General features: G+C 67.7%; 52 protein-coding genes (2 of these 52 running past the window's edge). 35 read left to right on the plus strand and 17 right to left on the minus strand.

The window, feature by feature from the left end; genetic code table 11:
• Positions 1-867, plus strand: partial view of a site-2 protease family protein gene (locus tag AB0P11_RS15410; RefSeq protein WP_150115054.1) — the 3' portion only. Its footprint begins 450 nt before the window's first position; 867 of the gene's 1,317 nt are visible here — the last part of the coding sequence; its start codon lies off the left edge, out of view; it ends in the stop codon at positions 865-867.
• A 43-nt stretch (positions 868-910) separates the two neighbouring features.
• Here AB0P11_RS15410 and AB0P11_RS15415 read toward each other — a convergent pair whose 3' ends face one another.
• Positions 911-2,794 carry a chorismate-binding protein gene (locus AB0P11_RS15415; protein ID WP_363522834.1) on the minus strand — a complete coding sequence of 628 codons (1,884 nt, stop codon included), beginning with the start codon at positions 2,792-2,794 and terminating at the stop codon, positions 911-913.
• A gap of 230 nt (positions 2,795-3,024) precedes the next feature.
• On the opposite strand from AB0P11_RS15415, the gene ispG reads away from it, so the two are divergent.
• Together ispG and AB0P11_RS15425 are read left to right on the plus strand one after the other, a co-directional pair.
• A complete protein-coding gene (ispG, locus tag AB0P11_RS15420; RefSeq protein ID WP_187249498.1) occupies positions 3,025-4,176 on the plus strand; it encodes a flavodoxin-dependent (E)-4-hydroxy-3-methylbut-2-enyl-diphosphate synthase in 1,152 nt (383 codons plus the stop codon).
• Positions 4,177-4,259: 83 nt separating this feature from the next.
• Positions 4,260-5,126 (plus strand): hypothetical protein, encoded by an 867-nt coding sequence (locus tag AB0P11_RS15425; protein ID WP_363522837.1) that lies wholly within the window; start codon positions 4,260-4,262, stop codon positions 5,124-5,126.
• A gap of 7 nt (positions 5,127-5,133) precedes the next feature.
• Here the strand turns inward: AB0P11_RS15425 and AB0P11_RS15430 are convergent, their stop codons facing one another.
• On the minus strand, positions 5,134-5,826 hold the full coding sequence (locus tag AB0P11_RS15430; protein WP_363522838.1) for a nucleotidyltransferase domain-containing protein: 693 nt from the start codon (positions 5,824-5,826) through the stop codon (positions 5,134-5,136).
• 40 nt (positions 5,827-5,866) lie between these two features.
• A complete protein-coding gene (locus tag AB0P11_RS15435) occupies positions 5,867-7,282 on the minus strand; it encodes an RNB domain-containing ribonuclease (RefSeq protein ID WP_363522840.1) in 1,416 nt (471 codons plus the stop codon).
• 163 nt (positions 7,283-7,445) lie between these two features.
• Here AB0P11_RS15435 and AB0P11_RS15440 point away from each other — a divergent pair, with 163 nt between their 5' ends.
• Both AB0P11_RS15440 and AB0P11_RS15445 read left to right on the plus strand, forming a co-directional pair.
• Positions 7,446-8,216, plus strand: coding sequence for an isocitrate lyase/phosphoenolpyruvate mutase family protein (locus AB0P11_RS15440; protein ID WP_053095782.1), 771 nt, complete (start codon positions 7,446-7,448; stop codon positions 8,214-8,216).
• A 43-nt stretch (positions 8,217-8,259) separates the two neighbouring features.
• Positions 8,260-10,017 (plus strand): proline--tRNA ligase, encoded by a 1,758-nt coding sequence (locus AB0P11_RS15445; RefSeq protein WP_363522842.1) that lies wholly within the window; start codon positions 8,260-8,262, stop codon positions 10,015-10,017.
• Between the two features lie 66 nt (positions 10,018-10,083).
• Here the strand turns inward: AB0P11_RS15445 and AB0P11_RS15450 are convergent, their stop codons facing one another.
• The gene (locus tag AB0P11_RS15450; protein WP_053095784.1) at positions 10,084-10,587 is read right to left on the minus strand and encodes a pyridoxamine 5'-phosphate oxidase family protein; all 504 of its coding nucleotides are present in this window, start codon (positions 10,585-10,587) and stop codon (positions 10,084-10,086) included.
• Between the two features lie 117 nt (positions 10,588-10,704).
• On the opposite strand from AB0P11_RS15450, the gene AB0P11_RS15455 reads away from it, so the two are divergent.
• Positions 10,705-11,745 carry a TIGR00730 family Rossman fold protein gene (locus AB0P11_RS15455; protein ID WP_053095785.1) on the plus strand — a complete coding sequence of 347 codons (1,041 nt, stop codon included), beginning with the start codon at positions 10,705-10,707 and terminating at the stop codon, positions 11,743-11,745.
• On the opposite strand, the gene AB0P11_RS15460 is transcribed toward AB0P11_RS15455, so the two are convergent.
• Complete coding sequence (locus AB0P11_RS15460) at positions 11,714-13,069, minus strand: FAD-dependent oxidoreductase (protein WP_082586622.1); 1,356 nt, start codon at positions 13,067-13,069, stop codon at positions 11,714-11,716. The two genes, AB0P11_RS15455 and AB0P11_RS15460, sit on opposite strands and share 32 nt — an antisense overlap.
• 131 nt (positions 13,070-13,200) lie before the next feature.
• Here AB0P11_RS15460 and nusA point away from each other — a divergent pair, with 131 nt between their 5' ends.
• From nusA to AB0P11_RS15485, 5 genes are all read left to right on the plus strand, one after another.
• The gene (nusA, locus tag AB0P11_RS15465; protein WP_053095786.1) at positions 13,201-14,184 is read left to right on the plus strand and encodes a transcription termination factor NusA; all 984 of its coding nucleotides are present in this window, start codon (positions 13,201-13,203) and stop codon (positions 14,182-14,184) included.
• Between the two features lie 59 nt (positions 14,185-14,243).
• On the plus strand, positions 14,244-14,498 hold the full coding sequence (locus tag AB0P11_RS15470; protein WP_072591126.1) for a YlxR family protein: 255 nt from the start codon (positions 14,244-14,246) through the stop codon (positions 14,496-14,498).
• 95 nt (positions 14,499-14,593) lie between these two features.
• The gene (infB, locus tag AB0P11_RS15475) at positions 14,594-17,386 is read left to right on the plus strand and encodes a translation initiation factor IF-2 (protein WP_056278440.1); all 2,793 of its coding nucleotides are present in this window, start codon (positions 14,594-14,596) and stop codon (positions 17,384-17,386) included.
• A gap of 71 nt (positions 17,387-17,457) precedes the next feature.
• A complete protein-coding gene (rbfA, locus tag AB0P11_RS15480) occupies positions 17,458-17,892 on the plus strand; it encodes a 30S ribosome-binding factor RbfA (RefSeq protein ID WP_053095788.1) in 435 nt (144 codons plus the stop codon).
• Between the two features lie 304 nt (positions 17,893-18,196).
• Entirely contained in the window at positions 18,197-20,155 is a 1,959-nt protein-coding gene (locus tag AB0P11_RS15485; RefSeq protein ID WP_363522847.1) for a helix-turn-helix transcriptional regulator, read from the plus strand.
• A gap of 9 nt (positions 20,156-20,164) precedes the next feature.
• On the opposite strand, the gene AB0P11_RS15490 is transcribed toward AB0P11_RS15485, so the two are convergent.
• Positions 20,165-21,064 (minus strand): A/G-specific adenine glycosylase, encoded by a 900-nt coding sequence (locus AB0P11_RS15490; protein WP_363522849.1) that lies wholly within the window; start codon positions 21,062-21,064, stop codon positions 20,165-20,167.
• A gap of 104 nt (positions 21,065-21,168) precedes the next feature.
• Here AB0P11_RS15490 and truB point away from each other — a divergent pair, with 104 nt between their 5' ends.
• The 6 genes from truB to AB0P11_RS15520 all read left to right on the plus strand — a co-directional run bounded on the left by truB (position 21,169) and on the right by AB0P11_RS15520 (position 27,482).
• Positions 21,169-22,062: a tRNA pseudouridine(55) synthase TruB gene (gene truB, locus AB0P11_RS15495; RefSeq protein ID WP_053095791.1), complete on the plus strand. Its 894-nt coding sequence runs from the start codon at positions 21,169-21,171 to the stop codon at positions 22,060-22,062.
• Entirely contained in the window at positions 22,059-22,427 is a 369-nt protein-coding gene (locus AB0P11_RS15500) for a hypothetical protein (protein WP_056278448.1), read from the plus strand. The genes truB and AB0P11_RS15500 overlap by 4 nt, the downstream gene beginning before the upstream one ends.
• A gap of 53 nt (positions 22,428-22,480) precedes the next feature.
• Positions 22,481-22,927, plus strand: a complete 447-nt coding sequence (locus AB0P11_RS15505) for a hypothetical protein (RefSeq protein WP_235567465.1) — start codon at positions 22,481-22,483, stop codon at positions 22,925-22,927.
• Positions 22,924-23,877, plus strand: a complete 954-nt coding sequence (locus AB0P11_RS15510; protein WP_363522852.1) for a bifunctional riboflavin kinase/FAD synthetase — start codon at positions 22,924-22,926, stop codon at positions 23,875-23,877. Before AB0P11_RS15505 ends, AB0P11_RS15510 begins: the two co-directional genes overlap by 4 nt.
• A gap of 209 nt (positions 23,878-24,086) precedes the next feature.
• Positions 24,087-26,231 (plus strand): DEAD/DEAH box helicase, encoded by a 2,145-nt coding sequence (locus AB0P11_RS15515; protein WP_053095795.1) that lies wholly within the window; start codon positions 24,087-24,089, stop codon positions 26,229-26,231.
• A gap of 222 nt (positions 26,232-26,453) precedes the next feature.
• A complete protein-coding gene (locus AB0P11_RS15520; protein ID WP_053095796.1) occupies positions 26,454-27,482 on the plus strand; it encodes an ATP-dependent 6-phosphofructokinase in 1,029 nt (342 codons plus the stop codon).
• Positions 27,483-27,555: 73 nt separating this feature from the next.
• On the opposite strand, the gene AB0P11_RS15525 is transcribed toward AB0P11_RS15520, so the two are convergent.
• Positions 27,556-29,655 (minus strand): S9 family peptidase, encoded by a 2,100-nt coding sequence (locus AB0P11_RS15525; protein ID WP_056279030.1) that lies wholly within the window; start codon positions 29,653-29,655, stop codon positions 27,556-27,558.
• A gap of 159 nt (positions 29,656-29,814) precedes the next feature.
• Here AB0P11_RS15525 and AB0P11_RS15530 point away from each other — a divergent pair, with 159 nt between their 5' ends.
• Both AB0P11_RS15530 and AB0P11_RS15535 read left to right on the plus strand, forming a co-directional pair.
• A complete protein-coding gene (locus AB0P11_RS15530) occupies positions 29,815-31,194 on the plus strand; it encodes an inorganic phosphate transporter (RefSeq protein WP_363522855.1) in 1,380 nt (459 codons plus the stop codon).
• Positions 31,191-31,526, plus strand: a complete 336-nt coding sequence (locus AB0P11_RS15535; protein WP_187249511.1) for a peptidase — start codon at positions 31,191-31,193, stop codon at positions 31,524-31,526. Before AB0P11_RS15530 ends, AB0P11_RS15535 begins: the two co-directional genes overlap by 4 nt.
• Before the next feature lie 25 nt (positions 31,527-31,551).
• Here the strand turns inward: AB0P11_RS15535 and AB0P11_RS15540 are convergent, their stop codons facing one another.
• Complete coding sequence (locus AB0P11_RS15540) at positions 31,552-32,118, minus strand: TetR/AcrR family transcriptional regulator (protein ID WP_056278461.1); 567 nt, start codon at positions 32,116-32,118, stop codon at positions 31,552-31,554.
• An 80-nt stretch (positions 32,119-32,198) separates the two neighbouring features.
• Here AB0P11_RS15540 and AB0P11_RS15545 point away from each other — a divergent pair, with 80 nt between their 5' ends.
• Positions 32,199-33,113 (plus strand): metallophosphoesterase, encoded by a 915-nt coding sequence (locus tag AB0P11_RS15545; protein ID WP_230100579.1) that lies wholly within the window; start codon positions 32,199-32,201, stop codon positions 33,111-33,113.
• Positions 33,114-33,206: 93 nt separating this feature from the next.
• A complete protein-coding gene (locus AB0P11_RS15550) occupies positions 33,207-34,667 on the plus strand; it encodes an aspartate ammonia-lyase (protein ID WP_053095801.1) in 1,461 nt (486 codons plus the stop codon).
• Positions 34,668-34,739: 72 nt separating this feature from the next.
• On the opposite strand, the gene AB0P11_RS15555 is transcribed toward AB0P11_RS15550, so the two are convergent.
• A complete protein-coding gene (locus AB0P11_RS15555; protein WP_053095802.1) occupies positions 34,740-35,606 on the minus strand; it encodes a fumarylacetoacetate hydrolase family protein in 867 nt (288 codons plus the stop codon).
• Between the two features lie 196 nt (positions 35,607-35,802).
• Between AB0P11_RS15555 and AB0P11_RS15560 the strand changes: the two genes are divergently transcribed.
• The 4 genes from AB0P11_RS15560 (at position 35,803) to AB0P11_RS15575 (ending at position 39,068) form a co-directional block, all read left to right on the plus strand.
• Positions 35,803-37,035 carry a PrsW family intramembrane metalloprotease gene (locus AB0P11_RS15560; RefSeq protein WP_363522859.1) on the plus strand — a complete coding sequence of 411 codons (1,233 nt, stop codon included), beginning with the start codon at positions 35,803-35,805 and terminating at the stop codon, positions 37,033-37,035.
• Positions 37,036-37,047: 12 nt separating this feature from the next.
• Complete coding sequence (locus AB0P11_RS15565; protein WP_363522861.1) at positions 37,048-37,743, plus strand: alpha/beta hydrolase; 696 nt, start codon at positions 37,048-37,050, stop codon at positions 37,741-37,743.
• A 220-nt stretch (positions 37,744-37,963) separates the two neighbouring features.
• Positions 37,964-38,332 (plus strand): FKBP-type peptidyl-prolyl cis-trans isomerase, encoded by a 369-nt coding sequence (locus AB0P11_RS15570; RefSeq protein WP_053095804.1) that lies wholly within the window; start codon positions 37,964-37,966, stop codon positions 38,330-38,332.
• Between the two features lie 181 nt (positions 38,333-38,513).
• Positions 38,514-39,068, plus strand: a complete 555-nt coding sequence (locus AB0P11_RS15575) for a YceI family protein (protein WP_053095805.1) — start codon at positions 38,514-38,516, stop codon at positions 39,066-39,068.
• 27 nt (positions 39,069-39,095) lie between these two features.
• On the opposite strand, the gene AB0P11_RS15580 is transcribed toward AB0P11_RS15575, so the two are convergent.
• The gene (locus tag AB0P11_RS15580; RefSeq protein ID WP_363522863.1) at positions 39,096-40,388 is read right to left on the minus strand and encodes an MFS transporter; all 1,293 of its coding nucleotides are present in this window, start codon (positions 40,386-40,388) and stop codon (positions 39,096-39,098) included.
• Between the two features lie 185 nt (positions 40,389-40,573).
• On the opposite strand from AB0P11_RS15580, the gene rpsO reads away from it, so the two are divergent.
• The 3 genes from rpsO (at position 40,574) to AB0P11_RS15595 (ending at position 42,181) form a co-directional block, all read left to right on the plus strand.
• Positions 40,574-40,843 (plus strand): 30S ribosomal protein S15, encoded by a 270-nt coding sequence (gene rpsO, locus AB0P11_RS15585; protein ID WP_017203073.1) that lies wholly within the window; start codon positions 40,574-40,576, stop codon positions 40,841-40,843.
• Between the two features lie 155 nt (positions 40,844-40,998).
• Positions 40,999-41,859 (plus strand): hypothetical protein, encoded by an 861-nt coding sequence (locus AB0P11_RS15590; RefSeq protein ID WP_230100575.1) that lies wholly within the window; start codon positions 40,999-41,001, stop codon positions 41,857-41,859.
• Positions 41,852-42,181, plus strand: a complete 330-nt coding sequence (locus AB0P11_RS15595; RefSeq protein ID WP_082586569.1) for a transcriptional regulator — start codon at positions 41,852-41,854, stop codon at positions 42,179-42,181. Before AB0P11_RS15590 ends, AB0P11_RS15595 begins: the two co-directional genes overlap by 8 nt.
• 6 nt (positions 42,182-42,187) lie before the next feature.
• On the opposite strand, the gene AB0P11_RS15600 is transcribed toward AB0P11_RS15595, so the two are convergent.
• A complete protein-coding gene (locus AB0P11_RS15600) occupies positions 42,188-43,192 on the minus strand; it encodes a 2-oxoglutarate and iron-dependent oxygenase domain-containing protein (protein WP_363522866.1) in 1,005 nt (334 codons plus the stop codon).
• Between the two features lie 155 nt (positions 43,193-43,347).
• On the opposite strand from AB0P11_RS15600, the gene efeU reads away from it, so the two are divergent.
• Genes efeU through efeB form a run of 3 tightly spaced genes read left to right on the plus strand, consistent with a single transcriptional unit; the run spans position 43,348 to position 46,863 of the window.
• On the plus strand, positions 43,348-44,298 hold the full coding sequence (gene efeU, locus AB0P11_RS15605; RefSeq protein ID WP_082297787.1) for an iron uptake transporter permease EfeU: 951 nt from the start codon (positions 43,348-43,350) through the stop codon (positions 44,296-44,298).
• The gene (efeO, locus tag AB0P11_RS15610) at positions 44,295-45,527 is read left to right on the plus strand and encodes an iron uptake system protein EfeO (RefSeq protein ID WP_056278482.1); all 1,233 of its coding nucleotides are present in this window, start codon (positions 44,295-44,297) and stop codon (positions 45,525-45,527) included. Before efeU ends, efeO begins: the two co-directional genes overlap by 4 nt.
• 22 nt (positions 45,528-45,549) lie before the next feature.
• Entirely contained in the window at positions 45,550-46,863 is a 1,314-nt protein-coding gene (efeB, locus tag AB0P11_RS15615; RefSeq protein WP_053095810.1) for an iron uptake transporter deferrochelatase/peroxidase subunit, read from the plus strand.
• Positions 46,864-46,876: 13 nt separating this feature from the next.
• Here the strand turns inward: efeB and AB0P11_RS15620 are convergent, their stop codons facing one another.
• Together AB0P11_RS15620 and AB0P11_RS15625 are read right to left on the minus strand one after the other, a co-directional pair.
• A complete protein-coding gene (locus AB0P11_RS15620) occupies positions 46,877-47,740 on the minus strand; it encodes a serine hydrolase (RefSeq protein ID WP_082586571.1) in 864 nt (287 codons plus the stop codon).
• Complete coding sequence (locus tag AB0P11_RS15625; RefSeq protein WP_363522870.1) at positions 47,737-48,894, minus strand: acyltransferase family protein; 1,158 nt, start codon at positions 48,892-48,894, stop codon at positions 47,737-47,739. Before AB0P11_RS15625 ends, AB0P11_RS15620 begins: the two co-directional genes overlap by 4 nt.
• A gap of 109 nt (positions 48,895-49,003) precedes the next feature.
• On the opposite strand from AB0P11_RS15625, the gene AB0P11_RS15630 reads away from it, so the two are divergent.
• The 3 genes from AB0P11_RS15630 (at position 49,004) to AB0P11_RS15640 (ending at position 52,306) form a co-directional block, all read left to right on the plus strand.
• Entirely contained in the window at positions 49,004-50,227 is a 1,224-nt protein-coding gene (locus AB0P11_RS15630; RefSeq protein ID WP_056279032.1) for an LLM class flavin-dependent oxidoreductase, read from the plus strand.
• A 1-nt stretch (position 50,228) separates the two neighbouring features.
• Positions 50,229-50,873 carry an FMN reductase gene (locus AB0P11_RS15635; RefSeq protein WP_053095813.1) on the plus strand — a complete coding sequence of 215 codons (645 nt, stop codon included), beginning with the start codon at positions 50,229-50,231 and terminating at the stop codon, positions 50,871-50,873.
• An 80-nt stretch (positions 50,874-50,953) separates the two neighbouring features.
• Complete coding sequence (locus AB0P11_RS15640) at positions 50,954-52,306, plus strand: FAD-binding protein (RefSeq protein WP_363522872.1); 1,353 nt, start codon at positions 50,954-50,956, stop codon at positions 52,304-52,306.
• Positions 52,307-52,390: 84 nt separating this feature from the next.
• Here the strand turns inward: AB0P11_RS15640 and AB0P11_RS15645 are convergent, their stop codons facing one another.
• A complete protein-coding gene (locus AB0P11_RS15645; RefSeq protein ID WP_053095815.1) occupies positions 52,391-53,089 on the minus strand; it encodes a response regulator in 699 nt (232 codons plus the stop codon).
• Entirely contained in the window at positions 53,086-54,357 is a 1,272-nt protein-coding gene (locus tag AB0P11_RS15650) for an ATP-binding protein (protein WP_363522874.1), read from the minus strand. Before AB0P11_RS15650 ends, AB0P11_RS15645 begins: the two co-directional genes overlap by 4 nt.
• A gap of 161 nt (positions 54,358-54,518) precedes the next feature.
• On the opposite strand from AB0P11_RS15650, the gene AB0P11_RS15655 reads away from it, so the two are divergent.
• Positions 54,519-55,958 carry a cation:dicarboxylase symporter family transporter gene (locus AB0P11_RS15655; protein ID WP_072591145.1) on the plus strand — a complete coding sequence of 480 codons (1,440 nt, stop codon included), beginning with the start codon at positions 54,519-54,521 and terminating at the stop codon, positions 55,956-55,958.
• Between the two features lie 60 nt (positions 55,959-56,018).
• Here the strand turns inward: AB0P11_RS15655 and AB0P11_RS15660 are convergent, their stop codons facing one another.
• Positions 56,019-56,195: a DUF5302 domain-containing protein gene (locus AB0P11_RS15660; RefSeq protein WP_091232420.1), complete on the minus strand. Its 177-nt coding sequence runs from the start codon at positions 56,193-56,195 to the stop codon at positions 56,019-56,021.
• Positions 56,196-56,234: 39 nt separating this feature from the next.
• Positions 56,235-56,800, minus strand: the 3' portion of a protein-coding gene (locus AB0P11_RS15665) for a VTT domain-containing protein (protein WP_363522877.1). It continues 7 nt past the right edge of the window; 566 of the gene's 573 nt are visible here — the last part of the coding sequence; its start codon lies off the right edge, out of view; it ends in the stop codon at positions 56,235-56,237.

Consider the following 56,800-nt stretch of genomic DNA (forward strand, 5'->3'; position numbering starts at 1 on the left):
CAGCAGGGAACCACGACGATCGCTTCGGTGAACGAGTGCGTGCTCCCCGCCGGCTCATCGGCGACCGAATGCACGCCGGACGATCCGGCCACGCCCGCGGCAGAAGCCGGGATCCTCCCGGGCGACGTCCTCGTGTCCGTGGACGGGCAGCCGGTGTCGACGTTCGCTCAGGCGACCGCCATCGTGCAGGCGGCGCCGGGCGAGACCCTGGAAATGGTGGTGCTGCGGGACGGTGCCGAGGAGACGCTGAGCATCACGCCTATCGAAGCTGAGCGCACCATCACGGATGCGAGTGGGCAGCCCGTCCTCGACGACGACGGGCAACCCGTCGTGCGAGAGGTCGGCTACGTGGGTATGGCCGCTCAGATGGGCTTCGTGCCGCAGCCGCTCTCCGCCGGCCCCCAGATGGCCGCGGACACCGTCGCCCGCGTGGGGTCGATGATCGTCACCCTTCCCGTTCGGATCTGGGACGTGGGCGTCTCACTGGTCACCGGTTCGGAGCGGGACCCGAATGGACCCTTGAGTGTCGTCGGGGTCGGACGCATCGCCGGTGAGGTCGCAGCGACCGATGCGCCGGTCCTCAATCGGTTCTCCGTGCTTCTCGGACTTCTCGGCTCCCTGAACGTGGCCCTGTTCGTGTTCAACCTGATTCCGCTGCTGCCGCTCGACGGCGGTCATGTCGTGGTCGCCCTGTGGGACGGCATAAGGCGCGCCTGGGCGAAGCTGTTCCGCCGTCCGCCGCCCGCGCCCGTCGACGCGACCAGGCTCGTGCCGCTCACGGTCGTCGTCGCCACGCTTCTCATCGCGATGGGGGCCGTGCTGCTCCTCGCCGACGTGTTCAACCCCGTGAAGCTCTTCGGAGGTTGAGCGGCCGGTGCGGCCGATCCACCGGACTGCGCCCGGTCGAGGATCAGCTGAGCGCGTGCGTGACCAGGCGCTCGAGAGTGCGGATGCCGTCGCGGGACAGGATCGATTCCAGGTGCCCCTGCACCGACGCGAAGCGGTCGCCGCGAAGCGCATAGACGTCGCCCGATTCCGGGTCTGCCGACACCTCGACCGAGCCGATCGACGTCGTGCCCGGAGCAACCCTGGCGGTGAAGGTGTTGTAGAAGCCGATCGAGGCGTTCTCGCCGAACACGGGCACCGCCTTCTGCAGCCCCTGGTGTGGCGCCGTGAGGGGTGTCAGTTCGATGCCGAAGCGATCACTGAGGATCTGGTGGCTCAGGCATACCGCGAGCAGTGGCGCCTCGGCGTCGACGCGTCGGGACACGACCTCACGCAGTCGGGTGATGCGGTCGCTCTCGACGTCACGGGGGTCGCCGGGGCCCGGACCCGCGACAACGAGATCGGCTGCATCGAGCTCCGCGTCGTCGGCCTCGCTCCAGGCGCGGATCGCGACGTCGAGTCCCAGGTGGCGCAGCTGATGCGCCAGCATCGTGGTGAAACGATCCTCTGCATCGACGACGATCGCCGATCGCCCGGCGAAAGGACCGCTCAGGTCATCGCCCTGCGGATTCAACCAGAAGTCCGCGAGCCGCGCATTGCGGGACGAGAGGAGCTCCGAGACCGCGGGGTCGTCGGCAAGCGTCTGCGGCCGACCCGGGGCGTCCGCGTCGTCGCGGGCTTCGGCGACGCGGTCTCGGTCGATCGCTCCGATCGCGCCGAGCACCCCAGCGGCCTTGCCATGCGTCTCCGACACCTCGCCGTGGGGATCCGAGTGCCGAACCAGGGTCGCACCCACCGGGACGCTGAGCGATCCGTTCTGCAGGTACACGGTTCGGATGAGGATCGGGGCGTCGAGGTCGTGACCGCCGTCGACGTTCGGAGTGAACAGTGCGGCGACGCCCGAGTAGTATCCGCGGGGCTTCTTCTCGTGCCGGCGGATCACCGCGCATGCGTTCTGCATCGGCGAGCCCGTCACCGTCGGCGCGAACATCGTCTCGCGCAGGATGTCCCGCGGGTCGAGCGTGCTGCGCCCGCGGAGCATGTACTCCGTGTGCGTGAGGCGGGACATCTCCTTCAGATGCGGGCCGGTGATGCGCCCACCGTCGGAGCAGACGGCGCTCATCATCTTGAGCTCCTCGTCCACGACCATGAAGAGCTCCTCGGTCTCCTTGGTCGACGAGAGGAAGTCCACCAGGGTGTCCCGAGTCGCTCCGCCGGCCGGGTGGCGGAAGGTGCCCGAGATCGGGTTCATGGTGACGACGCCGCCCCGCGCGACGACATGCGCCTCGGGGCTCGCGCCGACGGCGATGTGTCCGGGCGTGACGACCGCGAAGGTCCAGTAGGCGCCGCGTTCGTGCGTGAGCAGGGCGCGGAACCAGGTGAGGGCCGCCGTGCGGTCGTCGACGTCGATCTCGGCGGTGAAGTCGCGGCGGATCACGAAGTTCGCGCCCTCGCCCCGTCCGATCTCGTCGGCGATCACGGTCTCGACGATCCGGGCGTAGTCGTCGTCGGCGATGTCGAAGCCGCCGTCACGAAGGGGGACAGGGGCGGAAGGGAGTTCGGCGACCAGTTCGGAAGCCGGGAGATGCAGATGCTCGTCGACCACGATGCATCGCAGCGGCGCGCCGTCGTCTTGGGCGACGAACCCGCGCTCGCGCACCTGGCGGTACGGCACCATGGCGAAGATCTCGCGAAGGGTGCCCTCGATCGTGAGCGGGATGTCGGCGAGCAGGTCGACGTCGACGACCTCGCCTGTGAGCAGCTCGACGGTGTCGGCGCCGTCGCGGGCGATCAGCACGAACGAGGCCGTGGGATCTGCGGTGAGCTCGGCAAGACGTGAGAGGGTCATCGGTGTCTCCTGTGCGTGGCTCCGGCTCGGCTCAACGAAAAGACCGCCCCGGAGGCGGTCTGGATTCGTGGGAACGCGAACACACCGCCTAAGAGGCGGGCCACCAGGTGAAGTTCGCGAGCATGGGCTGAAAACTATCACACCGAACGCCGCGTTCCCGGTCGTATGACTCGCATCCGAGCCGGGCGACATCCAGCCTGTGTGCATTCAGGCGGCGTAGGCTGGGGGTTGTGCCAGCAGTGAATCTTGGGATGCCGAAGATCCCCGAAGTCCTCGCCCCGCGCCGCAAGTCTCGCCAGATCAAGGTGGGCAAGGTGCTCGTGGGTGGTGACGCTCCCGTCACCGTGCAGTCCATGACGACGACGAAGACGACGGACATCAACGCGACCCTCCAGCAGATCGCCGAGCTGACCGCGTCCGGATGCGAGATCGTCCGTGTCGCCGTCCCTCATCAGGACGACGCCGACGCGTTGAAGATCATCGCCATGAAGAGCCAGATCCCGGTGATCGCCGACATCCACTTCCAGCCGCGCTACATCTACACCGCCATCGATGCGGGATGCGGCGCCGTGCGTGTGAACCCCGGGAACATCCGGGAGTTCGACGGCAACGTCGGCAAGATCGCGGAGGCGGCCAAGGCCGCGGGTGTCTCTCTGCGGATCGGTGTCAATGCCGGGTCGCTCGACCGGCGCATCCTCACCAAGTACGGCAAGGCGACGGCTGAGGCCCTCGTCGAGAGTGCCGTCTGGGAGGCGTCGCTGTTCGAGGAGCACGACTTCCACGATTTCAAGATCTCGGTCAAGCACAACGACCCGATCGTCATGGTGAAGGCCTACCGCCTGCTCGCCGAGCGGGGCGACTGGCCGCTGCACCTCGGTGTGACTGAGGCCGGTCCGGCGTTCCAGGGCACGATCAAGAGCGCCACGGCGTTCGGCATCCTGCTCGGTGAGGGCATCGGAGACACCATCCGCGTCTCACTGTCCGCACCGCCGGCCGAGGAGGTCAAGGTCGGTCACCAGATCCTGCAGTCGCTGAACCTGCGAGAGCGCAAGCTCGAGATCGTCTCGTGCCCCTCGTGCGGGCGCGCGCAGGTCGACGTGTACACGCTCGCCGAGAACGTGACCGAGGGTCTCAAAGACATGACGGTGCCGCTGCGCGTCGCCGTCATGGGATGCGTCGTGAACGGTCCCGGCGAGGCGCGGGAGGCTGACCTCGGGGTCGCCTCGGGCAACGGCAAGGGACAGATCTTCGTCAAGGGCGAGGTCATCAAGACCGTGCCGGAGGCCGACATCGTCGCGACGCTCATCGAAGAGGCGAACCGCATCGCGGCCGACATGGGGCCGGAAGCGCCTCTCGGCACCGCGCAGGTCGTCACGGTCTGACCGCGGAGCGTTCCCTCGCTCGGACTCGAAAGCGGGTCCTGTCGGCGGGGACGGCGACCATCCAGCACACCTCAAGGAGCTCCATGTCCTCGTCAACTGTCGTGTCCTTCGCCGGTGGCGACGTCTCGGGTTCGAGCACCGTCGCGCGAGTCGAGTCGACTCCCGCAGGTGTCGTCGTCGTCGTCGACGCGACGCCCTTCCACCCCGTCGACCACACCTGGCCCGATCAGCCGGGAGACAGCGGCGAGATCGCGCAGGACGGTTCGAGTGTCCGCGTCTCCGAGGCTGTGATGGCAGCGGTCTCCGACGAGGGCGAGTTCGCCGTAGCATCCGACATCCCGGTGAAGCGCGGCGCCGAGGGATGGACATGGCTCGTCGGCCATCCGCTGGAGGGGAAGGCCCCGTCCTGGCTGGTCGAGGGCGCACGTGTCGAGCTGTCGGTCGATTCGTCCCGGCGGGCTGGTCTCAGCCGCGGACATACGGCCTGCCACCTCGCGTCGTTGGCGCTCGACCTGGCTCTCGCCGACCTCTGGCGGAAGGATCCGGGCGAGGATGCTCTGGGCAACCCGAACTTCGAGGGGAAGGCCAATCAGTCCAGCCGCATCCACGTCGACGGTGCTGTGGACGAATACCGACTGGGAAAGAGCATGCGCCGGGCAGGCTTCGACACGGAGACCTTCGCGACGACGCTCGCTGAGCGCGAGGCGGCGATCAACGCTCAGCTGGCCGAATGGGTGGCCTCCGGCGCATCGAGCAGGGTGCTGACCGAAGGCCCGACGATCGTGGACCGCCGTACTTGGCACTGCGACCTGCCGGAGGGCACGGCCGAGATCCTCTGCGGCGGCACGCACGTGGCGTCCCTCGCCGAGTTCGTCTCGATCTCGGTGACACTCGACCTGACCGATCCGCAGCTGCTGGTCATGACGACGCGGGCCGTGCCCGCATCCTGAGCCCCGCTCAGCGCACGAAGCCGCTCTGCACCCGGCCGCCCGCGCGGATGAGCTCGTCCTCGACCCGGGCGGCGAAGGCGGCGTAGTCCCGCGCGAGCTGAGGGGTGCTCAGGAGGTCGGCACGCTCGCGACTGAGGCTCCGAAGCCGTCGCGGAAGCCACTTGCCCGTCGCCGTCCAGCGTCCTTCGCTCAACAGCATGAGCTCCGCCATCCTCTCGAACAGGATGGCGGCCTCGACCTGCTGCTCCAGCGCATCCGTCGCATCCCTGAGATCGTCGAGCACATCGGTGATGACGTATCGGCGAAAGGCGGACTCCTTCGCGCTCAGGGAGGGGCCGTCGTCGAGCACGCTCCGCCATCGAGCGCGCAGCGCGGAGAGGCGACCGTCGTCTCGGATCGCGATGCCTTCGACGAGCATGTGCACCGTCACCGGTCGATGCTGTGCGACGCCGCGGTCGGCCCACTCGTCGAATCCCGCCGGGGTGTATGCGAAGACCTCGAAGATCTCGCCCTCGAACTCGTGCGTCGAGGCCTCACTCGTCTGCTCCTCGACCGCGAAGAGGCGGTCGCCGAGAAGCAGCAGATCGATGTCGCTCGATGGCGTCCGCTCACCGCGCGCGGTGCTCCCCGCCACTACCGCGACGTCTGCCCCGGGATAGTGAGCGTCGACGAATCGTTCAGCGATGGCGAGGTGGTCCACGCCGCCAGCGTAGCGTCCCTCCGCGTGTGTTCCGAGAGAGTCAGACGGCGAACTCGATCTCACCTCGGGTGACGTCCACCCGCTCGACACGGAGGCGCACGATCGCGCCGGGGACGGTGTCGGGCGGCACAGGGGCGGAGGCCGTCACGGCGGGATCGGCGATCTGGACGGTCGCGCGCTCACCGCGCATCTCGATGACGGTCGCGTCGACGGATGCGCCGACCAGCGGTGTCATCAGCGCAGCTTCGACGCAGTTGATCGTCGCGGAATCGAGTCGGGAGGCACGCTGGCCGGACTCCTGCATCAGTGCAGGAAGCTCGGCGAGGGACTCGCGCACCCAGCCCGGAACCTCGCGACGCTCGGATGCGGCGAGGCAGACAGTGAGCGACCAGCGGTCGACGAGACGCCGCAATGGTGCGGTGGCATGAGCGTAGGGGGCGGCGATCGCCGCCTGTTCCGTGTCGGGCGGTACCGGGCCGTCGAAGGTCACATACCCCGCTCCGCGGAACAGGGACGCCGCAGCTTCGAGGATCGGGAGGGTCATGGGGTCTTCGCGGTCCAGCTCGCGGAGGTAGTCACCATACCTGCCGGTCGTCCACGGCCGGCCGAGGGCCTCGGTCTGGTGGCGGAACGCCTCGAACGACTTCTCATCGGGCTGGGGCATCGTCCGCAGGATCCCGATGCCTGCGTCGATCATGAGCGACGCGGCTGCCATGCCCGTCATGAGCGACAGCTGAGCATTCCATTCCTCGACAGGAAGCGGATGCCGGCGTTCGATGGCGAAGGTTCCGTCGACGCCCCGCACGACCTCTTCGTCCGGCAGGTTCAGGCTCGCACCGCCCCGCAGCTTCTCCTGCGCGATGCGGAGCGCGCCGATCTCCGGCAGGAGCTCGGCGGGACCCGCCTCGCCCTGATCGAGTGCCGCCTGCGTGCTGGCGTAGTCGAGCTGCGCGCGCGAGCGGATCAGCGCTCGTTCGAGCCGGAACTCCTCGACGACTCCCGCGGAATCCAACGCGAAGGTCCAGACGAGCGCGGGGCGATCCACATCGGCCAGCAGTGACGCACGATCCTCGCTCAACACCTTCGGATGCAACGGGATCGTGCCGTCCGCTGCATACAGGGTCTGACCTCGCCGACGGGCTTCCGCATCGACAGCGCCGCCCGGTCGCACGAAAGCGGGTACATCGGCGATCGCGTAGCGGACGGTGTAGCCGGATTCCCGGCGCTCGAGGTGGAAGGCCTGGTCGAGGTCGCGCGACCCGAGCGGATCCAGGGTGGCGAACGGGATGTCGCGCAGATCGAGCTCTGGGGTCGCAGCATCCGAGGCTGCAGCCTCCGCCAGGACCGCCGCAGGGAAGTCCGTGGGGGCGCCCAGAGATTCCCGCAGGGTGGCGAGCGCGACGGCGAGCTCGGTCTGCGCGGCTGACGGAGCAACGTGGGATCGGCGCTGAGGCATGACCCCACACTAGATCCTTCGCTTTCGCGAGCCGGTGCCGTCGGGGCAGCACCGCGGGAGCCGAGGGGTCGAGCCGTCAGCCGTAGCGGTGCGCACCACCCGGAACCTGAGATTCGCGTGTCCGTCCGGCCCCGACCGGAATACTGGGCGTTAGCGTGGGGGCATGACCACTGCTGCGAAAGCCCAGACCCTGATCGGACTCTACGAAGCTCCGGAGATCCTCCGCGTCGTGAACGTGTGGGACGTCGTGTCCGCCCGCGCCGTCGCGAAGCTTCCCGAGACGAAGGCGATCGCGACGGCCGGACACGGCATCGCCGCCTCGTTCGGCTTCGAGGACGGCACCATCACCCGCGACATCATGATCGACATGGTCGGCCGCATCGCCGCATCCGTCTCCGTTCCGGTGACCGCCGACCTCGACGACGGATACGGCGACGCAGGAGAGACCACGCGACTCGCGATCGGCGCCGGCGTGGTGGGTGCCAACGTCGAAGACCGCCTGAAGCCGTTCGACGAGTCGGTCGCGGCCGTCGAGGCCATCGTCAAGGCCGCCGAGGCCGAGGGGGTTCCGTTCGCTCTGAACGCTCGTACCGACGCTTTCGTGCGCGCCGGCCACCGTCCTGTCGCCGAGAGCATCGCCGATGCGATCCAGCGCGGCCGGGCGTTCCTCGACGCCGGCGCCACGGCTGTCTTCGTTCCGGGCATGCTCGACGCCAACATCACGCGTCAGCTCGTGGAGGGGCTCGGCGAGGGCAAGCTCAGCGTCATCGGGCTTCCCGGCACCCTCGCCGCCTCGGAGTACGAGAAGCTCGGTGTGGCCCGCATCTCCTATGGCCCGCTCCCTCAGCGGGTCGCCCTGACCGCGGTCCAGGATCTTGCGGCAAGCCTCTACGCGGGCGGCGTGATCCCGAACGGCCTGCCCGCGCTCAACTGACGCATCGCGAAAACGAGCGACCACCGGTCAGTAGACTTGCCCGGTGGTCACTCGTCTTTCGAAATTCTTCCTCCGCACGCTCCGTGAAGACCCTGCAGGCGCAGAGGTCGCGAGCCACAAGCTGCTGATCCGCGCCGGGTACATCCGGCCGCAGGCTGCCGGTATCTTCGCGTGGCTCCCGCTGGGTCTCCGCGTGAAGGCCAAGATCGAGACCGTCGTCCGCGAGGAGATGGCCGCGGCAGGCGCACAGGAGGTGCACTTCCCGGCTCTCATGCCCCGCGAGTCGTATGAGGCGACCGGACGCTGGGACGAGTACGGCGACCTGCTGTTCCGTCTCCAGGACCGCAAGGGCGGCGACTACCTGCTCGCCCCGACGCACGAAGAGGCCTTCACGCTGCTCGTGAAGGACCTGTACTCGTCGTACAAGGATCTTCCCCTCACGCTCTACCAGATCCAGGACAAGTACCGCGATGAGGCGCGTCCGCGGGCAGGACTGCTTCGCGGACGCGAGTTCACGATGAAGGACGCCTATTCGTTCGATTCCTCCGATGAGGGTCTCGATCTCAGCTACCAGGCTCAGCGCGATGCCTACGAGCGCATCTTCCAGCGCCTGGGTCTCGAGTACGTCATCGTCCAGGCGGATGCCGGAGCGATGGGCGGTTCGCGGAGCGAGGAATTCCTGCACCCGACTCCCGTCGGCGAGGACACGTTCGTCCGCAGCGCCGGCGGATACGCCGCCAATGTGGAGGCATTCACGACCGCCGTTCCCGACGCCATCGCGTTCGACGCGGATGCGGCACCGGTGATCTTCGACTCGCCGAACACGCCCACGATCGAGACTCTCGTCGCGCACTCGAACGTGCACCTCGACGGCGACTACACGGCTGCGGACACGCTCAAGAACGTCGTGCTCGCGCTCACGCACCTCGACGGCACCCGTGAACTCGTCGTCGTCGGCATCCCCGGCGACCGCGAGGTCGACGAGAAGCGGGCCGAGGTCGCGTTCGCGCCCGCCGAGGTCGAGACCGCCTCGGCAGACGACTTCGAGAAGAATCCGCTGCTCGTCAAGGGCTACATCGGCCCCTGGTCGCCCACGGGAGCTGTGCTCGGCGAGGAATCGGCTACCGGCATCCGCTACCTGGTCGACCCCCGTGTGAGCGAGGGCACGAGCTGGATCACCGGTGCGAACCTCGACGAGAAGCACGCGCATTCGGTTGTCGCCGGACGTGACTTCTTCGCCGACGGCATCGTCGAGATCGCCGACGTCCGCGCGGGCGATCCGGCTCCTGACGGCTCCGGTCCGGTCGAGCTCGCGCGCGGAATGGAGATCGGTCACGTGTTCCAGCTGGGTCGCAAGTACGCGGACGCGCTCGGACTCAAGGTGCTCAACGAGAACGGCAAGCTCGTCACGGTCACGATGGGGTCGTACGGCATCGGCGTGACGCGCATCCTGGCGATCATCGCCGAGTTGAACAACGACGAGAAGGGTCTCATCTGGCCGGCATCGGTCGCGCCCTTCGATGTGCAGGTCGTGGCTGCCGGTCGTGACCAGGTGGCCTTCGACGTGGCAGCTGAGCTCTCCGCTCAGCTCGAGTCCGCCGGTCTCGACGTGCTCTACGACGACCGCCCGAAGGTCTCGCCCGGAGTCAAGTTCGGAGACGCCGAGCTCGTTGGCGTTCCGCAGATCGTCATCGTCGGCCGAGGGGCCGCGGACGGTCAGGTCGAGCTGTGGGACCGGCGCACGGGGGATCGCAGCGCGGTGTCCGTCGCCGACGCCGTCGATCAGCTGACCCAGCGCTGACCTCGACGACAGAGAAATGCCGCGCACCTCACCGGGTGCGCGGCATTCTGTCGTTCGGAGCGGACGTCAGCAGACGATCCGGCCGTGGTTCATGATGTCGTCATCGGGCGTGTCCTTGGTCACGAGGGCCTTGAGCGCGCCGGCCGCCATCGCGATCTTGCCCTTGGAGGGCTCCCAGAACTCGGTCACCGTCGGCGTCACCTTGAGAAGTGCGATGCCGGGAGTGTCCAGCCCGTCCTCGAACCAGATGTCGAGCGAGGGCGAATAGAGCTCTTCCATCTTCGCGCGGTCGTGCACCACGGACGCGTTGCCGGCCACCGACACGTATCGCATGCCCTTCGCGTCGCAGTACGAGAGGCCGACCTGTCGATGGGCGCGCGCCTCCTCGACCTTCTCGGTGTCTTCGGCGGTGAAGAACCAGATGTCGCCGGCGTCGTCCATCTGCCGGGTCGACATCGGCCTGCTCACGAGGTTGCCGTCGTCGTCGGTGGTCGTCAGCATCGTGAAGTCGATGTCCTCGACGAGTTCGGTGACGCGTGCCAGTGCTTCCGGTCCAGTGATCTCTGTCATGCAGCCACTGTGCCGCAGGAGACCTGACTTGGCACGGGCGTTGACACGGGGACGTGAGCGTGGTGAGGGCGGCGTTGCGGCGGCCCGCCCGACGCGCTCCCATGACAGGCTGAGGGCATGACCGACGAACCGCTGACGGCGTCGCTGAGCGCCGAGATCAACAACGTCCTCGACGAAGCAGGCGTCAAGACCGATCGCAGGCTCGTGATGCGCATGATGCGCACAGCGGTCCTGCTGGGGGAGGACGGCACGAACCGCCTCGATCTCAAGATCGCCTCCGCCGCCCTCGCCGAGATGCGGGACGCCTTCCGCTTGTTCGCACCGTTCGAAGGGGTGCCGAAGGTCACGGTGTTCGGCTCGGCGCGTACCCTCCACGACGATCCGCTCTACGTCCAGGCGCGTGATGTCGCGGCTGCTCTCGCAGCGGACGGATGGATGGTGGTGACCGGAGCAGGACCGGGAATCATGCAGGCTGCCGCTGAAGGTGCCGGCCCCGCGCTCTCGCTCGGCGTGTCGATCAGGCTGCCGTTCGAGGAGAAGGCCAACAGCCTGATCGCGGCGAGCGAGCATGTGGTGGCGATGAAGTACTTCTTCACCCGCAAACTCATGCTCATCAAGGAGTCCAGCGGCTTCATCTGTCTCCCTGGCGGATTCGGCACCCTCGACGAGATGTTCGAGCTGCTGACCCTCCAACAGACCGGAAAGGCCGAGCCGACGCCGATCGTGCTGCTCGACGAGCCGGGAGGCACGTTCTGGAACGGCCTCAAGCGATTCATCGACGAGGACCTGGCGCCGACAGGGGTGATCTCGGAGGGCGACTTCGATCGCGTGGTCATCACCGACTCCGTCGAGTCGGCAGCCGCCGTGATCGCCGGGTTCTGGCGCAACTACGACTCGCTGCGCTGGGTGGGGGACTCGCTCGTGCTGAGACTGCGTGGAGAGCCGACGGACGAAGAGCTCGAGGATCTCAACGACCGGTTCGCCGGGATGCTGGCGAGCGGACGGATCGAACGGACAGCTCCGCGGTCGCCGGAGGTCGCAGACGACGATCTGCTGCACCTTCCTCGTCTCTCCCTGCATCTCGACCAGCGACAGGTCGGCAACCTGTTCCGTCTGATCGGCGCGATCAACTCGCTGGAGTCCGCTCCCGCGCTGTGATGCCTGCCGCGAATTCCGCCAGGTCGATCGACCGACCGAGAATGCGCTCAGCGGCGCGGTGCCCCGAGTAGTACGCGGCCCCCACGGTCGCCGGCTCGTCGCCCCATGTCGCCTCACCGGCGAAGTGCAGCACTGCGTCGACCGGCCCCGCGAGCTCGTCGTGGTCGTGGTGTGACGAGCCGACCGCGAGATGCGAGTACGACCCGTTCGAGAACTCGTCCTGTCCCCATCGCGTGATCCAGTGCGCGGTGGGGTCGCCGACGGCATCCGGGTAGAGGAACCGCAGGGCGCTCACGACGTCCGCGACGACCTCCTCATCCGACAGATCCTGCATCCGGCGGCCGAACGGGCCGGCGGCGAAGGTCAGCAACGTCGGGATCCCGCTGACCGCCGAGACGTCGTACCAGGAGTGCCAGTGCTCACCGGCCTCGCCGAGCGCCCGGAGAACGTAGCTGTCCTCGCGCCAGAAGCGCTCCGGGAACTGGATGAACACCTTGTTGAACACCCCCATGCCCAGTCGCGCGATCGGTCCGGCGACAGCCTCGGGCAGGGGAGGGGCGAACTCGATCGACTCCGCCTTGAGCACGCCGAGCGGCACGGTCACCAGCGCGTTGCGGGCCGAGAACTCTCCGTTCCGGGTCGACACGGTGACGCCCCGGTCGGTCCGCTCGATGCGGGTGACGACGTGACCGAGTCGGATGTCGAGACCGGCGGCGATCCGACGCGGGAGCTCATCGTAGCCGCGCGGGAAGATGACCTCGTCGCCGTCGATCGCATCCTCGTCGAGCCCGTGCGCGTCGAGGTCCCCGACCCATGCACCGCACTGCTCCTCGACGCGGTGACGGAAGAACTCGCGGACCTCATCGATGCGCTCCGGCTCGAAGCCCGAGCGGTCGAGCGCGCGCTCCGTGACATCCAGATAGGTGTCGCCGGGGGAGGACCGGGTGATCTCCTCTGCCAACAGTCGATCTGCTTGCTCGACATCGGCGACCCACTGAGAAGTGCTCGCAGGATCCATCGCCCTGCCCTCCCCGTCGAAGTTCTCGATCGGCCTGCCTCCGGCCTGGAAGCTGCCGACGGTGTACTCGAGGGTGGGGATGCCGAGCGCCTGCACGAGATCCCACAGCGGGGAGTCGTCGATGCCGTGGACCCACGACGCACCGCGATCGACGGGAAAACCCGCAGCGCGGTCGGTGTGCATCCTGCCCCCGACGCGATCCCTCGCCTCGAGGACGATGACGTCGGCTCCGGCGTCGTCGAGCATGCGGGCCGCCGTCACACCCGACATCCCTGCCCCGATCACGATGGTGTCGTACGTCGTCACTGAGTCCTCCTGCGCGCTCGGCACCGCGTCGGTGCGGCCGCCTCCGTGGCATCGGGCGGTGGGCACAGGGTATCGTGGTACGGATGTCGCGCGTGAACACCCGCGCGACGAGAGCTGAATAGGGAGTCGTCATGGATATCGAACTGAGTCTGCTGCGTGGGATCGAGAAGGAGAAGGCGATCCCCTTCGATGAGCTGGTCTCGATCATCGAACAGGCCATCCTGACCGCCTACTCCAAGCACGTCTCGGACGACGGCGCCACCCCCGAGGGGGTCCGCGTCGAACTCGATCGTCGCACCGGGCACGTCGCCGTGCTGCAGGTCGTCAAGGACGAAGAGGGCGCGATCATCGGCGAAGAGGACGCGACGCCGAATGACTTCGGACGTATCGCGGCCTTCGCCGCCAAGCAGGTCATCAGCCAGCGCCTGCGGGATATCGCGGATGATGTCGTGCTGGGAGACTTCAAGGACAAGGAAGGCGACATCGTCGCCGGCGTGATCCAGCAGGGGCCGAATCCCCGCATGATCCACGTCGATCTCGGAGCCGTCGAGGCGATCCTTCCTCCGGAGGAGCAGGTGCCGGGCGAGGAGTACACCCACGGGTCGCGCCTCCGCGTCTACGTGACCAGCGTCGCGAAGGGTCTCAAGGGACCGCAGATCACCGTCTCGCGCACGCACCCCGGTCTCGTCCGCAAGCTGTTCGCGCTCGAGGTGCCCGAGATCGCCGCAGGTCTCGTGGAGATCGTCTCGCTGGCTCGTGAGGCCGGCCACCGCACCAAGATCGCCGTCCGTGCGAACGACCCGGCGATCAACGCGAAGGGCGCCTGCATCGGTGAGATGGGCCGACGCGTTCGTGCCGTCACCGAGGAGCTGGCCGGCGAGAAGATCGACATCGTCGATCACGACCCGGAGCTCGCCGCGTTCGTCGCGAACGCCCTCTCTCCCGCCAAGGTCACGAGCTCGTTCATCCTCGACGCGAACACCAGGGCCGTGCGTGCACTCGTGCCCGACTATCAGCTCTCGCTCGCGATCGGCAAGGAGGGGCAGAACGCCCGTCTGGCTGCCAAGCTCACCGGAGCGAAGATCGACATCCAGCCGGACAGCGTCCTGGACTGACCGCTCGCCACGTCCGACTCGCGCCAGCCGCGCGAGTCGGACGGGAACACAGGTGTAAGATGGAACCCGTACGAACGTGCGTCGGCTGTCGCACGCGTGCTCCCCGCGCCGCTCTTCTCAGAGTGGTGTCCCAGAACGACATCCTCATCCTCGATGAGCGCGCCGTTCTGCCAGGGCGAGGCGCGTGGGTCCATCCGACACCGGAATGCGTGGATGCCGCTCTGCGGCGCCGGGCTTTCGGGAGAGCACTGCGCGTCTCCAGCGATCTGGACACGCGGATCATCGAACAGCACCCACCAAGAAACAAAGGCTGAACGGCTATGGAAACAAAGTGAACGGCTCGAAATGAGACCCGTCCGCGACTAGTGGTCTGCCCTGTCTGGGTGGACCGACCCCAGACAGGAGAATTGTGGCTGGTAAACCACGCGTACACGAGATCGCCGCCGAACTCGGCGTCGACAGCAAGATCGCACTTGCAAAGCTCAAGGAACTCGGAGAGTTCGTCAAGAGCCCCTCTTCGACCATCGAACCGCCGGTGGCGCGCAAGCTTCGCGCTGCCATCGAGTCGGACGCCTCGCTGAAGGGCTCCGCGGATGCGGCTCCCGCCGCAGCGAAGCCCGGTGCTGCCAAGCCCGGTGCTGCCAAGCCCGGTGCTGCCAAGCCCGGTGCAGCCAAGCCCGGTGCCGGTGCACCGACACCCGGACCCAAGCCCGGGCCCAAGCCCGCGCCCGCGCCCGAGGCGTCTGCTGCCGCTCCGGCACCCGAAGCTCCGGCCGAGGCCGCCGCTCCGGCTGCCGCCACGCCGGCAGCTCCCCAGTCCGCAGACAGCGCAGCTTCCAAGCCCGCTGACGGCGGCGCACCCAAGCCCGGCGCCCCGCGCCCGGGCAACAACCCGTTCTCGTCCGCTCAGGGCATGGGTCAGCGGCCCAACGGACCGCGACCCGGCAACAACCCCTTCGCCTCCGCGCAGGGGATGGGCCAGCGCCCGACGCCGGGCAACATCCCGCGTCCGCAGGCTCCGCGTCCCGGCGCGCCGCGTCCGGGTGCACCTCGTCCCGGTTCCCCCCGTCCCGGCGCCCCGCGCGGCGGTCAGGGCGGTCGTCCCGGTGGCGCACCGTTCCAGCAGCGTCCGGGTGGACCCGGTCGTCCCGGCGGTGCCGGTGGACCCGGTGCAGGTCCCGGCGCTCGTCCCGGTGGAGGCTTCGCAGGTCGTCCCGGTGGCGGTGGAGGTCGCGGTCGCGGTCCCGGTGGAGGTACCGCAGGTGCCTTCGGCAAGGGCGGCGGCAAGAGCAAGCAGCGCAAGTCGCGGCGGGCGAAGCGGCAGGAATTCGAGATGCGGAGCGCCCCGGTCGTCGGTGGCGTCAACGTCACCCGCGGTAACGGGGAGATCATCCGTATGCGCCGCGGCGCGTCGATCTCGGACTTCGCCGACAAGATCGAGACGCTGACCGGCTACACGGTCCAGCCCGGAACCCTCGTGACGATCCTCTTCAACCTCGGCGAGATGGCCACGGCCACCGAGTCGCTGGATGAGGCGACGTTCGAGGTCCTGGGTGCGGAGCTCGGATACAAGATCCAGATGGTCTCGCCCGAGGACGAGGACAAGGAGCTCCTCGAGGGCTTCGGTCTCAACCTCGAGCAGGAGCTCGAGGAGGAGAGCGAGGACGACCTCGAGATCCGTCCTCCGGTGGTCACCGTCATGGGTCACGTCGACCACGGTAAGACGCGCCTTCTCGACGCCATCCGTCAGACCAACGTCATCGAGGGTGAAGCCGGCGGCATCACCCAGCACATCGGTGCGTACCAGGTGTGGACGGAGCACGAGGGCATCGAGCGTGCCATCACCTTCATCGACACCCCGGGTCACGAGGCCTTCACGGCCATGCGTGCTCGTGGAGCGCAGGTCACCGACCTCGCGATCCTCGTGGTCGCGGCCGACGACGGCATCATGCCGCAGACGGTCGAGGCGCTCAACCACGCCCAGGCGGCGAACGTGCCGATCGTGGTCGCGGTCAACAAGGTCGACAAGCCCGACGCCAACCCGGCCAAGGTGCGCCAGCAGCTCACCGAGTACGGCCTGGTCGCAGAGGAGTATGGCGGAGACGTCATGTTCGTCGATGTCTCGGCACGTGCGAACACCGGAATCCAGGAGCTCCTGGACGCGGTGCTGCTCACTGCCGATGCAGGCCTCGACCTGACCGCCAACCCGAACAAGGCCGCTCGCGGTGTCGCCATCGAGGCGAAGCTCGACAAGGGTCGCGGTTCGGTCGCTACGGTGCTCATCCAGTCCGGAACGCTGCGCGTCGGTGACGCGATCGTCGCCGGAACGGCTTACGGCCGTGTGCGTGCGATGGCGGATGAGAACGGCGAGCAGGTCCTCGAGGCCTACCCGTCGCGTCCCGTGCAGGTGCAGGGTCTGAACTCCGTGCCACGTGCCGGCGACGTCTTCATCGTCACTGAGGAAGACCGCATGGCCCGTCAGATCGCCGAGAAGCGTGAAGCTGTCGAGCGCAACGCGCAGCTGGCCAAGGCCCGCAAGCGCATCTCGCTCGAGGACTTCACCCGTGCTCTCGAAGAGGGCAAGGTCGAGTCGCTCAACCTCATCATCAAGGGTGACGTCTCCGGTGCCGTCGAGGCGCTCGAGGAGTCGCTTCTCAAGATCGAGGTCGACGACTCGGTGCAGCTCCGCATCATCCACCGCGGTGTCGGTGCGATCACGGAGTCCGACGTCAACCTCGCGACGATCGACAACGCGATCATCGTGGGCTTCAACGTCCGTCCCGACACGAAGGCGCGCGAGCGTGCACAGCGTGAAGGTGTGGACATCCGGTTCTACTCGGTGATCTACAACGCGATCGACGAGATCGAGAGCTCGCTCAAGGGCATGCTCAAGCCGGAGTACGAAGAGGTCCAGTCGGGTGTCGCCGAGATCCGCGAGGTGTTCCGCTCCTCGAAGTTCGGCAACATTGCCGGTGTCATCGTGCGCTCGGGAACGATCACGCGAAACGCCAAGGCTCGCGTCATCCGCGACGGTGTGGTGATCGCCGATGGCCTCGCCATCGAGTCGCTGCGTCGGTTCAAGGACGACGTCACCGAGGTTCGCACGGACTACGAGGCCGGTATCGGCCTCGGCAAGTTCAACGACATCCAGATCGGCGACGAGATCGAGACCACTGAGCTGGTCGAGAAGCCTCGCAGCTGATCGAGTTCGATATCTTCGGGCGAGGGTGCGTCATGCACCCTCGCCCGAAGGGTACGTAGAGGGAGAGAACAATGGCTGGTGAACGACAGGCACGTCTGGCCGATCGCATTCGTGTGATCCTCGCAGAGCGACTGGAGAAGGGTCTGCGCGACCCGCGACTCGGATTCGTGACCATCACCGACGTCCGCGTGAGCGGAGACCTGCAGCACGCCTCCGTGTTCTACACGGTGCTGGGCACCGAGGAGGAGCGCCTCTCCAGCGGTGCGGCGCTGACCTCCGCGACCGGCATGCTCCGCAGCGAGGTCGGGAAGCAGCTGAGCACCCGCCTGGTTCCGACGCTCGAGTTCATCCCCGACGCGCTGCCCGAGAACGCCGATCACATCTCGGCGCTTCTTCGCGAGGCGCAGCAGCGCGATGCCGACGTGGCGAAGCTCGCCTCCTCCGCCTCGCACGCCGGTGACGCAGACCCGTACCTGCGCCAGGAAGACGACGACACGCAGGCCTGAATATCGCGCCCTCGTCTGAGGGCGTGAGCAGTCTTGGTAACCTCGGCCTAACGGGCGGTCGCCCGTGGGGACTGGGGAGTTCAGCATCGACGTTTCGCGTGCGCAGGGGACAGCTTCGGTCGCACCGGCAGCTGTTGAGACGATTCTCGAAGAACTCCTCGAGCACGACCTGAGCTGCGCGCCGCATGTCGCGGCGCGACTCGCGGCCGAGCTGTCGGAGGACCCTCACACGATCCTGGCCGTCGCAGCTCGTCTTGACGCGGCTCAACGGCAGGGGCTCAGGGCGCTCCCCTCACCGTTGCCGATGGTGTCATCGGTCGAGACGCTTTTCGCCCAGCTGGAGCTGGACGACAGCGACCGTGAGGTGCTCATCGCGGTGTCGATGCGCCTCGACGACAGGCTGGATCCGCTGGTCGGTTTCGCCGGTCGTTCTGCCGCGGAGCTCACCACAGGCCCTCTCGGAGCGCTCCTCGACATCCACGCCGGTCGCGTCCGTCTGTCCGACCCCCGCTTGGCGATCTGGTTGCGAGCGACGACGCCCTCCTCCGCGGCTGCTGCAGTGCACCTGCGACTCCACCGACTCTTCGACGAACGCGGCGAGCAGGTGGACGCCGACTGGCACAGCGCTCGAGCTGCGATGCACGGCGAACCGGTGACTGCCGGGGAGCTCACACGGATAGCCAGGGAGCATTCGGAGGCGGGACTCAGCGAGCGCGCCTTCCACCTCGCTGCAGAAGCCGCCGCCCACTCGAGCGGGGTCGAGCAGGACGAGGCGAACCTCGTCGCCGGTGTCGCCGCCATCGCGGCCGGGCACGCGGTCGAGGCGGCGCGACGGCTCGGAAGTCTCTTCCCCGGTGGCGACGAGCTCTATCGGCTCCAGGGGCTCGGCGGGCTGCTCGTCGCCGAGACGCATCTGCGCGGGTCAGTTCCCGAGGTCGACATGAGCGTGATCCGGCCGGATCGCGATGACGCGGAGCACTGGTACTCCTGGGCGCGAGCTGCTGCCTTCGCGGCGATGTTGTGCGCCGAACGCGGTGACCGTCGCACGATGCGCTCGTGGCTCGACGCTCTCCGTCACGCGAGCGCGCGCGTCGAAGCCGATCGCGAACTCCGAGATCCGGTCGTCGCACTGGCCTGGCTCGTCATCGGCGACCGCGAGAAGGACGACGTTCGCGGGGCCGGGCCCCTCACCGGCGGCCTGTTGAGGGCGCTGCAAGCGGCGGTCGACGGGGACGTCGACCGGGGGCTGAGCCTGCTCGCCGCAGGTGACTCGCCGGTCGGCGTCGAGGTCGACCCGTTCGTGGCCGGCTTCGAGCTCAGTCCACTCGTCGCGGCGTACCGCGCGGTCGCCGAGGTGCTGCTCCTGATGTGGCGTGGAGACATCGGCGCCGCGCGCGACCGGATGCTTCGTGCGGCCGTCGAGCTGCCTGTGGCGCTGCCTTTCGCCGGGCTCGGCGTCGTGATCGCACGACGCCTCGATCTCGCGGTTCTCGGACATCTGGGGCCGTTCGCCAAGGCTCTCACCGCCGCCCTCCCGGCCCCTCTGCGCATCGATCAGCTGGTGGACAGGGGGATCGAATCATTCCTGTCGGGACACTCGGCCGAGGCCGCGGCGTGCATGCGGCTCTGGAGGGATCGCGGCGCTCCTCAGCCGACCCTGTCGGTGCCGGGGCTGGAGGAGGCGATCGTGGTCACGCATGGCGGATCATGGAGCCCGCAGCGGATCGAACCGCCCGAGATCGCTCTGGCGCAACGGCTGCGCGTGCAGATCACCAGCTGCTCGGACGACGAGTGGCGCCTTGCGCGGCCGGTCGTGGTCGCCGCCGCACGGACCTTGACCTCGCCTTTCTCGCGCGGACGGGTCGAGGCGATGATCGGCACGAGGTCGCTGATCAAGGGAGACGTGGGTCTCGGACGGGAGCACCTCTCGATGGCACGGAACCTGCTCGAGGTCTCCGGTGCGACGGCATGGGCGAGAGCGGTCTCGGTGCGTCTGGAGCAGGTGGAGGCCTCCGACGGAGCTGCCGCCAGCGGTGACCCGCTCTCCTCGTGCCGGCGAGTGTGGGAGTCGATGCTCACCGCTCGAGAGTTCGAGGTGGCGATGCTGGCGGTCGGCGGAGCTTCTAACCGCGACATCGCGGATGCGCTCCACGTATCGGTGCGCACCGTGGAGGTGCACCTCGGCCGGGTCTTCATGAAGCTCGAGGTGAGGACCCGAGTCGAGCTCACGGTGCTCGCTCACCGCATCGGGCAGTTCGTCTGACGGGCGGACTCAGCGGGGAAGCGACAGCAGTTCGCCATCGGCCTCGGCGAGGCCGTCGGCGATGAGCGAGTCGATCGCACGGTCGCGCTGAAGCGGATCGGGCCAGTCGGCCAGCACGGAGTCGATCAGGACCGGGGTGGGCGCGGCGGTTCGCAGCACCCGCAGCACGGCTCCTCGCGCCTGACGGTCAGAACCCTCGAAGGCGGCTTGGCGTCTGCGGGTGTCACCGGTCTCGGGTCGCCCTGCGGCCAGCCACGCGCATGTGTCGCTCAGCGGGCAGACGTCGCAGCGCGGCGAGCGTGCCGTGCACACCGTCGCGCCCAGCTCCATCGCGGCCGCATTGAACACGGCGGACTCTGTGACATCGGCGGGCAGCAGCGAGTCCATCAGCGCCAGGTCGCGACGCGAGGGCGGTCCCGGCTGTGCTTGGCCGAGGATGGCGCGCGCCATCACACGTCGAGTGTTCGTGTCGACGACGGGGTGCCGGTCGCCGTAGGCGAAGACAGCGACAGCCCTGGCCGTGTAGTCGCCGATGCCCGAGAGCTTGAGGAGGGCATCGATGTCGTTGGGGACGACGCCGCCGTGTCGCTCAGAGATCTCGATGGCCGCGCGATGCAGCCAGAGTGCGCGGCGCGGGTAGCCGAGGTTGGCCCACTGCTGCACGACCTCGGCGGGTGAAGCGGCGGCCATGGCCGCGGGCGTCGGCCACCGGGCGAGCCACGCCTCGAGGTGCGGTATCACTCGGTTCACGGGCGTCTGCTGCAGCATGAACTCGCTGACCAGCGTTCCCCACGCGCCGAAATCCTCGCGGAATTCCGTGCGCCGCCACGGCAGGTCGCGTGCGGCACCCCGGTACCAGTCCGCAAGAGGCTCGGACACCTCGGCGGGTGGATGCGAAGTCGAAGGCACCTCGTCAGCCTAGGCGAACACCGATGCCCCTGAAGAGCGGCGGACGGCGTCGACATGGGTCGCGACGGGCAGAGGGGAGTTCGAGCGCACCGTAGGCTTGAGAGATGGTCTCGCCCGGCATCCTCCTCGTCGACAAACCAGCTGGACTGACCAGCCATGACGTCGTCGCACGCACTCGACGTGCGCTCGGCACTCGCAAGGTCGGGCACGCCGGAACCCTCGACCCCATGGCCACGGGTCTGCTCGTGATCGGCGTCGAGGGCGCGACGCGACTGCTCACCTACATCGTCGGAGCGGACAAGACCTACGAGGCGACGATCCGACTGGGACAGACGACGGGCACGGACGATGCGGACGGCGAGATCCTGACCCGAGCCACGGCGGGGTCCTGGGACTCGGTCACCCCCGATCGGGTCGCGGCGGGGATCGACGCGCTCACCGGCGCGATCTCTCAGGTCCCGAGCTCGGTGTCCGCGATCAAGGTCGACGGACGTCGCGCGTACGACCGTGTGCGGGCCGGCGAAGAGGTCGTGTTGGCCGCTCGTGACGTCACAGTGTCGCGGTTCGAGGTTCTGGCGGAGCGTTCCGGTGACGGGTTCCTCGATCTCGACGTCGTCGTCGACTGCTCCTCCGGCACGTACATCCGTTCCCTCGCTCGTGATCTCGGGGCAGCGCTCGGGGTCGGCGGGCATCTCACGGCCCTTCGGCGCTCGCGAGTCGGCGACTTCGACGTCGCGGATGCCGTGACGGTCGACGGCGTCGTCGAGACAGCGCTGCTGACTCCGGCCGCCGCGGCCGCGAGGGTCCTGGACGTGATGCCGGTGTCGGCAGAGGAAGCGAGAGATCTGCGTCACGGCAAGCGGCTGGTCGGCCAGGCGGATCGGCTGACCGGCTCCCTCGCGGCTGCGATCGACGAGGACGGCGTCCTGGTCGGCGTCGTCGAGAGGCGCGGTGCCGATCTCAAGAGCGCCATGAACATGCCGGAGGCGGCTCGATGATCCTCTGGCTGACGATCGCCCAGGTGGCGGTCGCGATCTTGGCCGGACTGTTCTGCGTGTCACTCGGCCTGGCCGGACGACGTCCGAGCGACTACTCCGTCGGTGCGCTCGCGCTCGTCGAGCTGCTCCTCGTCGTGCAGGTGATCGTCGCCATCGTGGCACCGCTGGTGGGGAACCCGCCGACGGGCGACCTGCTCGAGTACTGGGTCTATCTCGTCTCCGCGGTGCTACTCCCCATCGGCGCCGTGCTCTGGGCGCTGATGGAGAGGAGCCGTTGGAGCACGGTGATCCTCGGGGTGGCGGCGCTGGCCGTCGCGATCATGATCTGGCGCATGCACGTGATCTGGACCATCCAGATGGCCTGACCGGTCGGCGAGGCATCCGGGGCTTCCCGCCCGGATCTAGAATGGAGGACGCTATGAGCACCACCGTTCCCACCTCCCGCATGACCGGCATCGGTCGTGTCCTCGTGATCGTCTACGCCGTGATGGCGCTGGCGGCGACCGGGCGAAGCTTCGTGCAGATCTTCCGCCAGTTCGGCGAAGCGCCTCTCGCGTATGCGCTCTCGGCACTCGCTGCCGGCGTGTACATCCTGGCGACGTTGGCACTCGTTCTCGCGAATCGACGCGGCTGGTACGCGGTGGCCTGGGTGGCGATCGTCTTCGAGCTCGCCGGAGTCCTCGTGGTCGGCTCGCTCAGCATCTTCTTCCCCGAGCTTTTTCCGCACGACACGGTCTGGTCGATGTTCGGGCGCGGGTATCTGTTCATCCCGCTCGTGCTGCCGATCTTCGGCATCTGGTGGCTGCGCACGCATAGGCCGGCCCGTGCGGTCGCGTCCGCTCTCCGTGTCGAGGCGAGCGCATGATCGTCTTCCGAGACCCGAGCGAGGTTCCCCCCGGTTTCGGTCCCTCCGCCGTGGCGATCGGCAAGTTCGACGGCGTCCACGCGGGGCACAGAGCGGTGATCGGGCGCCTCAAGGAGATCGCTGCCGAGTCGGGGATCCGCGCCGTGGCCGTCACGTTCGACCGCAATCCGCTCGCCGTGCTGCGGCCCGACCGCTGCCCGGAGAACGTGGTCACGGTCGAGCGGAAGATCGAGCTGCTGAGCGAGCTCGAGCTCGACGCCACGCTGCTTCTGACGTTCGACGAGGAGCTCGCAGCGCGCAGCGCGGAGGACTTCGTCGCCGGCATCCTGACCAGTGCCCTGCACGTGTCCACCGTTCTCGTGGGTGAGGACTTCCGGTTCGGCCGCGGCGGAGCGGGCAACCCCGATCTCCTCCGACAGCTCGGACCGAAGTACGGCTTCACGGTAGAGGTCGTCGACGACGTCTTCCTCGACGGCTCCGACCGTCGGGTGTCGTCCACCTGGATCAGGGAACTGCTGATGGCCGGAGATGTCACCGCCACCGCGCGTGTGCTCGACCGCAACGTCGACGTGCGCGGGGAGGTGGTGCATGGCCTCAAGCGCGGACGCGAGCTCGGCTTCCCCACGGCGAACCTCTCGGCGTCCGTCGACTCGTTCGTGCCGGCCGACGGAGTCTACGCAGGCTGGCTCGTCGACCACGAGACCGGTCTCCGCCACCGGGCTGCCATCTCGGTCGGCACCAACCCCACCTTCGACGACGTGCTCGAACGTCAGGTCGAGGCGCACGTGATCGGAGAGACCGATCTCGATCTGTACGGTCACGACGTCACCGTCGAGTTCGTCGAGCGTCTGCGCGGAATGGTCGCGTTCGAGGGGATCGAGAGGCTGAAGTCCCAGATGGCCGCTGACGTGACGGATGCCGAGACCGTCCTGTCGCGCGACGCCCGCTGAACTCGCCCTGAACTCTGCGTGTCCTGATCTGCGTGGCTCAGGCGGCATGGCATAGAATGGGCCTCGGTGGTCCCTGATCCTCGCGCGTCCTTCGCTCGTCGACGACCGCCGGAAATACTGTTCGTACGGTCCTGGCTCACGCCACACGCGGACACCGAGAACGGCCGATGCATCCTCAGGGTGTTCCGGCCTTCACGCTCAGGAGGAGCATGCCGACCACGGCAACCGCCGCAACACGGCGCAAGAAGACGTCCCGTCGCGACGATGAGGCACCCCTCATCCCGATCCTCGCCCGCAAGGTGCGTGAGATCGAGGCGAAGTCGCAGCGAGGAAAGCTCGGACCCACCAACCGGGTCAAGTTCCAGGTCATCGCCTTCCTGGTGCGTGAAGAGCGCGCCAGGGTCAAGGCGGATGCCGACATCGCCGATGCCGCCCGCGCAGAGCTTCTCAAGCGACTCGACGGCGTCGCCACGATCCTGGCGAAGACGGCGGCGCGCGACACGTCGCTGATCCAGCTTCTCGAAGCCGATCAGGCGACCTCACCGGTCGCGAAGCGCATGCGACGCGACTGGCTGCTCGAGTCGGGGGCCGAACTGGCTCCGGAAGAGCTGATCATCGCCGACATCGCGCCCGTTCAGGCACCCGTGGTGTCTGCGGCGATCGCCGAGCGGCAGGTGACCCCGCCCTCTGTCGAGGCGCGTCAGCTGGCGAACCCGTTCCTCGCGCCCGATCTCACCCCGCGCGCCACCACGACTCCGCGTCGACGTCTCGACGGCTGGGAGCTCATGGGCCCGCTCTACAAGGCTTTCGAGACCGGAGCCGGGGGAGGAGCAGCCAGTATGGACCTGCCTCCGGCGCCCGAGTACGACCACCTCTCGCCCAAGGGCCTCGAGGTCATGGTGCATCAGTCCCGCTTCCTCGAAGCGGTGCGAGAGGGGCACAGGAGCTTCCTCCTCGCCGACGAGCCCGGTCTGGGCAAGACGGCGCAGTCGGTGCTCGCGGCGTCCGTGGCCGGGGCCTACCCGCTGCTCGTGGTCGTGCCCAACGTGGTCAAGATGAACTGGGCGCGAGAGGTCGAGCGCTGGACCCCTCAGCGCAGGGCCACCGTGATCCAGGGCGATGGTGATGACATCGACGCCTTCGCGGATGTGTTCATCGTGAACTACGAGATCCTTGATCGCCACATGTCGTGGCTCGCATCCATCGGCCTCCGGGGCATGGTCGTCGACGAGGCCCACTTCATCAAGAATCTCAGCTCCCAGCGGTCGCAGAACGTGCTGTCGCTCGCGAATCGCGTTCGAGAGCGCACCCCCGGCGGTAACCCGCTGATGCTCGCGCTCACGGGAACCCCACTGATCAACGACGTCGAGGACTTCGACGCGATCTGGCGCTTCCTCGGGTGGACGACGGGTGAGAAGCCCGGGCCGGAGTTGATGGAGAAGCTCGACGCGACCGGCTTCACCCCCGCAGACAAGGCGTTCTACCCCGAGGCTCGCGAAGCCGTGATCTCGATGGGTATCGTGCGGCGCAAGAAGAAGGACGTCGCCGCCGACCTTCCCGACAAGCTCATCGCCGACCTTCCCGTGCAGCTGGACGACGAGTTCGGCCGCGGCATCCGTCAGGCCGAGCGAGAGTTGGGCGAGCGGCTCGCCGCCCGCTACCGGCGGATCATCGAGGCGCGAGGGGATCGCGGACTGGCACCCGGCGAGATCGACGACGACATCGTGCGTCTGGTCGCCCAGAACGAGCTCGAGGAGTCGAAGGCCGCTGGCACCGGGGGAGACAACGTCTTCACGATGGTGCGGCGCATCGGACAGGCGAAGGCGCACCTCGCAGCCGACTACGCGGCCCAGCTGCAGCGATCGGTGGGCAAGGTCGTGTTCTTCGCGAAGCACATCGACGTGATGGACCAGGCGGAGGCGCACTTCGCGTCGGCCGGCATCCGTTCGGTCTCGATCCGCGGCGACCAGACCTCGACCGTGCGGCAGCAGTCGATCGACGACTTCAACAGCGACCCCGAGGTCGGCATCGCGGTGTGTTCGCTGACCGCTGCCGGTGTCGGCCTGAACCTGCAGGCCGCATCCAACGTGGTCCTGGCGGAACTGTCCTGGACGGCCGCGGAGCAGACTCAGGCGATCGACCGCGTGCACCGTATCGGTCAGGACGAGCCGGTGACGGCGTGGCGGATCATCGCCGCGCACACGATCGACGCCAAGATCGCGGAGCTCATCGATCAGAAGCAGGGCCTCGCGGCCCGTGCCCTGGACGGCGAGGCCCTCGACGAGGCGGCGGCCGAGCCTGTGCAGCTGGGCGCTCTCATGCATCTTCTGCGGGAGACGCTCGGCGTCGTCTGAGCCTTCTCGAGTCGACAGAGATCGGCGTTAAGAATTCTGTTTCTTGGCGCCGATTTCTCATGTCGGCCGGGCGTATCGCGCATTTCTGGCGAATCGTCGCGCAACGGCGGCAAGATCCTCGGTTTTCATCGTCTCGAATGGCGCCCGGTCCGCCCGGAGCGCTAGTGTCGATCGCAGGCAACGTCGCCTGTTCCCCCTTCCCTGAACCCGTCTGAGGCAAGCATGAAGATCGGCATTCTGACGAGCGGCGGCGACTGCCCCGGACTCAACGCGGTCATCCGCGGCATCGTGCTCAAGGGCACCACCACCTACGACCTCGAGTTCGTCGGCATCCGCGACGGCTGGCGCGGCGTGGTCGACGGGGACTTCTTCCCGCTCACCAGACACGAGGTGAAGGGCCTGTCGAAGGTCGGCGGCACGATCCTGGGCACCAGTCGCACGAACCCCTACGAGGGTGAGCGCGGCGGCGCCGAGAACATCGCCAAGACGCTGTACGGACACAAGATCGACGGCATCATCGCGATCGGCGGCGAGGGGACCCTCGCAGCAGCCGACCGCCTCGCCAAGGACGGCATCAACGTCATCGGCGTGCCGAAGACGATCGACAACGACCTGCGCGCCACGGACTACTCGTTCGGGTTCGACACGGCGGTCAACATCGCCACGGACGCGATGGATCGTCTGCGCACGACGGGCGACTCCCACCAGCGCTGCATGGTCGCCGAGGTCATGGGGCGCCACGTCGGTTGGATCGCCCTTCACGCGGGCATGGCAGCGGGCGCTCACGCCATCTGCATCCCCGAAGTGCCCATGTCGATCGACGACATCACCGAGCTCGTCTCGAGCGCGCACGATCGCGGTCGCGCACCGCTCGTCGTCGTCTCCGAGGGGTTCAAGCTGCTCGGTATGGATGAGGCCTACAGCGACAAGGGCCTGGACGCATTCAACCGTCCTCGACTCGGCGGCATCGGCGACCAGCTCGCTCCGGCGATCGAGCGCATCACGGGCATCGAGACCCGCGCGACGATCCTCGGCCACATCCAGCGCGGCGGATCGCCGTCAGCCTTCGACCGCGTGCTCGCGACGCGCCTCGGACTCCACGCGGCCGACGCGATCATCGACAAGGCATGGGGTCAGATGGTCGCGATGCAGGGCACGGACATCGTGCGCGTGCCGTTCGCCGAGGCTCTGGGCGAGCTGAACACCGTTCCGCGCAGCCGCTACGACGAGGCAGCAGCGCTCTTCGGCTGAGTCTCGATCGCGTGCACCACAGAGAACGGGCCGATCCCTGCGGATCGGCCCGTTCTCTGTGTTCTTCGAGAGCTCAGCGCGATGCGAGGCCGACCGTGTCGAGGATCCAGGCGAGCTCGAACGCCCGCTCCTTCCACGAGTTGTAGCGTCCGCTGACACCGCCGTGACCGGCGACCATCTCGCACTTGAGCAGGGCGTCGGTCGCACCGGCGACGCGCAGGGCAGCGATCCACTTCGCAGGCTCGACGTAGAGGACGCGTGTGTCATTGAGCGAGGTCACGGCCAGGATGCGCGGGTAGCGCACGCCGTCGCGGACGTTCTCGTACGGCGAGTACGACTTCATGTACTCGTACACCTCGGCTCCGTGCAGCGGGTCGCCCCATTCATCCCACTCGATCACCGTCAGGGGGAGGGAGGGGTCGAGGATCGTGGTGAGCGCGTCGACGAACGGCACTGCCGCGAGCACGCCGGCGAACAGCTCGGGAGCGAGGTTCGTCACCGCGCCCATGAGGAGTCCTCCCGCGCTTCCTCCCTCGGCGACCAGGCGCTCGGGCGACGTGACTCCCTGCTCCACGAGGTGCTCGGCGCACGCGACGAAGTCGGTGAAGGTGTTGCGCTTGTTCAGCAGCTTGCCGTCCTCGTACCACTGCCGACCCATCTCGCCACCGCCGCGGACATGAGCGACGGCGAAGACGATGCCGCGGTCGAGTTCCGAGAGCCGCGCGACCGAGAAGCCGGGGTCGATCGAGTGCTCGTACGAGCCATAGCCGTAGAGATGCACGGGGCGCGGGTCGGCGCCAGGCTCTCCGAACGATCGCTTCCACACGAGGGAGATCGGCACGCGGGTACCGTCCGACGCCGTGGCCCAGTCGCGCTTCTGGCCGTACTCCCGGGGGTCATACCCGCCGAGGACGGCGACCTGCTTGCGCAGATGCAGCTCGCGGGTGGCGAGATCCATCTCGTAGACGGTTCCCGGAGTCACGAACGACGTGTAGCCGAGCCGGAGGAACGGCGAGTGCCATTCCGGATTGCCGCTGACGCCTGCCGAGTAGAGGGGCTCGTCGAAGGCGATGTCGTCGACCGAGTCCGTCGTGTAGTCCAGGATGCCGACCCGTTCCAGGCCTTCACGGCGGTACTCCACCGTCGCGAAGTCGCGGAACGCGTCCATCCCGAGCAGTCGACGACCCGGCTCGTGCGCGAGGACGATGCGGCGCTCACTCTGTGGGTCGGAGGCGGGCACGGAGACGAGCTCGAAGTCCAGGGCCTCATCGTTGTGCAGGATGTAGAGGCGGTCCTCGCCGTCCACCACTGCGTGCTCGAGCGAGTACTCGACGCCTTCGCGGCGCGGCCAGACGATCCGAGGAGCTGCGGTGAGGTCTCCGGCGAGATCGACGAGGTACTCCTCGCTGGTGATGCTCGATCCGACGGCGATCACCAGGTACTTGCGGCTGCGGGTGATGCCGGCGCCGAGCCAGTACTTCTCATCGGGCTCGTGGAAGAGCTTCACGTCGTCCGAGACGGGAGTGCCGAGACGGTGCAGCCAGAGAGTGTCGGGCCGCCATGCCTCGTCGCGAGTCGTGTAGAGGATCCCGGTGCCGTCCGGTGTGAAGAACGCGCCACCCGTGTCGGGGATCTCGTCGGGGAGCGTCTCGCCGGTCACGAGGTCGCGCACGTGCACCGTGTAGAGCTCGTCGCCCTCGAAGTCCGTCGCCCAGAGCAGCTTCGTCGCGTCGTCCGAGGTGTCGAACGCTCCGAGGGAGAAGAACTCATGCCCCTCGGCCTCGACGTTGCCGTCGAGCAGCACGATCTCGCCCGGCACCGCCACGCCCGGCTCCAGCACCGGGGGAGTCCAGTCGTCCTCGGCCGCGGCAGTACGGCAGTGGATGCCGTACTGCGCGCCCTCTTCGGTGCGGCTGTAATACCACCAGGCCCCGCGCCGCGTGGGCACGGACAGATCCGTCTCCTGCACCCGGCCCTTGATCTCCTGGAACAGAGTCTCGCGGAGGTCGGTCAGATGGGAGAGCTCGGCTTCAGTGTGGGCGTTCTCGGCTTCGAGGTGTGCGATGACCTCGCCGGATTCCTTCTCCCGAAGCCATTCGTATGGATCATCGAAGGTGTCACCGTGGTGCGTGCGAAGGGTCGAGCGGCGGTCTGCGATCGGGGCATCAGTCACGCCTCCCACGCTATCCCAGGTCAAGTTGACCGGCACCCGGGAGGGTGGGAGGATCTACCGGGGCCGGTTAACGGAAGTAAAACCCACGGTGAACTCTTCGTTCGTCACGTCGATCCCGTCGACACCTCTCCTTTCTTCCTCAACGACCGAAAGCGAACGGTGGAAACCGCAGCCCTCATCGTCGTGCTGGTTATCCTGCTGGCACTCTTCTTCGACTTCACCAACGGGTTTCACGACACCGCCAACGCGATGGCCACGCCCATCGCGACAGGCGCGCTGAAGCCCAAGACCGCTGTCCTTCTCGCAGCAGTCCTCAACCTCGTCGGAGCATTCCTGTCGACGGAGGTCTCCAAGACCGTGTCGCACGGGATCATCCGCGAGGACACGATCCAAGGCGACGTGTTCCTGCCGATGATCTTCGCCGGTCTCATCGGCGCGATCACCTGGAACATGCTGACCTGGCTGCTGGGTCTGCCCTCGAGCTCGTCCCACGCGCTGTTCGGCGGCCTCATCGGAGCCACCCTGGTCGGCGTCGGAGTCAACGGCATCGACTTCGGGATGGTGCTCTCGAAGATCATCCTCCCGGCGCTCATCGCCCCGCTGACGGCCGGCATCATCGCCTTCGCGGCGACCAAGCTCGCGTACTCGATCACGCGACGCTACGACGGCAAGCCCGACGGGCGCGACGGCTTCCGCTGGGGACAGATCTTCACGTCGTCACTGGTCGCACTCGCGCACGGCACGAACGACGCTCAGAAGACGATGGGCGTGATCACCCTCGCGCTGATCACTGTCGGGTGGCAGAGCAGCGAGCAGGCCGATCCGTACCTCTGGGTCATCATCGCCTGTGCGGTGACGATCGCCCTCGGCACCTATCTCGGCGGGTGGCGCATCATCCGCACGCTGGGCAAGGGGCTGACCGAGGTCAAGCCCGCGCAGGGCTTCTCGGCCGAGAGTTCGACGGCAGCGACGATCCTCGCCTCCAGCGCTTTCGGCTTCGCGCTCTCGACGACGCAGGTCGCTTCGGGCTCGGTCATCGGCTCCGGCCTCGGCCGCCGCGGCTCCACGGTCCGCTGGCGGACCGCCGGTCGAATCGCCATCGGCTGGCTCCTCACACTTCCGGCTGCAGGTGCAGTCGGTGCCCTCGCGGCCCTGCTCATCACCTGGCTCGGCCTCTGGGGCATCGCGATCGACGCGGTCCTTGCGCTGGCCGTGATCATCGGCCTGTTCCTTCGCTCCCGCAAGGATGCAGTGACCTCCGCGAACGCCATGAGCGATGTGGCCGAGTCGGGGCTCGCGATCGAGCACCCCGACACGCCCCCGCCCACGCGTCGACAGCAGCGGATCATCGAGGCCAAGGCCGAGGCCAAGGCTCGTGCGGAGGCGCGCGAGAAGGTCAAGGCTCAGGCCAAGGCGGACGCCAAGGCGAAGGCAGCGGCCAAGGCCGCGAAGAAGGCCCCGAAGACGGGAGCCTCGACGCGGGTCGACGGCCCCGGGGCCGACAGTCCCGAGACGGCGAAGAGCGAGGAGTCGAAGTGAGTGTCGGCATCGACTGGGGCGCATTCGTCCAGGTGTTCCTTGCGGCTCTGATCGGAGCCTGCGCGGTCGTGACGTTCTATGCGTTCGGTCTTCGGCTCCTTGTTCGCAGCGGACACGCGCCGGTCGTGAGCCCGGCGGAGTTCACCGACGCCATCACCGTGATCTCCGAGAAGGAGCTCAAGCGGGCTGCCAAGCAGGCGGCCAAGGCGGCGAAGAAGAGTCCGCTCACCGAGGGGCAGCGACGGATCGCGCTGTTCGGCGCGTACGGATGCTTCGCGCTCTGCGCGGCTGCGGTCGTGGCAGGCATCCTGATCATCGTCGTCGGGCACTGACCGACGAGTCCTGCCCAGGAGGGCGTCAGCGGAGGAGACCGGCGACGAGGTCGTCGACGATCTCGTCGGTGGTGGTGTCCGGATCGATCGGGGTCGTGAGCCGATCGAGCAGCAGGCCGTCGATCGCATAGTGGAAGAGCGCGATCTCTCGGCGACCACCCGGAAGGCCCGCTCCCGCGTTGAAAGCGACGTCCGCGTCGAACCCCGCTCGCTGCCACGCGCCGAGAAGGGCGCCGACCTCGGGGCGGCGGCTGCTCTCGAGCCGCAGCTCGAACAGTGCGAGTGTGACGTCGCGGTCGTCGGTGAGGCGACGCACGATGTCGCGGATGTACTCGGCGAAGAGCTCTCTGCTCGGTTCCTCCGATGACCGCCGTGCGAGGTCGTCGTCGCTGGGGGCGAGACGCTCGCCGATCCGATCGACGAGGCCCGCGATGAGTGCCTCTCGGCTGCGGAAGTAGTTCGAGGTGGTGCCCACCGGCACGGCCGCGACGATGTCCACGGCTCGGTGGGTGAGACCGCGAGAGCCATCGGTCGCCAGAACGGTCAGCCCTGCATCCGCGATGATCCGTCGCCGTGTCTCGTTCTTCGCCATCCGAGCACTGTATCGCGACTACTACAGCTGCCGTGGAGTCGTCGCCCGTCCGGTGTCGCGCCGCGGCCTACGCTGAGACCATGTCAGCGCCTTCCGACAGCGGCTTCGTCTTCGGTCGCCATGATCCCGCCTCGCACGTCATCATCCATGTGAGCGACCCGCACTTCCTCGCGGGTGGAGCGCGGCTCGGCGGACGATACGACGTCGAGTCGAACTTCGCTCGCACCCTTGAGGCGATCAGGGCCGTGCACCCGCACCCGTCGGCGATCGTCATCACCGGCGACCTGGCCGACCTGGGGGAGCCGGATGCGTATCGCCGTCTCCGCCGCGCCGTCGAGCCGGTGGCGCAGGAGCTGGGGACGACCGTCGTCTGGGTTGCCGGCAACCACGACGAGCGGCCGGCGCTGCGCGAGGGGCTGCTCGACCTGCCCGCGACGGAGGAGCCCGTGACGGGCGCATGGGACCTCGACGGTCTGCGCCTGATCGCCCTCGACACGAGTGTGCCCGGATGGCATCACGGCGACCTGGACCCCGGCCAGCTCTCATGGCTGGCGGAGATCCTGAAGCAACCGGCGCCGCACGGCACGCTGCTCGCGATGCACCACCCGCCGCTCCCGAGCCACCTTCCGCTCTTCGACATACTCGAGCTGCGGCACCAGGACGAACTCGCGGAGGTCATTCGTGACACGGACGTGCGCGGTATCCTCGCCGGCCACCTGCATTACTCGTCGCACGGCACCTTCGCGGGCGTGCCTGTCAGCGTGTCCTCGGCGACCTGCTACACGATGAATGTCGCTCGTCCGGCCGCCGATGTGAACGGCATGGATGCGGCGCAGGCGTTCCAGATCGTGCATGTACGACCCGAGACGATCACCCACACCGTGGTGCCCGTGACCGACGCGCCGACCGGCGATCACTTCTCGATGGCGTGGCTGGAGAGAATGGCCCGTCTCAGCCCGGAGGAGCGTCTCGAGGCTTTCTCTCGCAAACGCTGACCCGCCGTCGTATCCCTGGCCGTGCATGCACGCAGGCGTAGACTGGATGCATCCCCCGCACCACACACTCGCCACTACCCACAAGGATGTGACATGGCTTCTGCCGCGCCTGCCCCCACCCGCACCGAGACCGATTCGCTCGGGAGCATGGAGATTCCCGCCGACGCGTACTGGGGGATCCACACCGCCCGCGCCGACGCGAACTTCCCGATCACCAAGCGTCCGATCTCGGTCTATCCGGACCTCGTCGTCGCACTCGCGATGGTCAAGCAGGCCAGCGCCAGAGCGAACCGCGAGATCGGCGTCCTCGACCCCGAGCGTGCGGACCTGATCGATCGGGCCGCCCAGCGTGTCATCGACGGAGAGTTCCACGATCAGTTCACCGTCGGTGTGATCCAGGGCGGTGCCGGCACGTCGACGAACATGAACGCCAACGAGGTCATCACCAACATCGCCCTCGAGCTCGCCGGACGCGAGAAGGGCGACTACGCGTTCCTCTCGCCGATCGATCACACGAACCGCAGTCAGTCGACCAACGACGTCTACCCGACGGCGGTCAAGATCGGTCTCTCTCTGACACTCCGCTCGCTGCTCGAAGAGCTCGATCTGCTGCGCATCTCGTTCCTGCACAAGTCGCACGAGTTCCACGATGTGCTCAAGGTCGGACGAACGCAGCTGCAGGACGCCGTGCCCATGACTCTGGGTCAGGAGTTCCACGGCTTCGCTTCGACCCTCGGCTACGATCACACGCGCCTCACCGAGAACGCCTCGCTGATGTTCGAGATCAACATGGGTGCGACCGCCATCGGCACCGGCATCACCACGCACGTCGACTACGCACCCGCTGTCCTGAAGCATCTGCGCGAGATCACCGGACTCGACCTGGTGACGGCCGGCGACCTCGTCGAGGCGACCAGCGACACCGGCTCGTTCATGTCGTTCTCGTCGACCCTGAAGCGCAACGCCATGAAGCTGTCGAAGATCTGCAATGACCTGCGACTGCTGTCGTCGGGTCCGCAGGCGGGCTTCGGCGAGATCAACCTGCCGGCGATGCAGGCCGGTTCCAGCATCATGCCGGGCAAGGTGAACCCGGTGATCCCGGAGGTCGTCAATCAGGTGGCGTTCGCGGTTGCCGGCGCCGACATGACGGTGACGATGGCGGCCGAGGCCGGGCAGCTCCAGCTCAACGCATTCGAGCCCGTGATCGCCCACTCGATCTTCCAGTCCATCACCTGGATGCGACAGGCGATGTGGACGCTGCGCGTCAACTGCGTCGACGGCATCACGGCGAACCGAGACCGCCTCGGCGCCATGGTCGGCGCTTCGGTCGGCGTCATCACAGCACTCACGCCGTTCATCGGATACGCCGCCGCGGCCGCGCTGGCCAAGACCGCGCTGCTGACGAACAGGAACGTCGCCGACCTGGTCGTCGAAGCCGGACTGATGTCTCGCGAAGAGGTCATCAAGCAGTTGTCGCCCGCGCGTCTGTCGGGACTCGAGGCCATCACGGCCGCGATCCCGGTGATCGGGTCCGAGGACCTCATCGAGATCTGACTCCGAGCACACGGAAGGGCCCCGGCGACATCTCGCCGGGGCCCTTCCGTGTGTCACAGAGTGAGCGGGTGATCAGTCCAGCACGCGACAGTGGGTGGTGAGCTCGCCGATGCCGTCGATGCCGACCGTCACCGTCGAACGATCCCGGAGGAAGATCTGGGGGTCTCGAGAGTATCCGGCACCGCCGGGGCTCCCGGTGGAGATCAGAGTGCCGGGAAGCAGCGTCAGGGACTGCGAGAGATGCGCGATGAGCTTCGCGACCGACCGCACCATCTGATCCGTGCTCGCGTCCTGGACGGTCTGGCCGTCGACGATCGCCCAGATGTGCAGGTCCTGCGGGTCGGCGACCTCGTCGGCCGTGACGGCGAAGGGACCGGTCGGGGTGAAGCCGTCGAACGACTTGCACCGTGACCACTGCGCTTCAGAGAACTGGACGTTCCGCGCGGTGATGTCGTTCACGACGGTGTAGCCCCAGACGTGCGAGAGCGCGTCGGCCTCTGCGACATCCTTCGCCGGGGTGCCGATCAGCACACCGAGCTCCGCCTCGTAGTCCACAGCCTCGCTCAGCGAACGCGGCCACGACGTCGTCTGCTCGTGGCCTGTCAGCGAGTTCGGCCACAGGGTGAACACGGTCGGAGCGGCGTCGGTCTTTAGACCGAGCTCGCTCGAGTGAGCCGCGTAGTTGAGGCCGACCGCGAGGACCGCCGGGGGAGCGATGACCGCTGAGGCGAAGCTCCACCCGTCGAGCGGGTGCCGCGGGGCATCGCCGTCGAGGGCCGAGCGAAGAGCGGTGAGCGTCTGCTCGCCCCCTTCGATCAGCTGCTGAAGCGTCGCAGGGGGGTCGGGAAGGAGATCGGAGACGAGGATGGCATCGGCACCCTCCACCACTGCGAGATGCGCAGCGGGAGAGTCGGCACGACGCAGATGAGCGAACCGCATGCTCCTACGCTATCCGCTGCTCGGCTCGATTGCCTGGAGGAAGTCGCCAGACCCGGGCGAAGTTGGTTGTTCGCCATATGCTTTGGCTATGAGTTCCGGAGGACCGTCCCAGCCATCGCCGTACACGCCGCCGCCCGCGCAGCAACAGCCGCCGACGTATCCCCAGCAGCCGCCGACGTATCCCCAGCAGTATGCTGTGCAGCCCCCGCAGTATTCGGCGCAGCAGTACGCGCAGTCGAACTACGCCCCGCCGCAGTTCTCCCAGCGTCCTCAGTACGCCTCGGTCCTCGCGCAGCCGACCCCGTATTCGCCTCCCGCTCCGGCCGCACCCTCGCCTGCCCCCGGTCTTCCTGCCCTGCCGGCGGCACGCCGAGGCGGACGCGTCGCGCTGTTCGCGCTGTTCGGCTTCCTCGGTCTGCTGATGCTCGGGCTCATCGCCTACTTCGGTCTGTTCCTGGGTCCGCTCGCATCGATCATCGGCCTCGTCCTCGCGCTCGTCCCGCTCGCCATCGTCTTCTTCGTCGTCCGTATGATCGACCGGTGGGAACCCGAGCCCAAGTCGCTGGTGTTCTTCGCGATCGCCTGGGGTGCGATCGCCGCCGTGGGACTCACGCTCCTCGTCGACCTCGGGCTGACCGCGCTCCTGGGGTTCCGGGGAGAAGTGGCGGGCGCCGTCATCCAGGCGCCGATCGTCGAGGAGTTCTGGAAGGGTTTCGGAGTCTTCCTGATCTTCCTCATCGCGCGTCGCTCGTTCGACGGTCCGGTCGACGGGGTCGTCTACGGGGCGCTGGTCGGTGCCGGCTTCGCGTTCACCGAGAACATCCAGTACTTCGCGATCAGCCTCATCGAGGGCGGCGGCGAGCAGCTGACGGTGACGTTCATCCTCCGGGCGATCATGTCGCCCTTCGCCCACGCGATGTTCACATCGCTGACGGGTCTCGCCATCGGCCTGGCCGCTCGACGGCACGCGTCGACAGGGGCCGCACTCGGGTTCGGTCTGCTCGGGATGCTGGGGGCGATGGTGCTCCACGGCCTGTGGAACGGATCGTCCTTCGCGAACTTCTTCCTCCTCTACTTCGTCCTCCAGGTGCCGCTGTTCGTGGGGTTCATCGTGGGGATCATCGCGTTGAGGCGCGAGGAGTCTCGCCTCACGAAGGCCCGTCTGGGCGATTACGCGGCCGCCGGGTGGTTCACCCCCGAGGAGGTCACGATGCTCGCGACTCCCGCCGGGCGCAAGACCGGCCTGGCATGGGCGTCGCAGCTTCGGGGCGATCGGCGTCCGCTGATGCGCGAGTTCATCAAGGACGCCACCATGCTGGCATCCGTCCGTCAGCGCGCGATAACGGGGCGCGACCCTATGGCACCGGCGGACGAGCAGGCGCTGCTCGCCCGAACCCGCGCCACTCGGGCTGCTCTGCTGGCCTACTGAGACCCGCTGATCATGGCCCTCTTCATCCTCGTGCACGGAGCAGGAGACACGGGGTGGTCATGGCATCGGCTCGCCGCCGTCCTGCGGGAGCGCGGACATGAGGTGATCGCACCCGACCTGCCGGGCGATGACGAGTCCCTCACTCTCACCGACTACGCGGATGCCGTCGTGGCCGCGGCAGACGCGAGACGGGGCGGTGTCGTGGTCGGCCATTCGTTCGGGGGATTCACCGCACCGATCGTCGCTGAGAGATTGGCGGCGGACGTGCTCGTGATGCTGGCGGCGATGATTCCCGACCCGGGGGAGCGTCCGGACGAGTGGTGGTCCAACACCGGATTCGAGGATGCCGTGGCGGCGCAGGCAGCCCGCGACGGAGGCCTCACCGGCAACGACGATCCGCACATCGGCTTCTATCACGACGTGCCGCGAGCGCTCGCCGACGAGGCGATCGGTCGGGAGAGAGCACATCCGTCGGTCGCATCAATGGCCGTCCCGTGGCCGCTCACGGCCTGGCCCTCTGTTCCCACTCGGTTCGTCGTCTGCACGGAGGACAGATTCTTCCCGCCCGCATTCCTTCGCGACCTCGCCCGGAAGCGCCTGGGCATCGTCGCCGACGAGATCGAGGGGAGTCACTGCGTCGCCCTCAGCCGGCCCGAAGAGCTCGCATCGATGCTGATCGCCTACGCGCAGGAGCAGCAAGCGTCATGATGCTCGAGCCGTCAAGCAGGTTCCGTACCAAGACTCAGCGCCCGGTGCTGCGGCGATGCCTGCATGTCTACCGGGCGCTGAGTTGATCTGTAAACAGGGTGCACCCGGTGTGCGCGGGTGTCAAGGGCTTAGGGGGCAGTCGACGGGCGGCATCGCCGTTTCGCCCTCAGCGGAGCGATCGCGTTGACCCGCGCCGGGCGACTCGGGTTTGATGGAGGACATGACTGATCGCACAAAGCCTGAGTTCGACGCCCCCACCGGACCCGCCCCCGCGGAGCTCGTGATCCGCGACATCATCGAGGGAGACGGAGCCGAGGCCAAGCCCGGCGACACGGTCACCGTGCACTACGCCGGTGTCGAGTTCGAATCGGGCGAGGAGTTCGACTCGTCGTGGGGTCGCGGCGAGACCATCCAGTTCCCGCTTCGCGGCCTGATCCAGGGGTGGCAGGACGGCATCCCGGGCATGAAGGAAGGCGGACGGCGCGAGCTCGTCATCCCGCCGCACCTCGCATACGGCCCGGTCGGAGGAGGCCACTTCCTCTCGGGCAAGACCCTCATCTTCATCATCGATCTCGTCGCCGTCGGCTGACCCGATCGACGCCGGGAGGCGCCGGGCCCACTGCGGGCTCGGCGCCTTCTCGTCGCCCGAGGAAATATCCGCATTCAGGGGAATACATGCATGTGCATGTAAGTTGTTACGCGTGACGCCGTGAACACGGCCCCTCATCCGTTGCCGCACACATGCGGCTGATGTCTCCAGAGGAGAAACCATGACCAGCATCGACATTCCCGGCTACCGTCCCGGCACCTGGGTGCTCGACCCGTCGCACAGCGAGGTCACGTTCAGCGTGCGCCACATGATGATCTCGAAGGTGCGCGGCACGTTCGGCGTCAAGAGCGCGACGCTGATCGCTCCCGAGAACCCGCTCGAGGCCCGCGTCGAGGCGAGCGTCGACGTCACCTCGATCGACACCAAGGACGAGGGGCGCGACACGCACCTGCGCTCCGGCGACTTCTTCGACACCGAGAACTTCCCCACGATGGAGTTCGTGTCGACGGGTGCGCGCGCCGAGGACGGCGAGCTCTTCGTCGACGGCGACCTGACGATCCGCGGCATCACCAAGCCCGTCAGCTTCGAGCTCGACTTCGGTGGCTTCGGCTCCGACCCGTGGGGCAACTACAAGGCCGGCGCATCGGCCAAGACGGTCATCAACCGCGAGGACTTCGGCCTGACGTGGAACGCCGCGCTCGAGACCGGCGGCGTGCTCGTGGGCAAGGACGTCACGATCAGCCTCGACCTGCAGGGCGCTCTGCAGCAGGACTGATCACCTGATCTCGAGAACCCCGGGCCCTCAGGGCTCGGGGTTCTCTGCGTCGTAGCCGCGGAATCCCGGGCTGCGCCGTGCGAGCAGGGCGACCAGGGTGATCACCAGCAATCCGCCCAGCAGCGGCGGGAACCACAGGGTCGTGAAGGTCGCGAGCGTGCCCGCGTAGAGGGCGCCGATCCGGGGGCCGCCGGCGACCACGATGATGAAGACCCCCTGCAGTCGACCGCGCATGGCGTCGGGCACGGCCGCCTGCATCATCGTGTTGCGATAGATCGAGCTGATGTTGTCGGATGCGCCGGAGAGCGCGAGCGCGATGCACGAGGCGATGATCAGCCCGACGTTCGGCGTCGCCTCGGTCGCCCCGGCAGAGACGGCTCCGATGACCAGGACCACGCCGAAGAGCAGGATGGACGCGCCATAGGCCTCGACCGCGCGCTCGATGCCGCGTCCGTGCCAGCGGTGCTGCACGACCCGACCGGAGAAGAGGCTCGATGCGAATGTGCCCGCGGCGACGGCTGCGGTGAGGATGCCGGTGGTCACCGCTCCGCCGCCCAGCAGAAGGGTGCCGAGTGCGGGGAAGAGCACGAGGGGCTGCCCGAATGTCATGGCGATGATGTCGACCACGAATTGCATCCGGATGTTGTTCGCGCGGCGCAGGAACCTCCACCCGTCCACGAGCGATGCGAACCCCGGCCGCACGATGTCCCCTTCCAGCCGCAGCGGAGGGAGACTCCACAGGCCGAGGAACATCGACAGCATCAGGATGACGTCGAGTGTGTAAGTCCACCCGTAGCCTGTCAGCGCGACGAGTATGCCGGCTACCGCGGGGCCGGCCATCACGGTGAGGCCGAACGCCACTCCGTTGAGCGCGGACGCGGCGGCCAGCTTGTCGCGGGGGATGAGCCGTGGCACGATCGCGGTCCGGGTGGCCATGCCGACCGAGTTCGCGGCGGAGTTGACGATGCTCAGCACATAGAGCCACCAGATCGTCTCCGCACCGGTCCAGGTGAGCGCGGCGAGCAACGCGGTAGAGGCGAAGGTCACCGTGGCCGCGACCAACGCCACGCGGCGGCGGTCGAACGCGTCCGCGAGCATCCCGCCGTAGAGGCCGGCGAGGATCATGGGGACGAGTCCGGCGACCGCGATCATCGATACCGCGAAGGTGCTTCCGGTGAGCGCGAACACGTGCAGCATCACCGTGACGATCGTCAGCTGCCCGCCGATCCCCGCGAGCACCGAGCCGATCCACATGCGTGCGAATGCAGGGCTGGCCCGCAGGGGGCTGAGATCGATCAGATGGCTGCGTGCAGCGCTCACGCCGCGTATCCGTCATGCATGATTCGAGAGTATCCGAGGTGCCGTCGGGCGGGCGTGGGCACGGTCGCCCAGCGGCATCGAGTCCTGGTAGACTCTTCAGGTTGCCGTTTGATCGGCCGCGGATAAAGAGAGCTCACGCATCAGGCGTCGGGCACCGCGCAACAAGCAGAGAGGGGATCGAATCTATGGCACTGGAAGCAGACGTCAAGAAGGCGATCATCGAAGAGTACGCGACGCACCCCGGTGACACCGGATCCCCCGAGGTGCAGGCCGCGATGCTGACGCAGCGCATCAAGGACCTCACGGAGCACCTGAAGGAGCACAAGCACGACCACCACTCGCGTCGTGGCCTGTTCCTGCTCGTGGGTCAGCGCCGTCGTCTGCTCGGCTACCTCCAGAGCGTCGACATCGAGCGTTACCGCTCGCTGATCGCGCGCCTGGGTCTCCGCCGATAACGCGGAGCGAGCCAGCGTACAATCGCGCAGAACATTCTTGAGAAGGCCGCCCCAGGTGTGGGGCGGCCTTCGTCATGTTCGGGGGTTGATCTCGTGCACGCTTTCCATTAGGAAAGTAGTGAGCTTTCCAGATGGAAAGCGAAGGGGGTCACGCGATGGAGCAGAAGCCGATCCAAGGGCACGAGGCGATCGCGCCGCCCAGTGCGGACGTCGCGCAGCGCTACCTCGACGAGGCGGATGCTGTGAAGCACCGGCGCGGGCGCGTAGTCGACCGGCGGGCGCTTGCGTGGCTGCAGATCGCCAATGCGGCCGTTACTGCGGTGTATCTCGTCGCTCTGGTTACGGCGATACGTGGTCACGGCGGCGTGACGCCGCAGGTCTTCGTCTTCAGTTTTCTCGTGTGGGGGCAGCTCTCCACAGGTATGGCTCAGCGGAGCGGAATGCAACTGCGCCTGACGTGGTCGCGCTGGCCCATTCTGCTGGCCGGCGGTGCTCTGACGGTCGTGGTGCTCGTCGTCTTCGGCTTCGCTGTCTTCTATCCCGGGTTCCCGGAGATCGGTGTGTGGATCCCGGCCGTCCTCATGCTGGTTGGATTCGGTGGCTACGGCGCAGTTCAGCTCGCTCTGGCATCGGGTGACCCGCGCCCCCCGCGGTCCATGCCGAAGCCGCTTCCACGGGCGATGCGGTGGGGAACCATCTGCGTGGGAGTCGCTCTCGGAGTGATGGCCATGCTCGGCTCCGCGCCAGACGGGGTGCTCGCGAGCACGCTCCTTCTGCTCGTCGTGCTCATGACCTTCGTCTGGCTCGTCGCCGCTCGCAGTGAGATGGGCCTTCCTGCGGTCGGCGCCTCGTGGCGCTGGCCGCACCAGCTCGCTTTCGCCGCTGCTGGCTGTGCACTGGCTCTGCTCGTCCTGCTCGACGGCGTTCCGATCGGCCTCGGATTCGTCGGTGGCCTGGGCATCATCGCGCTGTTCGTCGCCGTGTCGTTCGTCCCCGGACGTGATCTCCGTGACTGACACCCCATCGGTGCCGCACCCGCGGACCCGACTCGACGACAACTTCGCGTCGCCGATCCGCTTCTCGGTCCTCGCGTCGCTCGGTGACGGCATCGAGCTCGACTTCGCGACGCTGCGTGAGATCCTCCAGTGCGGCGACTCTCCGCTGAGCAAGGCCATCTCGCACCTTCAGGCCGCGGGGTACGTCGTCGCGCGCAAGGGAAGCCTCGGCAGTCGCCCTCGCACGTGGGTCCGTTCGACCGCAGCCGGCCGTGCAGCCTTCGACGGACACCTCCAGGCCCTGCGCGAGATCGTCGCGCTCGGAGGAGGCGCGGCGCTGTGACCCGGGTCAGGCGTTCGTGCCGACCAGGTCGGGGTGGTGGATCGCAGCCACGTCGGGGTGCGCACGCAGTCGCGACTTCATGGCGTTCTCGCCATAGGTGGCATGGATGGGGTTGCTCGGGTCCTCGGTGATGCCGGTCGCCGCCGCGGCGAGATCTGCGGGAAGCTCGAGAAGCGGCAGCTGCTGATCGAGCGCGGGGTTGAAGAAGAACGGGATGGAGATGCGCTCTTCGGGTGCCCGAGGGGAGATGACGCGGTGGTTGGTCGCCTTGAGGTAGCCGCCGGTCGCGTACTCCAGCAGCTCGCCGATGTTGACGACGAACGCGCCCGGGACGGACGGGGCTGACACCCACTCGCCGTCTCGTTCGACCTGCAGGCCGCCCTTGCCGGGCTCGACCCAGAGCAGGGTCAGCACTCCGGAGTCCTTGTGCGCTCCGACGCCCTGCTGCGGCTCGGGTTCGTGGGTGCCGGGGTAGCGGACGATCTTGATCAGCGTCGACGGATCCCGGAAGGGCTCGTCGAAGTACGACTCGTCCGCCCCGAGCGTGACGGCCCAGGCGCGCAGGAGCTTGCGGGCGACCTCGGTCAGCGTGTCGTGCCACTCGGTGATCACCGCTTTGAGCTCGGGCTGTGCGGCGGGCCACAGGTTCGGGCCGACGAGTCGATTGAAGGCCGGACCGCCCTCGACAGGCTCGCGCTCGGGGCCGATGTCGATCTGCTCGCGCCAATCGACCTTGCCCTGCGTCCGCTCGCCGCCGACCCGCGTGTACCCGCGGAAATGAGGACTCTTGACGTTCTCGATCGCGAGCTTCTCGTCGTCGGGCAGCGCGAAGAAATCGAGCGCCGCGCGGTGCAACCTCGCCTCCAGCTCGGGGGAGACGCCTGTGCCGGTGAGATAGAAGAAGCCCACGTCGTGCGTGGCCGCGCGAAGGTAGTCGCGGAACCGAGCAGCGGCTTCGGGACCGGCATCGAGCTGGGACAGGTCGAGGATGGGAAGCGAGAGATCAGCCATTCACCGAGCGTAGATCGGGTCTGGGCGAGTGCGGTTCAGTGTTGCGCCGAATTACCGAGAGGCGATCGCGTGCGTGCGAGGCCCGAGCGGAAGGGGTGCTAATGTCTCTGAAGTAAGGGATGCCTTACCTCAGTCTTTCCCAGAGAGTTCCCTCCGTGCTCGCCACTTTTCTCATCGGTCTTCGTGAAGGCCTCGAAGCCGCGATCGTCGTCGGCATCCTCGTCGCCTACCTGCGCAGGCTCGGTCGCGGTGACGCGTTGCCCAGGCTCTGGGCGGGGGTCGGCCTGGCGATCGCCCTCGCACTCGGCATCGGGGCCGTCCTGACCTTCGGTGCGTACTCGCTGACCTTCGAGGCTCAGGAGCTGATCGGCGGACTGCTGTCGCTGCTCGCGGTGGGCATGGTGACCTGGATGATCTTCTGGATGCAGAAGGCCGGGCGCACGATGAAGGCGACCCTCGAGGGCGGACTCGACCGCGCGCTCACACAGGGCGGCGTCTGGGCGCTGATCGCGATCGGCTTCGTCTCGGTGGCACGCGAAGGGATCGAGACGACTCTTCTGCTGTGGTCGATGGTGCAGTCCTTCGGCGATGCTCCGTCGGCGCTGCTCGGCGCGGTGCTCGGGCTTCTCGCCGCCGTGGTGATCGGCTGGGCGCTCGCCCGCGGCGCCGTCCGGCTCGACCTTCGCCGGTTCTTCACCTGGACCAGTGGGTTCCTCGTCATCGTCGCAGCCGGGGTGCTCGCCTACGCGATCATGGACCTCCAGGAGGCCGGCGCGTTGCCGGGACCGTTCACCGCGGCGGCACCGATCGACGCGGCCACCGGGGCGGTCGCTCTCGGCTGGGTGGCATTCCCCTTCGGCTGGGCCTTCGATGTCACGAACGTGATCGCGCCCGACAGTGCCTGGGCGACCATCCTGCAGGCGACCGTCGGCTTCATGCCACGGATGACGTGGCTCCAGGTCACGGCTTGGACCGTGTACATCGTCGTCGTCGGGCTCTTCTTCATCCGGGGGCTCCGGTCACGCCGGTCCGCCTCCCCACATGTGCAGACGTCCCCTGGCCGGGACACGTCGGCATCCACTCTCACCCAGCAAGGAGCAGCATGACCACCTCTCGCCGAATCCTCGGTGCCGTCGCCGCAGCAGGCGCGGCAGCACTCGTCCTCAGCGGGTGCGTCGCCAAGAGCGACGTCGCCGCGGGTGCATCCTTCGACGTCTCGTCGACCGACTCGGCGTGCGCCGTCTCGGCTGCGACCGCCAAGAGCGGCACACTCACGTTCGATGTGAAGAACGACAGCGCGCAGACCTCGGAGTTCTATCTGCTCGCAGAAGACGGCCTCCGCATCGTCGGCGAGGTCGAGAACATCGCGCCCTCAGCGTCGCGGACCCTCACGGTGGTGGCTCAGCCGGGGGAGTACTTCACGCTGTGCAAGCCGGGCATGATCGGCGAGGGGGTCGGCAAGTCCGCGTTCACCGTGACCGGCGACCGGGTCGCGGTCGACGGCGAGGATGCCGATCAGAAGCAGCAGGCCGTCGACCTCTACGCCGCCTTCGTCAAGGACCAGGTCGGTCAGCTGGTTCCGTCGGTCGACGAGTTCGTCACCGCCTATGAGTCCGGCGATGATGAGGCCGCGCGAGCGCTGTTCCCCCAGACGCGCGCGTTCTACGAGCGCATCGAGCCCGTCGCCGAAGCGCTAGGGACGCTCGACCCCCGCATCGACTACCGCGAGGTCGACGCTGTGGCGGAGGGCCTCGACTGGACGGGCTTCCACCGCATCGAGAAGGACCTCTGGGTGCCGGCGCAGGACGCCCTCAACGCCGACGGCGAGACGCCCGCATGGCAGGACTGGGCACCGTCGACGACGGAGGAGCGCGCCGAGTACGGCGACCAGCTGATCGCCGACGTGCAGGAGCTCTACGACTACGTGCACTCGGACGACTTCACCGCGGCTCTCGACGACCAGGGGATCGGCGGCATCTCGAACGGCGCGATCGCGCTGCTCGACGAAGTGGCGACGGGCAAGATCTCCGGCGAGGAGGACTGGTGGTCCGGCACCGACCTGTACGACTTCGCCGCGAACGTCGAGGGGTCGAAGATGGCATTCTCGCTCGTTCAGGATTTCGCCACGGCACAGGGGGATGAAGGCGCGGATCTCGTGACCGAGATCGAAGGCGGATACTCCGCTCTCGAGGAATCCCTCGCGGCGCACGGCTCGCTCTCCGACGGCTTCGTCGGCTACGCCGAGCTCACCGATGCGGACAAGCGCGAGTTCACCGATCTCATCAACGCCCTCGCAGAGCCGCTCTCGCAGCTCACCGGCACCGTCCTCGACTGATCCGACGGACACGGTCTCGCACATGAACGACAGCGCGAAGGACGCTGCAGCTGCCGACTCCCTCCCGGAGTCGGCGGCCGCGGCATCCTCGGCCACGGGTCTCAGCCGGCGCGGACTCCTCGGACTGGCACTCGGCGGCGGCGTCGCGTCCCTCGCCGTCGGAGTCGGCGCCGGACTGTCGGGGGGAGTCGCGCTCGGACGCGCGAGAGCAGAAGCGGACGCCCAGCGTGCGTACGACTTCTTCGGCGCCCATCAGGCGGGAATCACGACGCCCGTGCAGGAGCATCTGCATTTCGCCTCCTTCGACATGATGCCTCGCACCGACCGCGAAGACCTGGTCTCGCTGCTGCAGGATTGGACGTATGCCGCCTCGCGGATGACGCAGGGGCTCGAGGTGAGTGCCACCGGCGCTGTCGGGGGCGATGCGGAGGTGCCGCCGGATGACACGGGCGAGGCTCTCGGGCTGACGGCAGCCGGCCTCACGATCACGTTCGGCTTCGGCCCGACCCTGTTCGAGAACGACGAGGGCGACCGGTACGGCATCGCCTCCCTGCGTCCCGAGCGGCTCGAGAGGCTTCCCGCCTTCCTCGGCGACGATCTCGACCCGCAGACCTCGCACGGCGATCTCTGCATCCAGGCGTGCGCCGACGACCCCCAGGTCGCCGTGCACGCGATCCGCAACCTGAGCCGCATCGCCTTCGGTCGTGCCAAGCTGCGCTGGTCCCAGCTCGGGTTCGGCAAGACGTCCCGCACGACGTCGGCGCAGGCGACGCCCCGCAACCTGTTCGGCTTCAAGGACGGGACCGCGAACATCCTCGCCGATGACTCCGTCGCCCTCGACGAGAACGTGTGGCTCGGCCCCGATGACAGGCCCGAGTGGATGGTCGGCGGGTCGTACCTCGTGGCGCGCAAGATCGCGATGCGGATCGAGACCTGGGACCGCGTGCGGCTCTCCGAGCAGAACACCATCATCGGGCGCGACAAGGGCGAGGGCGCTCCGCTCTCCGGCGGCGACGAGTTCGCGGCGCCGGATTTCGGTACGTCGGCCATCGATCAGAACGCGCACGTGCGTCTCGCGCATCCGGACCAGAACGACGGCATCCGGATCCTGCGGCGAGGATTCAACTACGTCAACGGCAACAACGATCTCGGACGGCTGGACGCGGGGCTCTTCTTCCTGTCGTACCAGCGGGATCCCGCTCAGTTCGTCTCGCTGCAGCGCCGGCTGTCGACGGATCGGATGAACGAGTACGTCACGCACGTCGGGTCAGGGATCTGGGCGGTCCCCGGAGGCTCGAAGCCGGGCTCGTTCGTCGGCGCCGACCTCTTCGCCTGATGCCGGTCAAGGGTCAGGAGCGCAGCGTCTCCGCGACAAAGGTCGCGTAGGCATCCGCACCGAAATGGTCGTCGGCTGTGATCGTGACGACGGCATCCTCACCGAATATCAGCAGCTGTCCGTACGCCCCGTGCAGGCGCCACACCTGGCCCGGGCCGTCCCAGCCCGCGAGCGCATAGCGCTCGTAACCGGCATTCTCACCGGCGACCACCCAGTCGGAGTGCATCGCGTCGATGATCTCGGTCGGCACGAGTCGTCGGCCCTGCCATTCGCCACGGTCGCGGATCAGTCGACCGAGGCGTGCCACCTCCTCCGTGCGCAGTGCGATGCCGCCTCCCGCGACGATGCGTCCCTGCGGGCACCGCTCCCACTCGAGGTCGTCGAAGCCCAGAGGCGCGAGCAGCCGGGGGCGCAGATACTCGACGACGTCACCGGTCCGCGTGGCCAGGATCATCATCGCCGCGTACGTGCTGGCGTTGGAGTACTGGAAGACGTGACCGCGAGACGGGCGCGAGAGGAACTCTCGTGCGAGATCGGGCCAGTCCGTCATCATGGTCTCCGACCAGGCGAGATCGACTCCGCTCGACATCGAGAGCAGTCGTCGCAGCGTGAGGTGCTCGACGCCGTCTCCGAAGGCGAGGTCCGGCACGTACTCTGCGATCGGGGCATCGAGCGAGATGAGACCGTCGGCGGCAGCGATTCCGGCCGCGAGGACGCACACGCCCTTCGCAACCGAGTGGATCTCCTCGCGGACGTCGGCAGTCCACCGGTGCTCGGCGACGTCGTCACCCACGAGCACGTGGAGCCCGTGAGCCCCGAACCCCGACGAGTCCGCATGGTCCACGAGGCGGTCGCGGATCATCTCGGCTCTCGTCACTCCTTCAGGCTAGCCGCTGCGCCCTGACGGGGCCGACGAGAGCCGGTCGGGTCGCTGCGGTGGCCCTCGCGTCGAGCCAGCTCGTGGTCTCGGAAGAGCCAGGACGGGCGAGGCTCCACCAGCGGGCGGAAGAGCCAGCGCACGGGCTTGGTGGCGAGCGCGAGAGCCAGCACCACCGACAGCAGCGTCACGAGCGGCAGCCACAGCCACGTCGGGTCGAGGTCGCGCAGCACCCCGGTCTCGCGGAAGGGGTACAGCACGAACGAGTGGAGCAGGAACACGTACATCGTGTACTGGCCGAACTTCGTCCACCAGTAGGTTCCGCGGGGGATCAGAGCGAAGAAGGCGGCGCTCAGGATCACTGCCATCAGCATGAGTGCGACGCGCACACCGCCGGCCCACCACTGCTCTCCGCCGAGGTCCGCGTACGCGTCCTCGTAGAACAACCAGTGGCGCAGATCGAGCTCCTTCCAGACATCGATCCACCGCCAGGCCGAGAATCCTGCCGCGGCGAGGAGTACGACGCTGACGACGCGGATCCACCACGGGCGGATCTCGAGGAGGCGGAAGCGAGTGACGACGTCGCGTTCGCGCAGCCACCAGCCGAGTGCGAAGAAGGGCAGAAGGCCCAGGGTCCGCGAGAGCGAGAACGTGCTGTCGACGTTGGGCAGATAGCCCACGCCGATCGAGATGATGACGGTCCACAGCAGCGGCCACCGCAGCAGCGCGAGGTAGGGGAGGACGAGGCGGAAGATGCCGAGCGCCAGGAGGAACCAGAGGGTCCAGGACGGTTTGGTGAAGTTCGGGTCGGCCTGACCCTCGACCAGCCATTTCGTGAGGGTCCACAGGAACTCGAAGATCACGTAGGGCAGCAGGATGTCGGTGATCACCCTGGCCATCTGCACACGCGTCGGGGAACCGGACTTCGAGAAGTAGCCCGAGATGATCGCGAACGCCGGCATGTGGAAGGCGTAGAGGGCGAGATAGGCCGCGAGCGCGATGTCGGAGTCGTAGGTGAGGCGCTGGATCGCGTGGCCGAGCACCACGAGGACGATGCACGCATATCGCGCGTTGTCCCAGAACGGCACGCGCTTGCGGGGCTTCTGGACGGATCCGGTGGCGGGGTTCGTCAGGGCGGATCCGTCGCTGTGCATGCTCTGAGGCTACTCGGGGAATAAAGTTGCTCGCATCGCGTTGACTCAGATACATTCAAATGAATAGAACCGGATGCAGGGCACCCGATTCGGAGAAGACGGAGCAATCATGAGTGAGCAGGCAGGCGTCCCGGTGCAGTTCGGCATCATGTCGGTCAGCGACATCACCCGCGACCCGACCACCGGCGAGACGCCGAGTGAGCAGGAGCGGATCAAGGCGACCCTCGCGATCGCCAAGCACAGCGAGGAGGTCGGCCTCGACGTCTTCGCGATCGGCGAGCACCACAACCCTCCGTTCTGGTCCTCGAGCCCCACGACGTTCCTCGCCGCCCTCGCGGCTCAGACCGAGCGTCTGATCGTCTCGACGTCGACCACCCTGATCACGACCAACGACCCGGTGCGCATCGCCGAGGAATACGCGATGCTGCAGCACGTCTCGGACGGGCGCATGGACCTCATGCTCGGCCGCGGCAACACGGGTCCGGTGTACCCCTGGTTCGGTCAGGACATCCGTCAGGGGCTCCCGCTGGCGATCGAGAACTACGCCCTGCTGCACAAGCTGTGGCGTGAGGACGTCGTGAACTGGGAGGGCAAGTTCCGCACCCCGCTGCAGGGCTTCACCTCGACGCCTCGTCCCCTCGACGGAGTCGCGCCGTTCGTGTGGCACGGATCGATCCGCACCCCGGAGATCGCCGAGCAGGCCGCGTACTACGGCGACGGCTTCTTCGCGAACAACATCTTCTGGCCCAAGGAGCACTACCAGCGCCTGATCGAGCTGTACCGCCAGCGCTACGCGCACTATGGACACGGCACACCCGAACAGGCGATCGTCGGCCTCGGTGGCCAGGTGTTCATGGCGGCGAAGTCGCAGGATGCCGTGAATCAGTTCCGCCCCTACTTCGACAATGCCCCTGTGTACGGTCACGGACCGAGCATGGAGGACTTCACCGAGATGACCCCGCTGACGGTGGGCTCGCCTCAGCAGGTCATCGACCGCTACGCCGCCATGCGCGAGCACTACGGCGACTACCAGCGTCAGCTGTTCCTGATCGACCACGCGGGCCTTCCGCTGAAGACCGTCCTCGAGCAGCTGGACATCCTCGGTTCCGAGGTCGTGCCCGTCCTGCGCAAGGAGCTGGCGAAGGATCGTCCGGCCGGCGTGCCGGATGCTCCGACCCATGCCGCACGGGTGAGGGCCGAGTTCGGCGACGGACCGACGCGTCAGGCTCGTCCGGGTGCGAACCGCGGTGACAACCTGACGGGGGACTCGCCCTATCAGGACTCTCCCGCTCCGGCGGGAGCCGCGTTCGGACTCAGCCGGAAGGGGGCCTGAGATGACCACTCGTCGTATCGCCGTCGTGTCTGCCGGGCTCTCGAACCCGTCGTCCACGCGCATGCTCGCGGATCGCCTCGCGGCCGAGACCGTGAAGGCCCTCGCGGGGCACGACATCGAGGCGAGCGTCGACGTGATCGAGCTGCGCGACTACGCCCACGACATCACGAACAACCTGCTCACCGGATTCGCACCGCCCGCGCTCGAGACCGCGATCAACACAGTGGTGTCGGCGGACGCGCTCATCGCCGTCACGCCGATCTTCTCGACGAGCTACAACGGGCTCTTCAAGTCGTTCATCGACGTGCTCGATCCCGACGCGCTCACGGGCAAGCCGGTGCTGATCGGAGCGAACGCCGGCACGGCTCGGCACTCGCTCGCCATCGACTACGCCATCCGTCCGCTCTTCGCCTACCTGCATGCCGACGCCGTCTCGACCGGTGTGTTCGCGGCGTCGAGCGACTGGGGCGGGGGCGGCGACGACGTCGCGCCTCTGGCCAAGCGCGTCGAGAAGGGCGCTCGCGAGCTGGCTGAGGCGATCGCGAAGCGCGAGGTGGCTGCGGCCGCCGACCCGTACGACCCGGCGACGTATCTCGGAGAGGGCCGTTCGTTCGGCCACATGCTCGGCGGTCTCGCCGGCGAATGATCGATCCCCGGCACGACCGGGAATGAGCGCAGGGCCATGAGGCCGTAGACGATGTCCGAAGGGAGTCGTACGGTGACCTCATGGCCCTTCGCTCTGTGCTCGAATCCGCGCGGCATGCCCTGCGCGGTGCTCTCGTCCTCCCCGGCGACGAATCCTTCGACGCGGCGCGTCGTCCGTGGAACCTGGCGATCGAACAGCATCCGGCGGGCGTGGCCGCACCGACCGATCTGCGCGATCTGCGCGCTCTTCTCGACGCCGCGGGCGACGCGGGTGTGACGCTCGCGGTCCAGCCCACCGGGCACGGCGCCGGCGGAGACCTGGCCGACGCCGTCATCGTCCGAATGGCGGCCTTCGACGAGCTGTCGATCGACCTCGGTTCGGGGGTGGTCCGCATCGGCAGCGGAGTCCGCTGGGGCGCCGTCGTCGAGGCGCTCGAAGGAACGGGCTGGGTGGCTCCTGCCGGCACGAGCCCGGTCGTCGCCGTCGCGGGGTACACCCTGGGCGGCGGCCATTCCTGGTTCAGTCGCACAGCAGGACTCGGGTCGGACAACCTCAGGGCCGCGTGGGTGCTGCGGAGCGACGGGACCCATGATCGGGTCGACGACGAGAGCGACCCGGAGATGATGTGGGCGCTTCGCGGAGCGGGCGGCGTCGTCGGAATCGTGACGGCCCTCGAGATCGACCTGGTTCCCGCCCCGTCGCTGTGGGGAACCGAACTCACTTTCGACGCCGCAGACGCCGGGTCGGTGCTGCGGGCCGTCCGCGATCTGTCCGTAGAGGCCCCGGCATCGCTCAACGTGTTCGTGAATTCGATGCGTATGCCCGACGCTCCGCAGCTTCCCGAGGAGATCCGCGGACGCAGCTTCCTCAGCGTGCGGGCGCTGTCCACGGTCGGATCCGCCGATGAGCTGTTCGAGCGGGTGCGGCGAGCGGGCACGGTCCGTCGTGAGATGTCGGGGGCCACATCGCCGAAGACCGTCGCGGCGTCGAGCGGCGAACCCACCGAACCGACGCCGGGCAAAGGCGTGTCTGCTGCGCTCTCGTCGCTCGACGACGCGACGATCGACGATCTCTTGCGGTTCCGCGAGCTGCCGGATCAGTGGCCGATCATGGGCATCGACATCCGGATGCTCGGTGGCGCGCTGAACGATCCTCGACGCGCCGGATTCGCGACGCTTCAGGGCGTCGGCTGGCTGCTCCACGCCCTGGTGCCCGTCTTCCCCGGGGTGGCGAGCGAACCGGGGGAGGCGAGCATGGCGGGCTTCCGTGAGGTGCTGGCGCACGCGATCGCCCCGTGCACGGTCCCGACGTTCCTGGGTCCGGGTGAGACCCTCGAGCGCTGCGGTGACCCGACGGCGATCGATCGTCTTCGCGCCATCAGGGCCGCCGCCGACCCCGACTCGCTGATCCACGAGGGGCGGCTCCCGCGCTGACACCGGGCTGAGACCGGGCCGCATCCAGCGGAAAGGATCCGCGTCGTTCTAACGATCGGGACGGGCGGGGGTGCCGCGCCGGCATCATTCGTCTCCGTCGACGCGTCTCGTCCAGCGGTACTCCGTCTCCGGGCGTCCACGTGCGCCGTAGCGAGCGCTGCGCGTGATGATGCCCGAATCGGTGAGATGCTCCAGGTACCTCCGCACGGACACGCGTGACATCCCGAGTCGCGCGGCGGCCTCGCTCGCCGAGACCGCGGCGCTGGAGGAGCGCAGCTCTGTCGTCACCTTCTGCAGCGTCGCGGTCGACAGCCCTTTGGGAATCGGGATCGTCCCCGTCGTGCGCCCGAGAAGCGCATCGATCTCCGCCTGGGTCGCCTCTCCGGCCGTCGACCGTGCCTGCTCCCGATGGATGCGATACGCGGTGAGACGCTCGTGGAACACCGCGAAGGGGAACGGCTTGACGAGGTACTGGTAGACGCCGAGAGCTGCCATCTGCCGGACGGTGTCCGCATCGCGCACGCCGGTGATCGCGATCACATCGACGGCAGCGTGTCGGGAACGCAGCCCTCGGAGCACATCGATGCCGGAGCCGTCGGGCATCGTGATGTCGAGAAGGACCAGGTCGAACGGCTCGTCGTGCGGCTGATCGAGCACGGCGGTCAATGCGGCCCTGGCGCCGGTGCACTCGCCGCCCACGATGAAGCCGTCGATCCTCTCGAGGTACGAGCGGTGGAGCTCGAGTGTCAGAGCGTCGTCATCGACGATCAGCGTGCGGATCATGGGCTCCTGCGTCCTCTCGCCGGCGGGAGGGTGACGGTGAACGTGGTCGGATGAGCGGAGAGCTCCACAGTGCCGCCCACCCCGGCCACCACCGCGCGGACGAGAGCGAGCCCGACTCCGCGCCCGTGGTTGCTTGCAGGCTTGGTCGAGAAGCCCTGGGTGAAGACGCGCTCGCGCAGGTAGGAGGGTATGCCGTCCCCGCCGTCGGAGACCTCGAGGACGATTCCGCCGTTCTTCGAGGGGCGCAGCGAGACCCCCACCCAGCGCTCGGCGCCGGCGGCGGCGGCATCCATGGCGTTGTCGATCAGGTTGCCGAGCACGGCGACGCTGTCGACGGGGGAGAGGGGGGAGGCGGGAGTGTCCGGGTCGATTCTCACCCGCCAGTCGATCCCGCGCTCCCTGGCCTGCGACGCCTTGCCGAGAAGCAGGGCACCGACGGCGGGGTCGCCGGCCTGTCGTGCGGTGACCTGATCGACGAGCGACTGACTCTGGCGCGAGGTCTCGGTCAGGATGTCGATCGCCTCCTCGCTACGGCCGAGCTCGAGAAGCGCGACCGCCGTGTGCATGCGATTGCCGTGCTCGTGCGTCTGAGCGCGCAGCGCGTCGCCCAGAGTGCGCAGGGATTCGTATGACGACACGGCGTCCCTCACCTGACCCGGCGGCAGGTCTCCTGCGATACCGCGCGTGAACCGGCGAGCGATCCACGCGCCGAGCGCACCGAGAGCGATGAGGCCGACGGTGATGCCGAGTGACAGGGGGAGACGACGGATCAGGGTGTCGGAGATGGTCTCGGTCGTCACGCCGGCCGAGACCCAGCCCACCGGTTCGCCATCGGAGGCGAGTACCGGAACGATGGTTCGCACCGAGGGCCCGAGAGTGCCGGTGAACACCTCGGTGAAGGTTCGAGGCGTGTCGGGGATGGTGCCGAGGTATCTCGCCCCGATCTGCTCGATGTCAGGGTGGGTCACGCGGGTGCCGTCAGGCGTCATGATCGTCACGAAGTCGAGATCCGCGTCCGAGATCACATCGAGCGCATAGGGCTCGAGGGTCTGCGTGGCCGTTGCGGCATCGCCGGCCTCGAGGGTGTCGATCACGAGCGGTGACACGGCGAGAGTCACTGCTGTCGCCGCCGTGACGCGCTCGGCCTCGGCATGCGTGGCGCGTTGCGCATCGATCACGAGGAAGACGGCGACCAGAGCTCCCACGACGAGCGCGGCGACGAGGAGCACGGCGAACACCCGTGAAGCGATGCTGCGGGCAGGTCTCATCGCGTCCTTCCGATCGACGGTGATCGCGGAGTCCGGCATATCGGTAATGACCAATACGACCACAAATGGCTTTGCCGAGTGATGTCCGCGACGGTGAGCTTACCGAAGGCGAGGGCGCCCGAGGGCATGAGACGAAGACGTTCATGATCAAGGAGGAAAACATGGCCATCACGACAGGGTTCTCGCTTCCCGGATTCCATTGGCGGCGCGGCAAGCAGGCATGGGACAGGCACACGTGGCTGTACGTGTCGGTGATCATCGCCGTCGTGCTCGGAGCCGCGGTCGGCCTCATCTGGCCCGAGGTCGGACAGAGCCTCGAACCGATCGGCAAGGGCTTCGTCTCTCTCATCAAGATGATGATCGCGCCGATCATCTTCTGCACGATCGTGGTGGGCGTCGGCTCGATCGCCAAGGCAGCGACCGTCGGCAAGATCGGCGGACTCGCGCTGCTCTACTTCATGGTCATGTCGACGTTCGCGCTGGCGATCGGCCTGGTGGTCGGCAACATCATCCACCCCGGTGCGGGCCTCGATATGGCGAACTCCAGCTATGACGCGACAGCGACCGAGGCGAAGACCACCACGGAGTTCATCCTGGGCATCATCCCGACGACGTTCTTCTCCGCCTTCACGGGCGAGAGCGTGCTGCAGGTTCTGTTCATCGCGCTGCTCGTCGGGTTCGCGCTCCAGGGACTCGGCGAAAAGGGCGCCCCGATCATGGATGCGGTCAAGAACCTCCAGAAGCTGGTCTTCCGCATCCTGGGCATGATCTTGTGGCTTGCACCGCTCGGCGCGTTCGGAGCCATCGCCGCGGTCGTCGGCAAGACGGGCATCGCCGCGATCTGGAGCCTCGGCGTGCTGATGGTCGCGTTCTACATCACCTGCATCCTGTTCATCGTGGTCGTGCTCGGAACCCTGCTCTTCGCCGTCACCCGGGTCAACATCTTCAGCCTGGTGAAGTACCTCGCCCGCGAGTACCTGCTGATCGTCGGCACCTCGTCATCTGAGTCCGCCCTTCCGCGTCTGATCGCGAAGATGGAGCACATCGGGGTATCCAAGCCCGTCGTCGGCATCACGGTCCCCACCGGGTACTCGTTCAACCTCGACGGCACGGCGATCTACCTCACGATGGCGTCGCTCTTCATCGCGACCGGCATGGGGCAGCCGATGACGATCGGTGAGCAGATCGGCTTGCTCGTCTTCATGATCATCGCCAGCAAGGGTGCCGCAGGTGTCACCGGAGCCGGACTCGCCACTCTCGCCGGCGGGCTGCAGGCTTACCGTCCCGACCTGGTCGACGGCGTCGGCGTGATCGTGGGCATCGACCGGTTCATGTCGGAGGGACGGGCCCTGACGAACTTCACCGGCAACGCGGTGGCGACGCTGCTCATCGGCACCTGGACGCGCCAGATCGATCGCGAACGCGTGCAGCAGGTGCTGAGCGGCGCGCTGCCGTTCGAGGAGTCCTCGCTCGACGGCGTGGACGATCACGGCATGGCGGACGAGCGCACGGCCGTGGACATCCAGGGCCTCAAGGAATCCGCGCTCGACGAGATGGCGGCGAAGGAGGAGCGGGCACGGGCGCGCGCGGCGCGAAGCTGAGCTGCCTGCTGAGAAGAGGGATGCGGGAGTCGACGGCAGTCGGCTCCCGCATCCGTGTGGTCAACCGCTCTTGCGTCGGAACTCGCGCCGCGTCTGCGGGGCGGGCGCGCCATGGACGGCGGAGTCGCCATCCAGGTGGGCCTCGCCCTGCCGGTGGTGCGCGTTCTTCTTCTCGAGCGCTTCCTTGAACTTGCGCTTCATCTCCTCGCTGGAGGAGGCGCCTTCTTCGGTGCTCATGCTCGCCAGCCTAGGGCACGCATCTGAGGCATGGGTGGATCAGTTCCGTGCTCGGCGCGACACGACATCGATCGCGGCGCCGAGCCCGACGGCGACGATGACGGACACGAGGACAGCGACCAGAGGGCCTCCCGGAAGCAGCACGGCGACGATGGCGCCCACGGATGCCTGGTAGGCGGACCACCCGAACGCCGCGATCGTCACGAGCGGCAGATACCGAGCCGGCGGGATCCGCGAGCCCCCTGCCATGAGGTTGATCGCCAGTCGAGCGAAAGGGACGAAGCGCGCGGTGAAGAGCACGGTGGCGGTTCCGCCTTCCAGACGCAGCCGCGCCCAGGTGAGCGCTCGGCGCACTCGGGGCGTGCGCATCCAGCGCCACCTGTCGATGCCCACGCTGCGACCCACGAGATAGCAGGTGACGTCTCCGGCGACCGCGGCGATGCCCGCCCACAGGATCACACACCACAGCGGAGGATCGCCGGTCGTCGATGCGACGGCGCCGAGCGCGGTCACCGCGATCTCTCCCGGAACCACCACGAAGAACGAGTCGCCCAGCACGAGCAGGCTCATGACCACCAGAGCCCAGGGGCCGTCGAGCAGTTCAG

The sequence above is a fragment of the Microbacterium sp. NPDC079176 genome (assembly GCF_040686675.1).
GTDB lineage: Bacteria > Actinomycetota > Actinomycetes > Actinomycetales > Microbacteriaceae > Microbacterium.

What these genes read in the sequence shown, in the direction of transcription:
- AB0P11_RS15415 (WP_363522834.1), bottom strand. Translation starts at nt 2,794, where the DNA reads ATGACCCTCTCACGTCTTGCCGAGCTCACCGCAGATCCCACGGCCTCG.
- AB0P11_RS15425 (WP_363522837.1), top strand. Translation starts at nt 4,260, where the DNA reads ATGTCCTCGTCAACTGTCGTGTCCTTCGCCGGTGGCGACGTCTCGGGT.
- AB0P11_RS15435 (WP_363522840.1), bottom strand. Translation starts at nt 7,282, where the DNA reads ATGCCTCAGCGCCGATCCCACGTTGCTCCGTCAGCCGCGCAGACCGAG.
- AB0P11_RS15440 (WP_053095782.1), top strand. Translation starts at nt 7,446, where the DNA reads ATGACCACTGCTGCGAAAGCCCAGACCCTGATCGGACTCTACGAAGCT.
- AB0P11_RS15450 (WP_053095784.1), bottom strand. Translation starts at nt 10,587, where the DNA reads ATGACAGAGATCACTGGACCGGAAGCACTGGCACGCGTCACCGAACTC.
- AB0P11_RS15455 (WP_053095785.1), top strand. Translation starts at nt 10,705, where the DNA reads ATGACCGACGAACCGCTGACGGCGTCGCTGAGCGCCGAGATCAACAAC.
- nusA (WP_053095786.1), top strand. Translation starts at nt 13,201, where the DNA reads ATGGATATCGAACTGAGTCTGCTGCGTGGGATCGAGAAGGAGAAGGCG.
- AB0P11_RS15470 (WP_072591126.1), top strand. Translation starts at nt 14,244, where the DNA reads ATGGAACCCGTACGAACGTGCGTCGGCTGTCGCACGCGTGCTCCCCGC.
- rbfA (WP_053095788.1), top strand. Translation starts at nt 17,458, where the DNA reads ATGGCTGGTGAACGACAGGCACGTCTGGCCGATCGCATTCGTGTGATC.
- AB0P11_RS15485 (WP_363522847.1), top strand. Translation starts at nt 18,197, where the DNA reads ATGGTGTCATCGGTCGAGACGCTTTTCGCCCAGCTGGAGCTGGACGAC.
- truB (WP_053095791.1), top strand. Translation starts at nt 21,169, where the DNA reads ATGGTCTCGCCCGGCATCCTCCTCGTCGACAAACCAGCTGGACTGACC.
- AB0P11_RS15500 (WP_056278448.1), top strand. Translation starts at nt 22,059, where the DNA reads ATGATCCTCTGGCTGACGATCGCCCAGGTGGCGGTCGCGATCTTGGCC.
- AB0P11_RS15505 (WP_235567465.1), top strand. Translation starts at nt 22,481, where the DNA reads ATGAGCACCACCGTTCCCACCTCCCGCATGACCGGCATCGGTCGTGTC.
- AB0P11_RS15510 (WP_363522852.1), top strand. Translation starts at nt 22,924, where the DNA reads ATGATCGTCTTCCGAGACCCGAGCGAGGTTCCCCCCGGTTTCGGTCCC.
- AB0P11_RS15515 (WP_053095795.1), top strand. Translation starts at nt 24,087, where the DNA reads ATGCCGACCACGGCAACCGCCGCAACACGGCGCAAGAAGACGTCCCGT.
- AB0P11_RS15520 (WP_053095796.1), top strand. Translation starts at nt 26,454, where the DNA reads ATGAAGATCGGCATTCTGACGAGCGGCGGCGACTGCCCCGGACTCAAC.
- AB0P11_RS15540 (WP_056278461.1), bottom strand. Translation starts at nt 32,118, where the DNA reads ATGGCGAAGAACGAGACACGGCGACGGATCATCGCGGATGCAGGGCTG.
- AB0P11_RS15545 (WP_230100579.1), top strand. Translation starts at nt 32,199, where the DNA reads ATGTCAGCGCCTTCCGACAGCGGCTTCGTCTTCGGTCGCCATGATCCC.
- AB0P11_RS15550 (WP_053095801.1), top strand. Translation starts at nt 33,207, where the DNA reads ATGGCTTCTGCCGCGCCTGCCCCCACCCGCACCGAGACCGATTCGCTC.
- AB0P11_RS15555 (WP_053095802.1), bottom strand. Translation starts at nt 35,606, where the DNA reads ATGCGGTTCGCTCATCTGCGTCGTGCCGACTCTCCCGCTGCGCATCTC.
- AB0P11_RS15565 (WP_363522861.1), top strand. Translation starts at nt 37,048, where the DNA reads ATGGCCCTCTTCATCCTCGTGCACGGAGCAGGAGACACGGGGTGGTCA.
- AB0P11_RS15570 (WP_053095804.1), top strand. Translation starts at nt 37,964, where the DNA reads ATGACTGATCGCACAAAGCCTGAGTTCGACGCCCCCACCGGACCCGCC.
- AB0P11_RS15575 (WP_053095805.1), top strand. Translation starts at nt 38,514, where the DNA reads ATGACCAGCATCGACATTCCCGGCTACCGTCCCGGCACCTGGGTGCTC.
- rpsO (WP_017203073.1), top strand. Translation starts at nt 40,574, where the DNA reads ATGGCACTGGAAGCAGACGTCAAGAAGGCGATCATCGAAGAGTACGCG.
- AB0P11_RS15590 (WP_230100575.1), top strand. Translation starts at nt 40,999, where the DNA reads ATGGAGCAGAAGCCGATCCAAGGGCACGAGGCGATCGCGCCGCCCAGT.
- AB0P11_RS15600 (WP_363522866.1), bottom strand. Translation starts at nt 43,192, where the DNA reads ATGGCTGATCTCTCGCTTCCCATCCTCGACCTGTCCCAGCTCGATGCC.
- efeO (WP_056278482.1), top strand. Translation starts at nt 44,295, where the DNA reads ATGACCACCTCTCGCCGAATCCTCGGTGCCGTCGCCGCAGCAGGCGCG.
- efeB (WP_053095810.1), top strand. Translation starts at nt 45,550, where the DNA reads ATGAACGACAGCGCGAAGGACGCTGCAGCTGCCGACTCCCTCCCGGAG.
- AB0P11_RS15625 (WP_363522870.1), bottom strand. Translation starts at nt 48,894, where the DNA reads ATGCACAGCGACGGATCCGCCCTGACGAACCCCGCCACCGGATCCGTC.
- AB0P11_RS15630 (WP_056279032.1), top strand. Translation starts at nt 49,004, where the DNA reads ATGAGTGAGCAGGCAGGCGTCCCGGTGCAGTTCGGCATCATGTCGGTC.
- AB0P11_RS15635 (WP_053095813.1), top strand. Translation starts at nt 50,229, where the DNA reads ATGACCACTCGTCGTATCGCCGTCGTGTCTGCCGGGCTCTCGAACCCG.
- AB0P11_RS15640 (WP_363522872.1), top strand. Translation starts at nt 50,954, where the DNA reads ATGGCCCTTCGCTCTGTGCTCGAATCCGCGCGGCATGCCCTGCGCGGT.
- AB0P11_RS15645 (WP_053095815.1), bottom strand. Translation starts at nt 53,089, where the DNA reads ATGATCCGCACGCTGATCGTCGATGACGACGCTCTGACACTCGAGCTC.
- AB0P11_RS15650 (WP_363522874.1), bottom strand. Translation starts at nt 54,357, where the DNA reads ATGAGACCTGCCCGCAGCATCGCTTCACGGGTGTTCGCCGTGCTCCTC.
- AB0P11_RS15655 (WP_072591145.1), top strand. Translation starts at nt 54,519, where the DNA reads ATGGCCATCACGACAGGGTTCTCGCTTCCCGGATTCCATTGGCGGCGC.
- AB0P11_RS15660 (WP_091232420.1), bottom strand. Translation starts at nt 56,195, where the DNA reads ATGAGCACCGAAGAAGGCGCCTCCTCCAGCGAGGAGATGAAGCGCAAG.